We start from the raw sequence: 57,036 nt of genomic DNA on the forward strand, positions 1-57,036 counted from the left end.
CCACCAAGCCGACCTTCGGGTCGAAACTGCGTCGTCTGGACGCCAAACGCGGGCGCGCGCAGATCAAGCGCGGGCGCTCATCACGTGACTGGGAGTGATTGCTTGAACAACCCGACGCCGTTGCTGCCGGCCATTCCGCCGAACATGCCGCAGGTCAGACCCAACCGTTTCCTGCGCTGGCTGGCGCGCTGCACGCTGCGCATGGGCGGCTGGAAGGTGACCGGCACCCTGCCTGACATCCCCCGGCTGGTCTTCATCATCGCCCCGCATTCGTCCAACTGGGACGGCCTGTGGGGCATGGCGGCCAAGATCGCGCTGGGCATGAAGGTGAAGGTGCTGGGCAAGGCCTCGCTGTTCTGGTGGCCGCTGGGCCCGCTGCTGCACAAGCTGGGCGTGATCCCGCTCGATCGCAGCTCGCCGCAGGGCACGGTGGGCCAGGCGGTGGACCTGCTGCGCAACAACGAGAAGATGTGGTTCGCGATCACTCCGGAAGGCACCCGCAAGGCCGTCAAGGAATGGAAGGCCGGCTTCCTGAAAATCGCGCGGATGGCCGACGTGCCGATCCTGGCGGCGTATTTCCACTACCCGGAGAAGATCATCGGCATCGGTCCGGTGTTCACCCCGACCGGCGATGACGCCGCCGACATGGCCGCCATCCGGGAGTTCTACCGGCCCTGGATCGGCAAGACCCGCGGCACGGTCTGAGCCAGTCGCTGCCGGCAGCGTAGACGCCACGTCCGGCACATGCCGGGCGCCTGCGACAGGAGTAGGGTGGACGGCTGCCATCCCGTACCGTCTGCCCAAGGAGCGTTTTACATGTCGCGTACCGTAGTCCTGGCCGCCGCCATCAGCCTGGCGCTGGCGGCCTGTTCCGGCAAGGAGTCCACCCCCGTGTCCGAAGCCCAGAAAGCACCGGCCCAGCAGCCGGCCGAAGCCTCCACCAACCCGCTGCTGACCGCCAGCAGCCTGCCGTTCCAGGCACCGCCGTTCGACAAGATCAAGGACAGCGATTACCTGCCGGCCTTCGAAGAAGGCATGCGCCTGCATCTGGCCGACGTGCGCAAGATCGCCGACAGCGCCGAGCCGGCCACCTTCGACAACACCATCGTGGCGATGGAGCGCAGCGGCGAGACCCTGACCCGGGTGTCGCGCATCTTCTTCGGCCTGGTCCAGGCCGATACCAACGATGCCCGCCAGAAGATCCAGGAAGAAGTAGCGCCGAAGCTGGCCGCGCACCAGGACGAGATCAACCTCGATCCGAAGCTGTTCGCGCGCGTGAAGTCGCTGTACGACCAGCGCGAGACGCTGGGCCTGGATCCGGTGCAGAAGCGCCTGGTCGAGCATTACTACGACGGCCTGGTGCGCTCGGGCGCGCAGCTGTCCGACGCCGACAAGGCGAGCCTGCGCAAGCTCAACGTGGAAGAAACCACGCTGTCCACCCAGTTCCACACCCGTCTGGTGGCTGCGACCGCCGCTGCCGCGGTGGTGGTGGACGACAAGGCCAAGCTGGCCGGCCTGGACGAGGGCGCGGTCAACAATGCCGCTGCCGCCGCCAAGGACCGCAAGCTGGACGGCAAGTTCCTGCTGCCGCTGCAGAACACCACCCAGCAGCCGGTGCTCGGTTCGCTGACCGACCGCGACCAGCGTGCGGCCGTGTTGAAGGCCTCTGAAACCCGTGCCGAGCGCGGCGATGCCAACGACACCCGGCAGACCGTGCAGCGCCTGGCCCAGCTGCGTGCGCAGAAGGCCAAGCTGCTCGGCTTCGACACCTTCGCCGACTACCAGCTGGGCGACCAGATGGCCAAGACCCCTGCCGCCGCGCTGAAGCTGCTGACCGACACCGTGCCGGCGGCCACCGCCAAGGCCCGTGCCGAAGCCGGCGAGATCCAGAAGGTGATCGACGCGCAGAAGGGCGGTTTCCAGGTTGCCGCCTCGGACTGGGACTTCTACGCCGAACAGGTGCGCAAGGCCAAGTACGATCTGGACGAGTCGCAGATCAAGCCGTACTTCGAACTGGACAACGTGCTGCAGAACGGCGTCTTCTACGCCGCCACCCAGCTGTACGGCATCACCTTCAAGCCGCGCACCGACATCCCGACCTACAACCCGGACATGAAGGTGTACGAAGTGTTCGACAAGGACGGCACCTCGCTGGCGCTGTTCTACACCGACTACTTCAAGCGTGACAGCAAGTCCGGTGGCGCCTGGATGGACGTGTTCGTCGAACAGGACGGCCTGACCGGTGCCAAGCCGGTGGTCTACAACGTCTGCAACTTCACCAAGCCGGCCGCCGGCCAGCCCGCGCTGATCAGCTTCGACGACGTCACCACGATGTTCCATGAGTTCGGCCATGCACTGCACGGCATGTTCTCCAACGTGAAGTACCCGTCGATTGCCGGCACCGCCACCTCGCGCGACTTCGTCGAGTTCCCGTCGCAGTTCAACGAGCACTGGGCGCTGGACCCGAAGGTGTTTGCCAACTACGCCAAGCACTACAAGACCGGCGAGGCGATGCCGCAGGAACTGGTCGACAAGATTCTCAAGGCGCGCAGCTTCAACCAGGGCTATGCGACCACCGAGTACCTGTCGGCCGCACTGCTGGACCTGGCCTGGCACACGCAGAAGGCCGACGCGCCGCTGCAGGATGTCGGCGCCTTTGAAGCCAGCGCGCTGAAGAAGTTCAAGGTCGACCTGCCGCAGGTGCCGCCGCGTTACCGCACCACCTACTTCGATCACATCTGGGGTGGCGGTTACTCGGCCGGTTACTACGCCTACTTCTGGGCCGAAGTGCTCGACCATGACGCCTACCAGTGGTTCACCGAACACGGTGGCCTGACCGCGGCCAACGGCCAGGAGTTCCGCGACAAGATCCTCTCGCGCGGCAACAGCGTGGAGCTGTCGACCCTGTACCGCGATTTCCGCGGCAAGGACCCGTCGGTGGAACCGCTGCTGAAGTTCCGCGGCCTGAAATAAGCGCGGCCTGAAGTACGAAAGAAAAAACGGCGGGGGCGACCCCGCCGTTTTTTTTTGCGTCGATGCCATCGACAGATTCCGCAGTTTGCCGCTCATCCACGCATGGCGTGGATCTACTGCAGTTCGCGGAAATCTGTCGAAGGCGGGGTGGGTCCGGTTGCGGGGGTGTCCGCGGCATGGGCCCGAGGCATGCCTCGGGCGGGTTGGGCAGGACGCCCAACCCCGGTCTTGCCGTGTGCGCAGGACAGCGCACACGAGCAAGCCGCGGCCAAGCCCCCAAGGATGGGTTTACGGCGTCCCCCGCAACCGGACCCACCCCGCCATCCCCCAGGAAACCGGCTTTGGCTGTTGAGGTTGCCGGCCAGCGGCCGGCACTACCGGGTGCCGGGCGCAGCCCGGCCATCACGTCCCCACGTGCACGCGATTGGCCTGCTCGGCCAACCCCAGGTGATCCAGCGCGATATCCAGCGCCAGCACATAGCTCTGCGCGCCATACCCCGCGGCGATGCCCAGGCGCTGGCCCACGCCTGCCGGCAGGCACGGCTCGGCCACCGCGCCGTCGTCATGCACTTCTACATAGGCGTTGTGCAGGTACGGCAGCAGACGTTGCAGGCGCAGGCTGTCGGCGCAGGCGCCCGGGTCCAGCAGCGTCACCTCGCCACGGCTGTGGTCGGCCACGCGCAGCGCGTCCAGCAACTCCTGCTCTGAACCGCAGGCACGGATCGCCACGCTGGTGCCCGCATCGATCGCACGGTGCACCAGTGATTTCAGCACCGGCGCCGGCAGCGGCGCGGCGGTACGGATCAACGCGCCAGCCGCTTCCGGGCCACGGATGATGAAGATCGACATGGCTCAGCCCTCCCGTGCCAGGCGGCGGCCGACGATGGCCAACGACAGCGGATAGCCCGCCTGCTGGCTGCGCTGGTCGACCACCACGGCAGCCGGGCCATGCTGCAGGCGCAGGCGCGCTTCCAGACCGGGCTGATGGGGCGACTGCAGTTCGATGTACTCCGCCGACAGGCCATCCAACGCTGCCTGCAGCGCACCGCCCTCGGCACACCATTGCGCCTCGTCGGCCACGCCGACATCAAGCAGCACCCAGTCCGCGGTGCGCGCCTGCGGCTGGCACAGGCACTGGCGCACATCGGCCAGGCTGGCGCAATCGGTGCACAGCACCGGATGGCCGGACAACTCGGCCGGCAGCAGCGGACGCGGCACCGACGGCGACGCATGCCGGATCACCAGGAGGGTCATACAACACCTTGCGCAAAGCGCCCTACGGCGCGGTAGGCACACGATGCGCGTGGTGGCCGTAAAGGTGCGATGCCGCGTGCCGGGCCTGGGCGTAAAACCTGCGTAATCCCTCCTGTAGAGCCGAGCCCATGCTCGGCTGATGGAAACCGACGCTCGAAGAGCAGCCGAGCATGGGCTCGGCTCTACAGGATGCGGGCGCGGGAACCTCTTCGGGCCGGATGTGGTCTGATGCAGCTACCACCTACCCGGAGCCTGTCATGGATGCTGTTGCCCGCCCCCCCTTTTCCGAACGCGCGCTCATCTGGCTGAAGAAGGAGGCGTTGCCGCTGCTGGTGATGCTCGGCCTGCTCGCCGCTGCCCGCGATACCCTCGCCAACCACTACGTCGTGCCCAGCGGCTCGATGCAGCCGACGCTGCAACCGGGCGACCGGGTGGTGGTGGACATGCGCGCCTACGGCCTGCGCCTGCCGTTCACCAGCAAGGAACTGCTGGATACCGGCAGGCCGCAGCGTGGTGAGGTGGCCGTGTTCGATTCACCGTCCGACGGCACCCGCCTGATCAAGCGCGTGGCCGCCGTGGCCGGCGATCACGTGCAACTGCACGATGGTCACTTGAGCATCAACGGTCAGCCGCTGCAGATCGCTGACCTGGCCGACACCGAGGCCTTCGGTGAGCGCCGCGCCAGCCTCGACCTGGACAGGGGCGGTGGCCCGGACATCGCGGATCTGGAAGTGCCCGCCGGCAAGGTGCTGGTGCTGGGCGACCATCGCGGCAACAGCTTTGATGGGCGCTTCTTCGGTTTCGTCGATGCGGACAAGATCTACGGCCGCGCGGTGGCGGTGTACTACCGCCGTGGTGATGGGTTCGAGTGGCAGCGGCTGTAAGCTGAATCGATATGTCAGGAGTATCAATCCTGACTTATCAGGTTATGGATCGACTGGATGGGCGGGCCTAGTCTGAGGCCCGTCCCCTCCATTCCGGCCGCCCCCACGGCCCACCCCCATGACTGGCGAATCCCCGGCGGCCCTCGCCGACCGTCCCCGTACCAACGACGCTCCCGCTGACACCCGCATCCAGCAGGGAACGCCGGCCTTCCGCCGCACCGCGCTGGCGCTGTTCCTGGCCGGCTTCTCCACCTTCGGCCTGCTGTACACGGTGCAGCCCCTGCTGCCCGAGTTCAGCCGCCACTTCGGCGTGTCCGCTGCGGGCAGTGCGATGTCGCTGTCGCTGACCACCGGCACCCTGGCCGTGGCCATGCTGCTGGCGGGCCTGCTGTCCGATGTGGTCGGTCGCCGCCCGCTGATGATCGTTGCGCTGCTGGCCTCGGCCACGTTGTCGCTGTGCACCGCGCTGGTCGATGACTGGGCCACCCTGCTGGTGCTGCGCACCCTGCTGGGGCTGGCGCTGAGCGGGGTACCGGCGGTAGCGATGACCTACCTCGTGGAAGAGATGGACAGCCGCGCGCTGGGCCTGGCGATGGGCCTGTACATCGGCGGCAATGCCATCGGGGGCATGAGCGGGCGCCTGCTGGCCGGCATCATCGCCGACCACTGGGGCTGGCGCTGGGGCATCGGCGTGGTCTCGATCATTGCCGTGGCCAGCACCGTGCTGCTGTGGCTGCAGTTGCCGCCGTCGCGCCACTTCCATCCCCGCCGCGAAGGTCTGCGCCAGTTGCCGTCGCGCTGGCGCATGCTGTTCGCCGACCCGGGCCTGCCGTGGCTGTTCGCCACCTCGTTCGTGCTGATGGGCGTGTTCGTCACCCTCTACAACTACCTCGGTTACCACCTGCTGGCGCCGCCGTACCACCTCAGCCAGACCGTGGTCGGGTTGATCTTCAGCGTGTACCTCGTCGGTACCTTCAGTTCGGCCTGGATGGGCCAGCAGGCCACGCGCTACGGCCGTGGCCGCATCCTGTCGATCTCCTTCGGCCTGATCGCCGCCGGCATCGTGCTGCTGGCGATGCCATGGCTGTCGGCGATGGCCGTGGGGATCGCGCTGGTGACCTTCGGCTTTTTCGGCGGCCATTCGGTGGCCAGCAGCTGGGTCGGCAGTCGTGCTGGTTCGATGCGTGCGGAAGCGTCGGCGCTGTACCTGTTCGCGTACTACCTGGGGTCGAGCGTACTGGGCGGCGTGGGCGGCCTGGCCTATGCCGCATGGGACTGGCTGGGCGTATGCGCGTTCGCCGCGCTGCTGACCCTGATCGGCGGTGGCATCGTCTGGGCGCTGCAGCAGCGCGCGCCGCAACCGGTGACGGCCTGACAAATGCTCGGTAGTACCGGCCGCTGGCCGGCAACAACGGTGCGGTGGGTCTGCCGGCCAGCGGCCGGCACTACCGGGCAGGTGGCACCCTCACCCTTCCGCAAACGCCTCGCGCAGCAGCCCGGCGAAATTGCGGATCAACGGCGTCACACCCTCGCGGCGCCATGCCAGCTGTACTTCCGAATGCGCACCGGCATCGGCCAGCGGCACGAAGCGCGCACCCTCCACCCGGATGTGGTCGCACGACGAAGGCAGGATCGCTGCACCGAGGCCGGCTGCAGCCAGGCTGATCAATGTCGAAGCCTCACCGGCTTCCTGCACGATGCGTGGCGTGAAGCCCGCCGCCGCACACAACGCGATCATGTGGTCATGGATGCCCGCCCCCGCGCTGCGGCGGAATGCCACGAACGGTTCCTGTGCCAGATCACGCAACGCCAGCGTGCCGCCTTTCGACAGGCGGCGCAGGGCAGGGTGGTCGGCATGCACGATCAACGCCAGTGGATCAACGAACAGGCTGTGCGCCACCAGCTCGGCCGGCAGCGTGCGCTTGCGGATGATGCCCACGTCCAGCGAGCCGTCGAGAAGCGCATCGATCTGCTGCAGGGTGTTCATTTCGCTCAGCTGCAGCCGCACCTGCGGATACTGCTGGCGGTACTGCAGGATCGAGCGTGGAATCTGCGGCGACAACGGCGTGGCCCGGGTCAGGCCGATGCGCAGCTCACCCTGCTCGCCACGCTGCGCGCGCTGCACCTCATCCACCGCCGCTTCCACCTGCTGCACGATGCCGCGCGCGCGTTCCTGCAGCAGTTCCCCCGCAGCCGTCAGCTGCACGCGTCGATGGCTGCGCACGAACAACCGCGCACCGATCAGGTCTTCCAGCTGGCGGATCTGCTGGCTGAGCGGCGGCTGTGACATGCCCAACCGCTCGGCCGCCTGGCCGAAGTGCAGCGTATCGGCAACGGCGAGGAAGTAGCGCAGGTGGCGCAGTTCGATGGACATGGTGCCAGTTTATTCATCGTCAGCCGGAGATGAATCAGAGATGGGGTCAGAGCCCGTTGCGCAGCAACGGGATCCGACCCCGTGCCGACCAACGGTCGGCACCCACCAAAGCAGAACGCCGTTCCGACAGCTCGCGGGAAACTGTCGAAGGCGGGGTGGGTCCGGTTGCGGGGGCGTGAGCGCCATGGATGGCGCGACCGAGCCTCCATGGACGGATTTACGGCGTCCCCCGCAACCGGACCCACCCCGCCATTCCACGGATAGCCCGCTGTTGCCGTTGAAGTTGACGTTGATCCAGCAGGTGCAGGGCGGCAGCCCTGCAATCCAGAACACCCTCAGCGCTCGGAATGCCCGCTCTGGTCGTAATCGCGCGGACTGAACAGCTCCGGCTGGATCAGCTCCACAAACGCCCGCGCCTGCGCCGACAGCGCCTTGCCCCGCCGCACGATCACCCCGTAGCTGCGCTCCGGGAACCAGCGCTTCATCGACCGCGCCGCCAGCCGCTCGCGGTCGGCATCATTCAGGCACAGCGCCGGCACGATGGAAATGCCCATGCCCATCGCCACGTACTGCTTGATCACTTCCCAGCCGCCCACTTCCAGCGCCACGGTGTAGGCGATGCGGTGGCGCTGAAACACCTGGTCGACCAGCCGGTAGGTGATCTGCCGCTTCGGTGGCAGCACCAGTGGATAGCGCGCGATGTCGGCCAGCTCCAGCTCGCCACCGCTGGCCAGCGGATGGTCATGCGGGGCGATCAGCACCTGCTCGAAACGGTAGGCCGGGGCGTAGCTGAGGTCGGCCGGCACATCGGTCATCGAGCCGATCGCCAGATCGGCGGCATCCTCGCGCAGCAGGTCGGTGCCGTCGGCACTGATGGCGTTGTGCAGGGTCAGCCGCACATCGGGGTAATGCTGGCGGAAGCGTTCGACGATCTTCGGCAGCAGGTACAGGATGGTCGAACTGTTGGCGGCGATGTTCAGTTCCCCCGCGTCCAGCCCGCGTACCTTGTCGCGGAAGCGTGCTTCCAGCCCGTCCAGGCTTTCCACCAGCGGCTGCGCCATTTCATACAGCAGTTGGCCCTCGCGGCTGGGCACCAGACGCCGCCCGCTGCGCTCGAACAGCGGCACCCCCAGCTCGCGCTCCAGCGCCTGCAACTGCAGGCTGATGGCCGGTTGGCTGACGAAAAGCGCCTCAGCCGCCCGTGAGACCGAGCCCAGACGCACCGTCTGACAGAACGCGCGCAGTGGCTTCAGCCGATCGGATTTGTAGGAAAAACGGGGGCTTGGCGTGGGGCGCGTGGGCATGGCGTCACAAGTATTAGCACAAGTTATGTAAAGCATTGCAAAAACTGTTTTGCCAAATACAGGGCTGCGGCGGCACGGTGGGGTCGTTCCCCCACGCTGGAGTCCGCCCATGTCCGCCGTCGCTTCCGCTGTTCCCTCCACCGCTGCCAAGGCCACGCCGGGTATCGCCCTGGCGACCCAGGTGGCCGGCCAGGCCACCGTGCTGCCGGCGCCGCTGCTGGCCCTGCTGGTGTCCCTGCACCGCGCGGTGGAACCGGGCCGGCAGGCACGGCTGCAGGCCCGCCGTGAACGCCAGGCGTTCTTCGACCAGGGCGGCCTGCCGGACTTCCGCCAGGACACGACTGCGATCCGCAGCGGTGACTGGCGCGTTGCGCCGCTGCCGGCCGCACTGCAGGACCGCCGCGTCGAGATCACCGGCCCGACCGACCCGAAGATGGTCATCAACGCGCTGAACTCCGGCGCCAAGGTGTTCATGGCCGACTTCGAGGATTCGACCTCGCCGACCTGGCGCAACCTGCTGGCCGGTCAGCAGTCGCTGGCGGCCGCAGTGCGCGGCGACCTGCAGTACACCGCACCGGCCGCCAATGGCAAGGCGGGCAAGCACTACACCCTGCGCCCCTACGACGAGCAGGCCGTGCTGATCGTGCGCCCGCGTGGCTGGCACCTGGACGAAAAGCATGTGCGCGTCGATGGCCAGTTCCTGGCCGGCGGTCTGTTCGATGCGGCGGTGTTCGCGTTCCACAACGCGCGCGCGCTTCAGTCCAGGGACCGTGGCCCGTACTTCTACCTGCCCAAGCTGCAGAGCATGGAAGAGGCGGCGCTGTGGGAGACCGCGCTGTCGCACATCGAAGGCATGCTCGGCCTGCCGCACGGCCAGATCAAGGTGACGGTGCTGATCGAAACGCTGCCGGCGGTGTTCGAGATGGACGAGATCCTGCACGCCCTGCGCGATCGCATCGTCGGCCTCAACTGCGGGCGCTGGGACTACATCTTCTCGTACCTGAAGACCTTCCGCCGCCATGCTGACCGCGTGCTGCCCGAGCGTGGCCAGGTGACCATGACCCAGCCGTTCCTGAAGGCGTATTCGGAACTGCTGATCCAGACCTGCCATCGCCGCGGCGCACATGCGATGGGTGGCATGGCCGCGCAGATTCCGATCAACAACGATGCGGCCGCCAACGAGCAGGCGATGGCGCGGGTGCGCGCCGACAAGCTGCGCGAAGTGACCGCTGGCCACGATGGCACGTGGGTCGCGCACCCGGCGCTCATTCCGGTGGCGATGGCGATCTTCGACGAGCACATGCCCACGCCCAACCAGCACCAGGTGCTGCGCCAGGACGTGCGCGTGGGCCGCGATGAACTGATCGCGCGTCCGCCGGGCACGATCACCCGCGCCGGCTTCGAAGGCAATGTCGAAGTCTGCGTGCGTTACCTGGCCGCATGGCTGGACGGCAACGGCTGCGTCCCGATCCACCACCTGATGGAGGACGCGGCCACCGCAGAGATCAGCCGCAGCCAGCTGTGGCAGTGGCTGCACACGCCGGGCCAGCAGCTGGACGATGGCACCGCGATCGACCTGGCCCTGCTGGATTCCACCCTGGCGCAGCTGCCGGCGCGCCTCGGCGATACCTCGGCGCTGCCCGGTGGCGGCCGCATCGAAGAAGCCATCACCCTGCTGGCCGAACTGAGCCGCAGCAACGAACTGACCGACTTCCTGACCCTGCCGGCGTACGCGCGCATCGACTGATCGACTGATCGCTGCACGCCACGTTCCTCGCCGTTTTCCTTCCCCGCTGCATCCGCACGAACCGAACTGGAGAAAGACATGAGCACGCTGCCCACTGCCGAACAGATCCAGCACGACTGGGACACCAATCCGCGCTGGGAAGGCATCCAGCGCAACTACAGCGCCGCCGACGTGGTGCGCCTGCGTGGCACCGTCCATATCGAGCATTCGCTGGCCCGGCTGGGCGCGGAAAAGCTGTGGAAATCGCTGCATGAGCGCGACTTCGTCAACGCGCTCGGCGCGCTGACCGGCAACCAGGCCATGCAGCAGGTGAAGGCGGGCTTGAAGGCGATCTACTTGTCCGGCTGGCAGGTGGCGGCCGATGCCAACCTGGCCGGGCAGATGTATCCGGACCAGTCGCTTTACCCGGCCGATTCGGTGCCGGCAGTGGTCAAGCGCATCAACAACACCCTGCTGCGTGCCGACCAGCTGCACCACGCCGAAGGCAAGGATGACATCGACTTCCTGCAGCCGATCGTGGCCGACGCCGAGGCTGGGTTCGGTGGCGTGCTCAATGCGTTCGAGCTGATGAAGGCGATGATCGAGGCGGGTGCCGCCGGCGTGCACTTCGAAGACCAGCTGGCTTCGGTGAAGAAGTGCGGCCACATGGGCGGCAAGGTGCTGGTGCCGACCCGCGAGGCGATCGAGAAGCTCAACGCCGCGCGCCTGGCCGCCGACGTGCTGGGCGTGCCGACCCTGCTGGTGGCGCGTACCGATGCCGAGGCTGCCGATCTGCTGACCAGCGACATCGATGGCAACGACACGCCGTTCGCCACCGGCGAGCGCACCGTGGAAGGCTTCTACAAGACCCGCAATGGCCTGGACCAGGCGATCAGCCGCGGCCTGGCGTATGCGCCCTATGCAGATCTGGTGTGGTGCGAGACCGGCAAGCCGGACCTGGAATTCGCGCGGAAATTCGCCGAGGCGATCCATGCGAAGTTCCCCGGCAAGCTGCTGGCCTACAACTGCTCGCCCAGCTTCAACTGGAAGAAGAACCTGGACGACGCCACCATCGCCAAGTTCCAGCGCGAACTGGGCAGCTATGGCTACAAGTTCCAGTTCATCACCTTGGCCGGTTTCCACGCGCTGAACTACGGCATGTTCAACCTGGCCCACGGCTATGCGCGCCGCCAGATGAGCGCGTTCGTGGAACTGCAGGAAGCTGAATTCGAAGCAGCCGAGCGCGGCTTCACTGCGGTCAAGCACCAGCGCGAGGTCGGCACCGGCTACTTCGATGCGGTGACCCAGGCGATCCAGCAGGGGCAGTCCTCGACCACCGCGCTGACCGGCTCGACCGAGGAAGAGCAGTTCCACGGCGAGCGCAGCGAACGGGCCGCGTGATCCGGTAGTGCCGGCCGCTGGCCGGCAACCTCCCGGGGCTCGGGCTGATCAGGGTGGCCAGGGAAGGGCCAGACGACGCCGGCAGATCGGGGGATCTGCCGGCGTCGTTGTATCTGTGGTCGCTGCGACAATCTGCGTCGAGCCATCGCCAAGGCATTGATATTCCTTGTTTTCCTTCTGCCGCCAACAGGCGTGAATGGGGCGTTTGCCCGCGCGTCAGGCGGCGCGCTGCGTCTTCACAAAAATGAGAAGCGACGCACAGTTTGATTCACTGATATGCTCCGCGGCTCACCAGGGGACGCTGGCGGCGGGTGCAGGGAATGACCGGCAGGGGTGCGGCCGAGAACATCGACACGACAATCGGTATCGCCAAGCTGGCGATGGCCGAGATTGTGCATGCGCTGCTGTCCGAAGAAGAGGTTGCCCTGTTCGCCCGGTTTGCCCAGCCCCGCAGGTTGCCGGCGGGCCAATGGCTGTTCCAGCGCGGCCATCGTGGCGAGTGCATGTACATCATCCTCGAAGGCCTGATCGAGCTGGATTTCGGCGAGGACCTGGTGCTCAAGACGCTCGGCCGGCATGAGTTCTTCGGTGAGCTCGGCCTGTTGATGGGCGACCATCCGCGCAGCGCCAGCGCGCGGGTGATGGCCGACTGCCACGTGCTGGAACTGGGGCCGGCGGATTTCCATTGCCTGGTCGAGTCCGACCCGGGCCTGGTGGCCTACTTCCTGCGGCGCACGATCCTGCGGGTGCTGACCAACGAGCAGGCCCTGATCAGCCAGCTGCGGCGGCGCAACCATGACCTGGAAGCCGCGCTGGACAACCTGTACATCACCACCCACCAGCTGACCCACACACGTGAGCTGGTGCGCACGGATGAACTGACCGGCCTGCATAACCGCCGCGGCCTGACCCTGTACCTGCAGGAATGCCGGACGCAGGCAGAAGGGCTGCCGCAGGCGCTGCTGCTGATCGACTGCGACCGGTTCAAGCAGATCAACGACCGCCATGGCCACCAGGCCGGTGACCGTGTGCTGCAGAGCATGGGCAACATCCTGCGCTCGATGGCCGGCGAACATGACCTGGCCTGCCGCCTGGGCGGAGATGAGTTCTGCCTGATCCTGCGCCGGGGCAACATCGAGATCGTGCAGCACGCTGCCGAGTTCATCCTCAGTGCGGTGCACGGCCTGCTCGAGCGCAGCCATGGCACCCCGCACGTCAGCCTGGCCAGCATCGGCGCCAGCCTGCTGGCCCCTGACGCGGACTGGAGCGAGTGGTACGCTCGCGCCGATCGTGCGCTGTACCAAGCCAAGCGCGCAGGCGGCAACTGCCTGCGGTGGACCGATGGTCCGGATGGACAATGAGCGGAGACCCTGGCGATGAATGGCGACAACGGAACGTCGACCCCGCACAACGCCCAACTGCGGGCACTGCTGTTCACCGATCTGTGCGATTCACTGCAGCTGGTGGAGCGTATCGGCGATGTCGCCGCCGCCGAATTCTTCCAGCAGCATGACCGTCTGGTCCTGGGGCTGCAGCAGCAGTGGAATGGCCAGCTGATCGATCGGTCCGATGGATTGTTCGTTCTGTTCGAACGTCCCATCGATGGCATTGGTTTTGCCATTTCCTACCAGAACGCGGTCGACGCGATGGGCCACGAGCGCGGCATCGTGCTGCGCGCTCGCGCTGGTCTGCACGTGGGTGATGTGCTGCTGTGGGACAACAGTGCCGAGGCCGTTGCCCACGGCGCAAAGGCGGTGGAGGTCGAGGGTCTGGCCAAGCCGATGGCCGCGCGTTTGATGCAGTTGGCGTGGCCGGGGCAGGTGCTGCTGTCCTCGGCAGCCGAACAGATGGCGCGACGAGGCGGCAGCGAGTTGCCCTGGACGGCGGACGAACTGCGTTGGAAGGACCATGGGCTTTGGCGCTTCAAGGGCATCAGCGAACGCCAGCATGTGTTCGAAGTCGGCATCCGTGGCCGCGCGCCGCTGCGCCGGCCGCGTTCGGGTGACAAAGCCTGGCGGGACCTGCCGCTGTGGCGTCGCCCCGCTGCGTTGTTCACGGAGGCGACGCTGGCGGTGGTGCTGGCCGTGGTGATGTGGACGCTGCTGCGGCCTGCCCCGGCGATCGCATTCGCCGAGCGCGACTGGGTGATCCTGGCGGCGGTCAGCAACAGTACGGCCTACCCACAGCTGGATTCCAGCCTGGAACAGGCGCTCTACATCAGCCTGGGGCAGTCGCGCTTTGTCAACATCCTCAGCGAACTGAAGGTGCGTGACACGCTGCAGTTGATGCAGCGCCCAGCCAATGCACGGCTGGATCGCGCACTGGCGATCGAGGTCGCGCTGCGCGATGGCGCACGCGCGGTGCTGATGCCCACGGTGCTTGAGCTCAACGGCAAGGTACGGGTGGGTGTGGAGGTCGTGGACCCGCGTACTGGGCAGACGGTGTACACGCATTTCGCAGATGGCAATGGCCTGGATTCGATCCTGGCCTCCACCGACACCGTGGTGAAGGCACTGCGCAGTGATCTGGGTGAGGCGCTGCACGATGTCAGTCGCGAGCAGAAACCGCTGCCAACGGTGGCCACCGCCAATCTTGATGCGCTGCATGCCTACGCCAAGGGCAGCGATGCGCTGGCGCAGGAGCGTTTCGACGAAGCGTTGCTGTTCTTCCAGCAGGCCACCCGCCTGGACCCCCAGTTCACCTTTGCCTATATCGGGCAGATGCGGCTGCAGTACGCCATGGGCAACGTGTCGGCGGCCGGCGAACTGTATCGTCAGGCGGTGTCGGGACGCACCCGGTTGAGCGCGCGCGACCAGCTGTACCTGGACGCTTGGGGTGCGGACTTCAGTGGTGCTTCCCCGCAGCGCAGTGCGGAAAAGTGGCGGATGCTGACCCAGCTGTATCCGGACGATCCGGCCGGCTGGATGAATCATGCGATGGCCCTGTTCGCCTATGGCGACTATGATGGTGCGCTGGCCGACATGATGCCGCTGCTGGAGCGCCATCAGACACATCGTGCGCTGGTCCTGTCCTTCATTGGCCGTACTCAGCTTGCGCGTGGCGAGGTCAAGGCGGCCGTTGCTGCGTTCAAGGAAGCAGGCGCGTTGCCGAACTGGCACGGTGACATGCTGGAGGCGGTCGCGCTGCTGCTGGATGGCGAGGTGCAGAAGGCGCACGAGCGTAGTGAAGCCATCACCTCGCGCGGGCTCGGCGCGCGCATGGAGTACAGCGGGCTCCTCGCCCTGCAGGGTCGGACAAACGATGCGGCCGCGGAGATGACGCAGGCCGTGAAGCAGTGTGCGAGTGTGCCGGAGCTGTGCGACATCCTGGCCCTGCAGTCGTTGGCATGGACTGCACAGGCAGGTGGCAACGGATCCCGGCTGCAGTACGCACGATTGCTGGACCGTACCCTGGCGGCAGTCGATGAGGGTGTCGGCGCTGCACCGCGTCATCGCGCCTTCATTGCGCTGTCGGTGGCCTACCACCTGCAGCGCGCGGGCCTGGACGCAGAGCTGCGCTCCCGTCGTCCAGCACTGCAGGCGTTGGTTGAACACAGCACCGACCCGCGGCTGCAGGAACTGTGGCTGCTGCTTCGTGCGCGTGGTGAGCTGGATGCCGGCAATGCAGAGGCCGCTTCGGCACTGCTGAAGCCGTTGGCCAACGGCACGCTGTACCAGTGGCATGTACTGCAGCTGGATATTGATCGCGCCCTCGGCCGCGATCAGGCCGTGCAGCGCCGGGAGCGCTGGTTGCGCCAGCGCACAGGCATGGCCTTCGCCGAAGACGCCGGTGCCCTGGTCCTGTTGCCCTTGAATGTGGCCGATGCGCGCCGGCTGGCCGATTCGGCCAGCCGGCAGCAGGCAGGAGCACCCTGAGGGCAGATCAGTCCTGCAGTCCCTTCAGGCCGCTCTCGAACATGAAGGGCACCTTGAACGGTCCGGTCACGGCAAGGCGCTCGCTCAACAGCTCCGCTGCCCGGGCAAACTCTTCCTTGCCGCCCAGCGAGTCCAGCGGCGTGTTGCAGGCGGCAACGCTGTCAGCGTCTGCGCCCAGCGTGATCAGCGCCTTCGCGGGGTCGGCGGCGAATGCGCTGCGGAACGCATCGTCGCTGGACAGCTGCTTGAGCAGCGTCTGGACCACTTCGGGGGAGAGAGGAGAACGGGACATGGTTGATTACCGGCAGGGAGGGGAAAAAAACAGTATCGGCTGGGCGCAGCGGGAATTGATGGTGCGTATTGGCCACCACGCTATCATCGCTGGCCAACCACGCTCCCGGATGCGCCTCGAATGAACTTCCGTCGTTGCAGGACGATGATCGTCGAACCGCTGGAGCGGGCGCATTTCGACCTGGATGTGCTGCTTGCTGGCGGCAGTGGCGTTGGTTTCGAACAGTCCCTGCAGGTGCGCGCAGCGCATCTGCCGTCGCCGCGCACGGTCGATGCGGTCAGCTGCCTGTGGCTGCTCCAGTGCAGCGCGGAGCAGTGGCAGCCGCTACCGATAGAGCCGCAGGAACGGCGTCGCGCGCTGGCGCTGCTGGAGCAGGGGCTGTTGGTCAGCGACGATCCGGCACATGCCGAGGCAGCAGCGGCCGAACAGCAGGTGCGTGACAGCCAGTGGTGGCCGCTGTCGGCGTTGCATTACCAGCACTCACGCTGGGACGGTGTGGACAGCGTCGGTGACATGCAGCGCAGCCAGCTGATGACGGCGCAGGACCTGGTGCGCAGCTTCGGCCCGCCGCCGGCCGAGACGCCGGCCCGTCTGTCCGATGCGCGGCCCTTGCCACGCTGCGATGACGACCCGATGCAGGCACAGCTGCAGGCGCGTGCGACCTGCCGCAACTTCGACGATACACGCGCGGTGCCGTTGCCGATGCTGGCTCGGCTGCTGCAGCAGGTGCTGATGGCGCAGGCGCAGGTGGAAACCGAACCTGGTGTGCGCTTCCTGAAGAAGAACATTCCGTCGGCAGGCAGCCTGCATCCATTGGAAGCGTATGTGGTGGCGCGCAATGTGGAAGGACTGCCGCCGGGCCTCTATCATTACCATGCCACCGCACACGAACTGGGCCCGATAACGGTGCCGCACGGCGACCTGGACAGCTTCTGCCAACGCCTGCTGGCCGGTCAGTACTGGTTCGCCAACGCACCGGTGCAGCTGATCCTGGTGTGCCGCTTCGAGCGCATGTTCTGGAAGTACCGCGGCCATGCCAAGGCCTATCGCGCGATCACCCTGGATGCCGGCCATGTATCGCAAGCGCTCTACAGCGCGGCAACCGCGCAGGGGCTGGGCGCATTCGTCACCGCAGCGATCAACGAGGTCGAGGCCGAGCGGGCGCTGGGCCTGCAGCCGATGGCCGAGGGCGTACTGGCGGTCTGTGGTGTTGGCTGGCGTGCAGCCGAGCGGGTGACGGCCGAACTGGACCCGCTTGGCCAGGTGTGGCCGGTCACGCGTTGATCGACAACGCGTGACCGGACGGCATCACGCCGCTTCGAAATCCACCAGCACCGCACCATCCCCCACCTGGTCACCGGCCTTGGCGCGATAACCCTTCACCATGCCATCGGCCGGTGCCTGCAGGGTGTGCTCCATCTTCATCGCTTCCAGCACCACCAGCGGCGTGCCGCGCTTCACCTGCGTGCCTGCCGCCACCAGCGTTGCCACGATTTTGCCGGGCATCGGTGCCAGCAGGCTGCCGGCGTCGGCGCTGGCCTGTTCCGATTCGCCCACCGGGTCGTGCAGGGTGAAGCGGTGCTGGCCATCGTCGCCGAACAGGTACAGCTGGTCGCCGTCGCGCTGTAGCTGCAACCGCCAGCGACGCGCGTCCAGCTGCACCGACAGGGTTTGGCCATCGGCACGGCCGACAACCTGCTTCGGCGCGGCGTCATCGCACTGCACGCGCCAGCCATCGGCCGTGGCCCACACCTTCAGCGTGTGCGCCCGCTCTCCCTGCTGCAGCGGCACCACGCGTGCGGCCGGCGCGCCCAGCCGCCAGCCATCCTGTGCCTGCCACGGCGAATGCGGGTCGCGCACATCGGTGGTAGCGGCCGGTGTGCTCACCACGGCGGCGATCGCTGCCAGTTCCCACAGCGCCTGCTCACCGTCACCGGTCACCGCCAGTGCGGCCTGCTCACGCTCGATCAGCGCGGTATCCAGCTTCGCGTGGGTGAACGAATCGGTGTGCAGCAGGCGGCGCAGGAAGCCGGCATTGGTGGTTACGCCCACCACCTGGCAGTCGGCCAGGGCCTGGCTCATGCGGCGTAGCGCGGCGTCGCGGTCCACGTCCCAGACGATCAGCTTGGCGATCATCGGGTCGTAGTACGGGGTGATGCTGTCGCCTTCCTCCACGCCGGTGTCCACCCGCACGTTCGCCGACGGCGTCGGCAGGCGCAGGCGGCGCAGGGTGCCGGTGGAGGGCAGGAAGCCACGGTCGGCATCTTCGGCGTACAAGCGCGCTTCGATGGCATGGCCGCAGATGGTCAGTTCGTCCTGGCGCTTGGGCAGCGGCTGGCCAGCGGCCACGCGCAGCTGCCATTCCACCAGGTCGGTACCGGTGATGAACTCGGTGACCGGGTGTTCGACCTGCAGGCGAGTGTTCATTTCCATGAAGTAGAAATCGCCGTCCGGGCCGGCGATGAACTCCACCGTGCCCGCACCGACGTAGCCCACTGCGCGCGCGGCATCGACGGCGGCCTTGCCCATCGCGGCGCGGCGCTCGGCGCTCATGCCAGGGGCGGGTGCTTCTTCCAGCACCTTCTGGTGGCGGCGCTGCACCGAGCAGTCGCGCTCGAACAGGTAGACCGCCTCACCATGGCCACCGCCGAACACCTGGATCTCGATGTGACGCGGGCGCTCGACATACTTCTCCACCAGCACGTGATCGTTGCCGAACGCCGAGGCCGCCTCGCGCTGGCAGCTGGCCAGCGCATCGACGAAATCTTCGCTGCGTTCGACCTTGCGCATGCCCTTGCCGCCGCCGCCAGCGCTGGCCTTGATCAGCACCGGGTAGCCGATGCTGTCGGCCTGCGTGCGCAGGAACCCCGGTTCCTGCTGGTCGCCGTGGTAGCCCGGCGTCAGCGGTACGCCGGCCTTGGCCATCAAGGCCTTGGCCGCGCTCTTGTCGCCCATTGCGCGGATTGCACTGGCCGGTGGGCCAATGAAGGTGATGCCGGCGGCAGCGCATGCGTCGGCGAAATCGGCGTTCTCGGACAGGAAGCCGTAGCCGGGGTGGATCGCCTGCGCGCCGGTGCGGCGTGCGGCGTCGAGGATGGCATCGCTGCGCAGGTAGCTCTCGCGCGCCGCAGCCGGGCCGATGTGGATGGCTTCGTCGGCCAGGCGCACGTGGCGTGCATTGCGGTCGGCATCGGAATACACCGCCACGGTGGCGATGCCGAGGCGGTGGCAGGTGGCGATGACGCGGCAGGCGATCTCGCCGCGGTTGGCGATCAGGACTTTGCTGAACATGGCAACAGACTCGGTCATGGCACAGGTCACATGCGGAACACGCCGAAGCGCGTCTGCTGCGGGGGAGCGTTGAGGCTGGCCGACAGGGCCAGGGCCAGTACCCGGCGGGTATCGACCGGATCGATCACACCGTCGTCCCACAGGCGCGCACTGGCGTAATACGGGTGGCCCTGCTGTTCGAACTGGTCGCGGATCGGTGCCTTGAACGCATCTTCTTCCTCGCCCGGCCACTGCCCGCCCTTGGCTTCGATGCCATCACGCTTCACCGTGGCCAGCACGCTGGCGGCCTGTTCGCCACCCATCACGCCGATGCGTGCGTTGGGCCACATCCACAGGAAGTTGGGCGAGTACGCGCGGCCGCACATGCCGTAGTTGCCGGCGCCGAACGAACCGCCGATCACCACGGTGAACTTGGGTACCTTGGCGCAGGCCACGGCCATCACCAGCTTGGCCCCGTCCTTGGCGATGCCGCCCTGTTCGTACTTGCGGCCGACCATGAAGCCGGTGATGTTCTGCAGGAACAGCAGCGGGATGTTGCGCTGGGTGCACAGCTCGATGAAGTGCGCGCCCTTCAGGGCGGACTCGGAGAACAGGATGCCGTTGTTGGCGATGATGCCGATCGGATACCCATGCAGATGGGCAAAGCCGGTGACCAGGGTGGCGCCGTAGCGCGGCTTGAACTCGTCGAAGCGCGAACCGTCGACCAGCCGCGCGATCACTTCGCGCACGTCATAGGGCTTGCGCGTATCGGCCGGGATCACGCCGTACAGTTCATGCGCCGGCAGCAGCGGTTCTTCCACCGGTTGCAGCGCCATCGCTGCCTCGGGCTTGCGCCAGTTCAGCTGGGCGATGATCGCGCGTACCCGTGCCAGCGCCTGCAGATCGTTGTCGGCCATGTGGTCGGCCACGCCGGAAATGCGCGTGTGCACATCGGCACCGCCCAGCTCTTCGGCCGTCACCACTTCACCGGTGGCCGCCTTCACCAGCGGCGGGCCGCCGAGGAAGATGGTGCCCTGCTCGCGCACGATCACCGTCTCGTCGCTCATCGCCGGCACATAGGCGCCACCGGCGGTGCAGCTGCCCATCACGCAGGCGATCTGCGGAATGCCCTGCGCCGACAGGTTGGCCTGGTTGTAGAAGATACGGCCGAAATGATCGCGGTCGGGGAACACCTCATCCTGCAGCGGCAGGAAGGCGCCACCGGAATCGACCAGGTAGATGCACGGCAGGTGGTTCTGCTCGGCGATCTCCTGCGCACGCAGATGCTTCTTCACCGTCACCGGGTAATAGGTGCCGCCCTTGACCGTGGCATCGTTGGCCACGATCACGCACTCCACGCCGCTCACGCGGCCGATGCCGGCGACCACGCCAGCGGCAGGCACGGCATCGTCATACATGCCGTGCGCGGCCAGCGGGGCAATTTCCAGGAACGCGCTGCCCGGGTCGAGCAGGGCATCGATGCGGTCGCGCACCAGCAGCTTGCCGCGCGCGGTGTGCTTGGCGCGCGCCGCTTCGCTGCCGCCCAGGGCGGTACGGGCGAGGGTGGCGTGCAGATCATCAACCACGGCCTGCATCGCCGCGCGGTTGCTTTCAAACGATTCGCTGCCCGGTTGCAGCTGGCTGCCTAGGATGCTCATGGGTTGCCTTACAGAGTGCGCTGGAACAGTTCGCGGCCGATCAGCATGCGGCGGATCTCCGAAGTGCCGGCGCCGATTTCATACAGCTTGGCATCGCGCCACAAGCGGCCGGTCGGGTATTCGTTGATGTAGCCGTTGCCGCCGAGGATCTGGATCGCCTGGCCGGTCAGCCACGTTGCCTTCTCGGCGGCGTAGAGGATCGCGCCAGCGGCATCCTGGCGGGTGGTGCGGCCCTGGTCGCAGGCGCGCGCCACGGCATATACATAGGCGCGGCAGGCGCCCAGGCCCACGTACATGTCGGCGATCTTGGCCTGGATCAGCTGGAAGCTGCCGATCGGCTCACCGAACTGGTGGCGTTCGTGCACGTACGGCATCACCACGTCCATCGCTGCAGCCATCAGGCCCAGCGGGCCGCCGGACAGCACCACGCGCTCGTAGTCCAGGCCGGACATCAGCACGCGCACGCCGCCACCGACCGCGCCCAGCACGTTCTCTTCGGGAATCTCACAGTCCTGGAACACCAGTTCGCAGGTGGGCGAGGAGCGCATGCCCAGCTTGTCCAGCTTCTGCGCGGTGGAGAAACCCTTCATGCCCTTCTCGACCAGGAAGGCGGTGATGCCCTTGGCACCGGCCTCGACATCGGTCTTGGCGTACACCACCAGCACGTCGGCGTCGGGGCCGTTGGTGATCCACATCTTGTTGCCGTTGAGCACGTAGCGGTCGCCGCGCTTGTCCGCGCGCAGCTTCATCGACACCACGTCCGAACCCGCACCCGGTTCGCTCATCGCCAGCGCACCGATCCTGGCGCCGCTGCACAGGTCCGGCAGGAAGCGCTGCTTCTGCGATTCGGTACCGTTCTTGCGCAGTTGGTTCACGCACAGGTTCGAGTGCGCGCCGTAGGACAGGCCGATGCCACCGGACGCGCGCGAGACTTCTTCCATCGCCACCACGTGGGCCAGGTAGCCCATGCCGGTGCCGCCGTATTCTTCTTCAACGGTCAGGCCCAGCAGGCCCTGCTCGCCCAGCTTGGGCCATAGTGCCAACGGGAACTGGTTGGTCGCATCGGCCTCGGCCGCCAGCGGCGCGATCTCGGCAGCGGCAAAATGGGCCACGCTCTGGCGCAGCAGGTCGATATCTTCGCCGAGGTCGAAGTTCAGGGATGGCACGTGCATTGCGATGGCTCCACGAGGGAAGGTGGGGAATGGACGCACCCGGAAGGGGAAGCGGGCAGCTGTTCACAGCAGCCGCCCGCGCGGGCGATTGGACCCCAGCGTAGCGGGGTTCGGGCAAGAAGTGAATACAAATTCAAAAATTGAAAATAGAATCAGAACATGGCCTATAAACGCTCAGCTTTGATGGAAGAACGCCTGGCCGAGGCGCGTGAACGGATCCTGCTGGCCACCCGTGCGCTGGTGGCCGCTGGCGGCTGGCGCAACGCCCCGGTGACCGCCGTGGCCACCCAGGCCGGTATGTCCACCGGGCTGATCTACCGCCATTTCCCGTCCAAGGCCGACCTGTTCGTGGAAGTGCTGAACGCGGCCGTGGCCCACGAAGTGGCGATCATGGAGCGCATTGCCGGCGAGCCGGGGCCGGTGGGCGAACGCCTGCGCCTGGCCATTACCGCCTTCGTGCGCCGTGCCCTGGCCGGGCCGGGGCTGGCCCATGCGTTCATCGTTGAACCGGTGGACCCGGACGTGGAAGCCGAGCGCATGCGCGGGCGCCGTGCCTTCGGCGACGTGTTCCTGCGCCTGTTGGAAGAAGGTGTGGCCACCGGCGAACTACCGGCCCAGGACATCCATGCCGCCGCTGCCTGCCTGGTGGGCGCCTTCACCGAAGCGATGGTCGGACCGACCGCGCCCAGCCGCGAAGCGCATCGCGACGAAGGTGCGCTGGTCGAGGCGATCTGCAGCTTCTGCCTGCGGGCTGTTGGCGCCCCCGTAGATCGGTAGCGCCCGGCCATGCCCGGTGGCTACTGCCGCGCTGCGCGCTCGCCGGGCATGGCCCGGCGCTACCGCATGTGGCCACGGCCGCATGCTGCGCCGCACCAGCCCTGACGCCTGTTGTCGGGCGCGAAGTGCGTTCTATACTCGGCCCATCACGCAGTCGCTCAGCCGTGGTCCAACGACTATCAGCCAGGGGTAACGAAGAGTGCGGAATTACGATCTGGAGTTCCTGAAACGCTTCTCCATGGTGATCGCGCTGTTGATGGCCATCACCCTCGGTCTGATCCTCCTGGCCGCGTTCATCCACACCCGGATTCCGCCCGAGGTGTCGCCCACTGCCGCCAAACGCACCGAACAGCGCATTTCGCCCACCGGCGCGGTGTACGCCGGCAGTACCGGCGCGGCCGCGCAGGCTGCAGCGCATGCCGCCGCGCTGGCCAAGGCTGCCTCGCAGGTGGCCTACGGCGGTACCAAGGACGGCAAGGTGATCTTCGACAACCTGTGCACCGCCTGCCATACCACCGGCGTGGGCATGGCGCCGACGCTGGACCACTCGCACTGGGACAAGCGCCTGGCGCAGGGCAAGGACACCCTCTACAAGCACGCCATCGAGGGCTACACCGGCCCCGACGGCGGCATCATGCCGCCCAAGGGCGGCAACCCGGCGCTCACCGAAGAGCAGATCCACGCCACCGTGGACTGGATGCTGGGCAATCTGAAATAACGGGCCGCCGCATCCACGCATGGCGTGGATCTACTACGGATACGCGTGCCCGGTCAGGTAGCCGGCAACCACGCATCGCGCAGAGGTCATGCGGTTGCCGGCCAGCGGCCGGCACTACCTTTGCCCACCAAGGCCGAAACCCCGCCGCGCAGGCGGGGTTTCGCATTTCAGGGTTAGTCTGTGCGCCTCTTCCGTGGAGTCGTCTGTCGATGCGTCGCCGTTCCCTCGCCCTTGCCCTGTCCCTGCTGCTGCCGGCATCCGCTTTCGCCCAGGCCCAGCCGCAGACTGCGCCGACCTCGGCGCCCGCGCCGCGCAGCCCGGCCACCGTCACCCTGGCCGCCGCGCCGGCCGATTGGCGAGCATTGGATGGCCAGCATGTGCGCATCGCCGCGCCGCTCACCCTGGCCGGCACCGATGGCCTGGAACGATTCGGCCAGCTCACCGTCGCCTTCGATGGCCGCCTCTGGCAACCGACCGAAGTGGCGGTGCCCGGCAGCCCCGCTATCGAACAGGTGATGGCTGACAACCAGCGCCGACGCCTGCTGCTGGACGATGGCAGCGATGCGCGTGACCCGGCCAGCGTCGCCTACCTGCCGGGCAACCCGGTGCTGCGTACCGGCATGCAGCTGCGCAATGTGGAAGGCACCGTGCGCGTGGATGCGCAGGGCCGCCCCAGCCTGCAGGTCGACGGCACATTGACGCTGCCGGAACTGCAGCGGCCAGCTGTTCCCAGCGTGCCCGGCAGCCTGCATATCGCCGCCTTCAACCTGGAGAACTTCTTCAACGGTGACGGCCAGGGCGGCGGATTCCCGACCCTGCGCGGCGCACGCACGCTGGACGAGCACAAGGCGCAGGTCGGCAAGCTGGTCGCCACCGTCAACGCGCTGGGCGCCGACATCGCCGCGCTGATGGAACTGGAGAACGACGGCTACGGCCCGCAGTCGGCCATCGCCGAACTGGTGGACGCACTCAACGCCGGCCTCGCGGCGGACAAGCAGTGGGCGTTCGTTGATGCCGGGCAAGGCCCCGGCAGCAATCCGATCCGCGTCGGCATCATCTACCGCAGGAGCGAATTCAAACCGCTCGGCAAGCCGCTGACCAAGCTCGACGGCCCCTTCGTCGAACACAGCCGTGCACCGCTGGCACAGGCGTTCCAGGGCAAGGGCGCACCGTTCATGGTGGTCGCCAACCATTTCAAGTCGAAGGGTTGCCGCGATGCTGGTGGCGCAGATGCGGACCGCAATGACGGGCAGGGCTGCTGGAACGCCACCCGTGTGGAATCGGCCAAGCAGCTCAACAGCTGGGTGCAGGCTGAAGCTACGCGCCTGAAGGTGAAGGACGTAGTGCTGATGGGCGACTTCAACGCCTACGCCATGGAAGATCCGATCCGCACCCTGCATGACCTGGGCTGGCAGGATGCGTTCAAGGTGGCCAATGTCGAACAGCCCTACAGCTACGTCTACAACGGCTATACCGGCCGCCTCGATCACGCGCTGCTCAGCCCGACGATGGCCAAGCGCCTGCGTGGCGCTGCCGAGTGGCACAGCAACGCCGACGAGCAGGACGCCAGCGGCTACCAGGGCCGCAACGTACAGGGCCCGTGGCGCAGCTCCGACCACGACCCGCTGCTGCTGGGCTTCGACAAATAAGGTTCGCCGGGCATGGCCCGGCGCTACCGGTGTTGGTTGGCTTGCTGGAAGGGTAGCGCCGGGCCATGCCCGGCGGCCTTTCCACGGGCCTCACCCCCAAGCGATCAACCCGATCGCCAGCACCGCCAGCGCCAGACCGGCGCGGTTCCACTTCGTGGTCGCCTCGCCGAAGGCGAACACGCCCACCAGCGCACCCAGCACCACCACGCCGATGTTCATGCCGGCGAACACGGTGGCCGGACTGTCCGGCATCGACTGGTGCGCATGTACATAAAAGAGGATGTTGCCGCCGTTGAGCAGGCCCAGCAGTGCGCCCGCGCCGAGGTTGCGCCAGGCCAGTCGGCTGCGGCCACTGAAATGGCGCCACAGCTGCAGCGCCAGCATCAGTACGAAGGCCACGCTGAAACTGGCCAGCACGGCCGCCATCGACGGCGTGCCTGACAGTGCCACCTGCTTCAACAGCACATCCACCACTGCAAAGCCGGCCCATACGCCCAGCAACCAGCCCCAGCCGCTGGCTGAAGTGGCTACTGCGGGACCGCGTGGACGCAGGCTGATCGCAACCATCGCCAGCAGGCCCAGGCCCAGCCCGAGCAGCTTCCACGATGTGGCGGTCTGGCCGAAGAACAGGAAGGCCGCCGCCAGCGACAGCAGCAGCGACAGGCGCTGCGCCACATCACTGCGGACGATGCCGGCTACCGCTACTGCGCGACCGAGCACCAGGAAGATCGAGGGCAGCACCACCGCCAGCGCCAGCAGCGAAACCCACGGTGCGTGCGGAGCGCGCAAGGCATCCAGCGGCGGCTGCAGCACCACCGCCGTCATCGTCGCGGCGACCAGATAGTTCCAGGTCACCATCTGCGCAACATCCAGCTGGCGACGGCCAGCCAGCTTCAACAACACCGAAACCAGCACACTGCAGATCACGGCCAGGGACAGGTAGAGCATGGGGCAGGCACAGGGCAGGGGCGGGGGACGCTATCATGTTGCCATGCACAAGCCCTCGTTCCCCGTCGCCCCCGGCGAAACCGCCTGCCTCGTACTGGACGGCCCGGCCGGCCCGCTGGAAGTGGTCGTCGACCTGCCCAAGGCCGATGCATCGGTGCAGCCCATCGTGGCCATCATCTGCCACCCGCTGTCCACCGAAGGCGGCACCCTGCACAACAAGGTGGTCACCATGACCGCCACCACCCTGCGCGAGCTGGGCATTGCCACGGTGCGCTTCAACTTCCGCAGCGTCGGCGGTTCTGCCGGTGAATTCGACCATGGCGTCGGTGAGCAGGAGGACCTGAAGGCTGTCACCGCCTGGGTCCGCCAGCAGCGCCCCGACGACCGCCTGTGGCTGGCCGGCTTCAGCTTCGGCGCACTCGTTTCGTTGAAGGCCGCCGCCGAGCTGCAGCCCGAAGCGCTGATCTCGATCGCGCCGCCGGCAGGCCGCTGGGACTTCGGCGGCATCACGCCGCCGGCCCGCTGGCTGGTGATCCAGGGTGAGCAGGATGAAATCGTCGACCCGCAGGCTGTGTACCAGTGGCTGGACACCCTTGACGCGCCGCATGAGCTGGTGCGCATGCCCGACACCAGCCACTTCTTCCACCGCAAGCTGATCGACCTGCGCGGCGCGCTCACCCACGGCGTCAAGCACTGGCTGGGCACGGCGGCATGAGCGAGGTGGAACTGACCCCGACGCAGCGCTACGCGGCCGGGGTGGAACGTGGCGATTGGCAGAACGACCCGGCCCAGCACGCGGCGTTGGCCGAGCTGGACCGGATCCACCTGGCGCTGGTGGACAGTGCCGAGGACGGCTGGCTGGACCGCCTGTCCTCGTTCTGGAAGAAGCCCGAGCCGGTCAAGGGCCTGTACTTCTGGGGCGGCGTCGGCCGCGGCAAGACCTTCCTGGTCGATCTGTTCTACGACGGCCTGCCGATCAAGCAGAAGTACCGCACCCACTTCCATCGCTTCATGCGCAGCGTCCACGAGCGCCTGCGCGAGCACCAGGGCCAGAGCGACCCGCTGGCGAAGATCGCCCAGGAATGGCGCAGCAACCTGCGCGTGCTGGTGCTGGACGAATTCTTCGTCACCGACATCGGCGATGCCATGCTGCTGGCGCGCCTGCTGGAGCGGATGTTCGCCGAGGGCGTGACCCTGGTCACCACCTCCAACACGGCGGTGGAAAACCTGTACCTCAACGGCCTGCAGCGCGAGAGCTTCTTGCCGGCCATCGGCCTGCTGCAGCGCTACTGCGTGGAACTGTACGCCGAGGGCACCGAGGACTACCGCATGCGAGCGCTGACCCGCTCGCCGGTGTACCGCGCGCCGCTGGCCGCCGACAGTGACGCCTGGTTGGCCACGCGTTGGGGCGAACTGAGCGGTGGCCAACCGGCCAAGGCGGGCAACATCGAGATCGAGAGCCGCAAGATCCCGGTGCGCGCGCGCGGCAAGAGCATCGCCTGGTTCGACTTCGCCGCCCTGTGTGAGGGTCCGCGTGGGCCCTCGGATTACATCGAGATTGCGCACGAGTTCAACACCGTGCTGCTGGGCGGCATTCCGGCCTTTGATCGCCTTAATGAAGATGCCGCGCGCCGCTTCGTCAACCTGATCGACGAGCTGTACGACCGCCACGTCAACCTGGTCTGCACCGCCAGCACCTCGCCGGTCGAGCTGTACACCGGTACCCGCCTGCAGGGCGCGTTCGAGCGCACCGCCTCGCGCCTGATCGAAATGCAGAGCGCCGAGTACCTGGGGACCCCGCACCGCGCGTGAGGGGTCGTGCCGGCCGCTGGCCGGCATCTGCACGATGCATCTGGCCCATGGGCTGCCGGCCAGCGGCCGGCACGACCCGATGACGCCCGTCCACCGGCTGCCCACTGCCTGCCCACCAGCTATCCACAGACTTGTCCCTCGCTTGCGCGGCCCTGTCATGTGAAGCTGTCATTGTTCCGCTGGTGGGGTGCTGATTACCGCCACCACGACGCTTTTCGGGCTTGACTGCGCAGCCCGATCCAGCAGGTCCAAAGCGCCCAAACCGGGCGCCGATGGCACGATCCTTGCGGCGCAAGGGATTGCCGAATTTCACTACATTTGGCGTTGACGGACCCAACTACCCCCACTATCTTGTGGCTGTCGGTTGTGGGGACCCCAAGCCGCCGGGCCCATGGAATGGATCGCCGGACCCTCCGGTGATACGCCCTCCATGCCCGCAGCGGCATCGGTCAGCACTGCCAGCAGCAGCCACAGGCGCAGGTCTCAATTCCTGCGACACCGGTCTGCCACCCTGGGGTGTCACGTCCCGGGCCGCGTCATCCGATGCACCGAGCCATCATCCATCACGCCAAGAGGACACACGCCGTGACCACCGAGACCAGCGCCACCATCGAGAAGGAAAGCGAGTTCCTGTTGACGTCGCCGCCGACGTCCAACGCGATGAGTGTGACCAAGCGCAATGGCACGACCGAACTGGTGGATCTGAACAAGATCGTCCGCGCGGTGCAGCGTTCCTCTGAGGGCCTGCACGCCGTCGATCCGATGCGTGTGGCCACCCGTACCATTTCCGGCCTGTACAACGGCGCCACCACCCAGGAGCTGGACGAGCTGTCCATCCGCACCGCGGCGCTGCTGATCGGCGAAGAACCCGAGTACGGCCGCCTGGCCGCGCGCCTGCTGGCCAACTTCATCGCCAAGGAAGTGTCCAACCAGGAAATCCACGCGTTCTCGCAGTCGGTGGGCCGTGGCCATGAAGTGGGCCTGATCAACGATCGCCTGCTGAACTTCGTGCAGACCAACGCACGCAAGCTCAACGATGCCATCGACATCTCGCTGGACCTGAACTTCGATTACTTCGGCCTGCGTACCCTGTACGACCGCTACCTGCTGCGCCACCCGCACACCCGCAAGGTGATCGAGACCCCGCAGCAGTTCTTCCTGCGCATCGCCAGCGCGCTGAGCGAGGACGTGCCGGAAACCCTGGCGCTGTACAAGCGCATGGGCAACCTGGACTACCTGCCGTCCAGCCCGACCCTGTTCAACTCCGGCACCACCCACGAGCAGCTGTCCTCGTGCTTCCTGCTGGACTCGCCGCAGGATTCGCTGGAATCGATCTACTCCAAGTACGGCGACATCGCCCAGCTGTCCAAGTTCTCCGGCGGCATCGGCGTCAGCTACACCCGCGTGCGTTCGCGTGGCTCGCTGATCAAGTCGACCAACGGTCACTCCAACGGCATCGTGCCGTGGCTGAAGACCATGGATTCGTCGGTGGCTGCGGTGAACCAGGGCGGCAAGCGCAAGGGCGCGGCCTGCGTGTACCTGGAAACCTGGCACGCCGATATCGAGGACTTCCTCGAGCTGCGTGACAACACCGGCGACGAATCGCGCCGTGCGCACAACCTGAACCTGGCCAACTGGATCCCGGACCTGTTCATGAAGCGTGTCGAGTCGGACCAGGAATGGTCGCTGTTCGATCCGCGCGTGGTGCCCGAATTCACCGACCTGTTCGGCGAAGCCTTCGAGGCCGCCTACCTGCAGGCCGAAGCACAGGGCAAGGCCAACCGCACCATCTCCGCACGCAAGCTGTACTCGCGGATGATGCGCACCCTTGCCGAGACCGGCAACGGCTGGATGACCTTCAAGGACAAGTGCAACCGCGCCAGCAACCAGACCCTGCGCGCCGGCAACGTGATCCACCTGTCCAACCTGTGCACCGAAATCCTGGAAGTCACCTCGGCTGAAGAGACCGCGGTGTGCAACCTGGGTTCGATCAACCTGGGCAACCACTTCGACGGCAACGGCGAGTTCGATTTCGACAAGCTGGCCGACACCGTGCGCCTGGCCGTGCGCCAGCTGGACCGCGTGATCGACCTGAACTTCTACCCGATCGAATCGGCACGCCGCGGCAACCTGCGCTGGCGCCCGGTCGGCCTGGGCTGCATGGGCCTGCAGGACGTCTTCTTCCGCAAGCGCCTGCCGTTCGATAGCGCCGAAGCCCGCGCGCTGTCGAAGAAGATTGCCGAGACCATCTACTTCCACGCGCTGGAAACCTCGGTGGAACTGGCCCAGGAACGCGGCAAGCACCCGTCCTTCGCCGACACCCGTGCGGCAAGCGGTGAGCTGCAGTTCGATGCCTGGAACGTGGTGCCGGAAGATGCCGCGCGCTGGGATGCCCTGCGTGAGCGCATCAAGGAACACGGCCTGCGCAACTCGCTGATGATCGCGATTGCCCCGACCGCCACCATCGCCTCCATCGCCGGCTGCTACGAGTGCGTGGAACCGCAGGTGTCCAACCTGTTCAAGCGCGAGACCCTGTCCGGTGACTTCCTGCAGGTCAACCGCTACCTGGTGAACGAGCTGAAGAAGCTGGGCCACTGGACCCCGGAAATGCGCGATGCGATCAAGCTGGCCGACGGCTCGATCCAGGCCCTCACCCAGATTCCGGAAACGCTGCGCCACGTCTACCGCACCGCATGGGAACTGCCGATGCGTTCGCTGATCGACATGGCCGCCGACCGTGGTGCCTTCATCGACCAGTCCGCCTCGCTCAACCTGTTCATGGAAAGCCCGAGCATCGGCGCGATGTCGTCCATGTATATGTACGCCTGGAAGCAGGGCATCAAGACCACCTACTACCTGCGTTCGCGTCCGGCCACCAAGATCGCCAAGACCACCGTCAGCCACACCGCCACCGCAGCGCCGGAAAAGGTGTTCAGCCCGGAAGAGGCCATCGCCTGCTCGCTGGAGAACCCGGAAGCCTGCGAGGCCTGCCAGTAACACACCGCGCGGTGGGTGCCGACCGTTGGTCGGCACTGCTGCTCGACTGCAGAGAACACCAAGGTAGCGCCGGGCCAAGCCCGGCGTTTTGACCCGAGAAGACAAGGAAACACCCATGGCCGACAAGCCCAAGCAGATGCTGCTCGATCCCGGTTTTGAACTGACCCTGCGCCCGATGCGCTACCCGCAGTTCTATGACATGTACCGGAACGCGATCAAGAACACCTGGACGGTGGAAGAGATCAACTTCCAGATCGACATCAGCGACCTGCACAGCAAGATGTCGCCGGGCGAGCGTCACCTGATCCACCGCCTGGTCGCGTTCTTCGCCACCGGCGATTCGATCGTGTCCAACAACCTGGTGCTGAACCTGTACCAGCACCTGAACGCGCCCGAAGCACGCATGTACCTGTCGCGCCAGCTGTATGAAGAAGCGCTGCACGTGCAGTTCTACCTGACGCTGCTGGACAACTACCTGCCGGATCCGGACGAGCGCGTCAAAGCCTTCGCCGCGGTGGAGAACATCGACTCGATCAAGAAGAAGGCCGATTTCTGCTTCAAGTGGATCGACTCGATCCAGGACCTGAAGCGTATCGAGACCCGCGAAGAGCGCCGCCAGTTCCTGCTCAACCAGATCTGCTTCGCTGCGTGCATCGAAGGCCTGTTCTTCTTCGCCGCCTTCGCCTACGTGTACTACTTCCGTTCGCGCGGTCTGCTGAACGGTCTGGCCTCGGGCACCAACTGGGTGTTCCGCGATGAAAGCGCGCACATGGAATTCGCCTTCGAGTGCGTGGACGTGATCCGCGAGGAAGAGCCGGACCTGTTCGACGACAAGATGAAGCAGGATGTCTACGACATGCTGGCCGAAGCCATCGAGTGTGAAGTGCAGTTCGCCGAAGACGTGCTGTCCGGTGGCGTGGCAGGCATTTCCACCCGTGACATGCGCCAGTACCTGCAGCACTGCGCCGACAACCATTTCCATCGCCTGGGCATGGAGCGCAAGTACAACGTGCGCAACCCGCTGAGCTTCATGGAACTGCAGGACGTGCAGGAGCTGACCAACTTCTTCGAACGCCGCGCCTCGGCCTACCAGGTGGGCGTGAAGGGCGAAGTCGCCTTCGACATGAACTTCTGATCGAAGTCGTCAGCTCTGTCGCAACAAAAAACCCCGGCCAACGCCGGGGTTTTTCGTTCTTGCGGTAGCGCCGGACCATGCTCGGCGAGCGCGCAGCGCGGAAGGTATTCATGGTGCCGCGGGCACTCCGCCGGGCATGGCCCGGCGCTATCGCCGTCCATCCATCGCCATGCGCACGGCCAACCCGGCCAGCACCGTGCCCATGAACCACCGCTGCACCGCCTGCCAGGTGGGACGGGCCGCCAGGAAGCCGGCGATGCTGCCGGCCATCAGCGCGATCATGCCGTTCACGCTCACACTCACCGCGATCTGGGTGAAGCCCAGCACCAGTGACTGCATCAATACGCTGCCTTCGCTGTCCGGGTGCAGGAACTGCGGCAGCAGGGACAGATACATCACCGCGACCTTGGGGTTCAGCACATTGGTCAGGAAACCCATCGCGAACAGCTTGCGCGGGCCGTCCACCGGCAGGTCACGCACCGCGAACGGCGAGCGGCCGCCCGGCTTCACCGCCTGCCAGGCCAGGTACAGCAGGTACAGCGCACCGCCGATGCGCAGCGCGTCGTAGGCGAACGGCACCGTCATCAACAGCGCGGTGATGCCCAGCGCCGCGCACAGCATGTAGAACACAAAGCCCAGCGCCACCCCACCCAGCGAGATCAGCCCGGCCACGCGGCCCTGGCAGATCGAGCGCGAGATCACGTAGATCATGTTCGGCCCGGGTGTCAGCACCATGGCCAGCGAGACGAGGGCGAAGGCCAGCAGGTCGGACGTGGCGGGCATGGTGGGTTCACGCAGTGGGGGTGCCGAAGTGTAGCGCCGCCTGCACACCACCTGCCTTAAAATCCGTCCTACCCCACACCCGAACCGCCCCCATGACCCCCATCCCCGAGACCGTGCCGCCGACCGAAGTGCGCATGGCCGAAATCGTCTTCCCCAACCACACCAACCACATGGGCACCCTGTTCGGTGGCCAGGCGCTGGCATGGATGGACAAGGCCGCCTTCCTCGCCGCCGCCCGCTACTCGCGCCGCACCGTGGTGACCGCACGTAGCGACCAGGTTGATTTCAAGCTGCCGATCCGCATCGGCCAGATGGTCGAGACCATCGGCCGCATCGTCGAAGTCGGCCGCAGCTCGATGAAGGTCGAGGTGGAGCTGATCGCCGAGGATCTGCACAGTGGCGAACGCAAGCTGTGCACCCGCGGCCACTTCGTGATGATCGCCTTGGGCGACGATGGCCACCCGGTGACCGTGCCGCAGCTTCCCGGCGCGCCGGTGGCCTGAGCCCGTGCTTGCGGGGGCGCCCACGCGCCCCCATCTGGCTGCAATGACCCTGCCGCTCACCGACTTCATCGACCGCGCCCAACGCCTGTTCGTGCTGACCGGCGCCGGCTGCAGCACCGCCTCGGGCATTCCCGATTACCGCGATGCCGATGGCCAATGGAAGCGCACGCCGCCGGTGACGTACCAGGCCTTCATGGGCGAGGCGGCCACCCGCCAGCGTTACTGGGCGCGCAGCCTGCTGGGCTGGCCGCGCTTCGGCCAGGCTCGACCCAACGGCACACACCAGGCGCTGGCCGCACTGGAGGACAGCGGCAAGCTGCAGGTGCTGCTGACCCAGAACGTGGATGGCCTGCACCAGCGTGCCGGCAGCCAGAACGTGATCGACCTGCACGGCCGCCTGGATCTGGTGCGCTGCATGGGATGCGAGCGCCGCAGCGAGCGAGAGGCGTTCCAGCAGCGGCTGCTTGATGCGAACCCGGGCTGGGACTCACTCGAGGCCGGTATCGCGCCCGACGGCGACGCCGACCTGGAAACCGACTTCTCTGCGTTCGCGGTGCCTGATTGCCCGCACTGCGGCGGGCTGCTGAAGCCAGACGTAGTGTTCTTCGGCGAAAACGTGCCGCGTGAGCGCGTGGCTGCCGTACACGACCACCTGCAGCAGGCTGATGCGGTGCTGGTGGTGGGCTCTTCGCTGATGGTCTATTCCGGCTTCCGCTTCGTGCAGGCCGCGGCCAAGGCTGGCTTGCCGGTGGCCGCGCTGAACCGTGGCCGCACCCGTGCCGACGACCTGCTGCAGTTCAAGGACGAGCGCGATTGCGCCGAGGCGCTGGCCGGCTGGACCACGCGCTGAGCCGAGCATGGGCTCGGCTCCACAGGGGACGCCGACGTTTTGTAGAACCGAGCCTGCGCTCGGCTGCCCTTGCCCACGAAACAGCGATCCACCCACACGGTTGATCTATCGGCCGTACAGCGGTGCAATACGCACCCCCTTTGGTACACCCCCACTGCCGTGAGCCAGCTGTTTTCGCCGATCTCCTTCGGCCCCCTGACCCTGTCCAACCGCATCGTCGTCGCACCGATGTGCCAGTACTCCGCAGAAGACGGCCGCGCCAGCGACTGGCACGCCATGCATCTGGGCAACCTGGCGCAGTCCGGCGCGGGCCTGTTGATCCTGGAGGCCACCGCAGTCGAAGCGCGTGGCCGCATCAGCTGGGCCGATCTGGGCCTGTGGGACGACGGCACCGAAGCGGCGCTGGCGCAGGTGCTGGCCAGCATCCGCCGCTGGTCGCCGATGCCGCTGGGCGTGCAGCTGGGCCATGCCGGACGCAAGGCCTCGGTCAATCGTCCGTGGGACGGTGGCGGCCAGCTGCCGGCCGACGACGCACGTGGCTGGGCCACGGTCGCGCCATCGCCGGTGCCGTTCCATGCCGCCGATCCGGCGCCGCAGGAACTGGACGAGGCCGGCATCGCCGAAGTCGTTGCTGCCTTCGCCGCCAGCGCGGTGCGCGCCGAGCGCCTGGGCTTCGAGCTGATCGAGATTCACGCCGCGCATGGCTACCTGCTGCACCAGTTCCTGTCGCCGCTGAGCAACCGCCGCACCGATGGTTACGGCGGCTCGCTGCCGAACCGCCTGCGGATGCTGGTGGAAGTGTTCGACGCGGTGCGTGCTGCGGTGTCGGACAAGATCGCCGTGGGCGTGCGCATCTCCGCCAGCGACTGGGTCGAGGGTGGCTGGGACATCGTGCAGAGCGAGGCGTTGGCGCAGGTGCTGGACGCGCGTGGCTGCAATTTCCTGCACGTGTCCAGTGGTGGCCTGCACGAGCGCCAGAAGATCAGCGTCGGCCCGGGCTATCAGGTGCCGTTCGCGGCGGCGATCAAGGCCAAGAAGGTGCGCATGCCGGTGATCGCGGTGGGCATGATCACCGAGCCGGAGCAGGCCGAATCGATCCTGCGCCACAACCAGGCCGATGCCATCGCGCTGGCCCGCGGCATCCTGTACGACCCACGCTGGCCGTGGCATGCCGCTGCGGCGCTGGGTGACAGCGTGGTGCCGGCACCGCAGTACCTGCGCTGCGAGCCGCGCGACGCACGTGGCGTGTTCAGTCCGCGCTGAGCACTACACCTGCCAGGCCGGCGGCAGGCCGGCCTGCAGGTGCTCGAACAGCGCGCGGATCTTGGCGGTGAAATCGCGGCGGTCGCTGACGCAGAAAAACACGTCCATCGGTTCCGGCTGCCAGTCGGTAGCGGGCCCGAACACCGCCTGCAGGCGCCCATCGCGCAGGTACGGCTCGGCCACGAACGCCGCCAGCCGGGTGATTCCGGCACCGGCGGCGGCCAGTTCGGCCAGCGCATCGATGTCATCGCAGACCATGCTCGGCGGCAGTGCCGCGTCCACGCGTTGACCGTCTTTCAACAGGCCCCAGCGCAGTGGCCGGCCGTCGGTGGGGAAGCGGTGCAGCAGGCCGCGGTGGGCAACCAGCTGCGCCGGTTGCAGCGGTGTGCCGTGTGCCTTCAGGTAGGCCGGCGACGCGCAGAACACGAACGGGATGCGTGCCAGTGGCCGCGCCACCAACCCATCTTCCAGCTGCGCACCGATGCGGATGCTGGCATCCACCGCCTCCGCGCCGTGCTGCACGGCGCGGTCGGTCAGGCGCAGTTCCAGCTGCAGCTGCGGGTAGCGCTGCTGCAGTGAGGGCAGCAACGGTGCAAGCACGTGCCGGCCGAAGGCGCTGCTGCTGGCGATGCGCAGCGGCCCGGCCGGTTCGATGTCACCAGAGGTGACCATCGCCTGCGCGCGTGCCAGGTCGGCTTCGAGATGCCGCACCTGCGCCAGGTACACCGTGCCGGCCTCGCTCAGCGCCAGTTGGCGCGTGCTGCGGTTCAGCAGACGCACGCCCAGGTGGGCTTCCAGGCGGTTGATGTTCTGGCCCACGGCGGTGGCGCTGATGCCAAGGGTACGTGCCGCAGCGGCAATGCTGCCGGTCTCTGCGGTGCGGGTGAAACTGCGGATGAGCTGCAACAGGTTCATGACCGACCAGCTTGCCATGCGGAATGCCAAGTATCGCTTGGGTCTGTACCAAGCCGTCGGTTGCATCGGTGACCATCCTCCACCGCGCCACGGTGCTGCCCTACACTCAGGTGATGCGCCCCGATTCCATCCTCACCCTCTCCTGTCCCGACCGCACCGGCATCGTCTACCGCGTCTCGGGCCTGTTGTTCGACCATGGCTGCAACATCCTCGACGCCCAGCAGTTCGGTGACGAGGAGAGCGGTCGCTTCTTCCTGCGCGTGCATTTCGACCGTGATGCGGGCCTGCCGCTGGACACCGTGCACATCGCGATGGCCGCACTGGCAGCGGACTTCGGCATGGACTGGCAGCTGCATGACGGACGTCGCCGGCCGCGCCTGCTGGTACTGGTCAGCAAGCAGGGCCATTGCCTGAACGACCTGCTGTTCCGTGCCCACAGCGGCCAGCTGAAGGTGGACATCGCGGCGGTGGCATCCAACCATTCGGACTTTGCAGCCTTGGCGGCGTCCTACCAGGTGCCGTTCCATCACCTGCCGGTGAATGCAGAGACGCGTTCAGCGCAGGAGCAGCAGATCATCGACCTGGTCGAACGCGAGCGCATCGACCTGGTGGTGCTGGCACGCTACATGCAGATTCTTTCGCCCACGCTGTGCCGTGCGCTGGCGGGCAGGGCGATCAACATCCACCACAGCTTCCTGCCCAGCTTCAAGGGCGCGCAACCGTACCACCAGGCGCACGCGCGCGGGGTCAAGATCATCGGCGCCACCGCGCACTACGTCACCGAAGACCTGGACGAAGGCCCGATCATCGAACAGGACGTGGCCCGCGTGGACCACGCGATGACCCCGCGCGAACTGGTGCGGCTGGGCAGCGACACCGAATCGCAGGTGCTGGCGCGTGCCGTGCGCCGGCACGTGGAGCACCGCATCCTGCTCAACGGGCATCGCACGGTGGTGTTCCGGTAATCGTCCATCCCGCGTCCGACGGGCCATGCCCGGCGGCCACGCGTCAGACGATCGCGATCCCCGACTTGCCCAGCGACTCACGCACCATCGCGTCGTTGGCTTCGGTCACCGGCCGGGTCAGGTCCCACAGAAACTTCACCCGGAAGCCGGATTTCACCGCGTCCTGCGCGCTCCACAGCACGCAGTAATCGCGCGCCAGGCCGCACACATGCACCTCGCGGATACGGCGCTCATGCAGCCAGCCGGCCAGACCGGTCGGCGGGCGTTCGCCTTCGGGGCCATGGTTCTCGCGGAACGCGCTGTATGAGTCCACCTGCTGGCGGGTGCCCTTGCGCAGGATCAGATCGGCCACGGTCCAGTCCACGCCCGGGTGCAGTGCGGCCCCGTCGCTGCCCTGCACGCAGTGGTCCGGCCACAGGGTCTGCGGCTGCGCGTGCAGCAGGATCGCTTCGAACGGCAGATGCCCCGGATGCTGGCTGGCAAACGAGGCATGGTCGGCCGGGTGCCAGTCCTGGGTCGCCACCACGGTGCGGTAACGGCGCTCGGCCAGCAGGTCCATGATCGGCGCCACCAGCGCATCGCCCTGTTCGCAGGCGAGGGCGCCACCGGGCATGAAGTCCGGCTGCAGGTCGATCACCAGCAGGGCGACATCGGCGGGCAGGGCAGTCATGGCAGATCCACTACAACGTCAAGGGGCGACCAGCGTGGCCGCCCCTTGCTTGCACGTCAATCGCCCTGCGGCGTCTCAGCGTCCTGCCCGTAATACAGCAGGCCGATCCTGATCCGCTCGCGGCCGTTTTCGCGGCGGTGGCGGTTGGCATCGCGCAGCGAATACACGCAACCACAGTACTCCTGCTGGTAGAACTGCTCGCGCTTGCTGATCTCGACCATGCGGCTGGCACCGCCACCCTTGCGCCAGTTGTAGTCCCAGTACTGCAGACCTTCGTAGCGGGAGGCGGCGCGCACACCGCAGTCGTTGATCTGCGCCATGTTCTTCCAGCGCGAGATGCCCAGCGAGGAACTGATGGTGTCGTAGCCGTGTTCGTGCGCGTACAGCGCGGTGCGCTCGAAACGCATGTCGAAGCACATCGTGCAGCGGATGCCGCGCTCGGGCTCGTTCTCCATGCCACGTGCACGGCTGAACCAGTTGTCGGTGTCGTAGTCGCAGTCGATGAAGGGAATGTTGTGCTGTTCGGCGAAGCGGATGTTCTCCTGCTTGCGCAGCTCGTATTCCTTCACCGGGTGGATGTTGGGGTTGTAGAAGAAGATCGCATAGTCGATCCCGGAGGCGGTGATCGCCTCCATCACTTCGCCCGAGCACGGCGCGCAGCACGAGTGCAGCAGCAGGCGCTGGCCGTTGTCGGGAAGGGTCAGGGTGGGTCGTTGGAGCTCGGTCATCGTCGGGTGCATCTGGGCGTGGGCAGCGGTCTGGCCGGAAACCGTGAACAGGACGCGCGCGGCCACGCCGCCTGCACGCGCAGGACGACGACGGCCCCGGCAACCTCCCCGCGGAGATTCCAGGTCGAGTCAGGGGACGGTCGAGTCCCCCGGCCGGGGCCGGTATTCGGGCTGATGGACACGGGCCGCAGCCCACCTACTACCTGCCGCTTCCCAGGCGCGAGCCCAGTGCTGTTGGCAGGATTCGTTTCCATTCACCGCTGCGGGGCAGCTCCGGAATGCGCGCGCGAGGCGCCTTCACCGGATTCCCGTTTAAATCCATCCCCTCGCGTGAAAGCCAGGACGGATACCTTCGGCAAGTGCAAGGTGGACCGGTTGGCAGCAATGGTCAAGGGACACCATTACGCGCCAAAGCTGTGGCTGCCTTCTCAGGCTGTGAGAGCGCGTCTTGCCATACTGCACATCGACAGACGGGAGGTGGCTCGTGGCGGCGAAGTACTGCGATCTGGTCATGAAAGGCGGCATCACCAGCGGCATCGTGTATCCCAACGCGGTGCTCGCACTGGCCCGCGAATACCGTTTCAAGAGCATCGGTGGCACCTCGGCCGGTGCGATCGCCGCTGCCGTGGCGGCCGCTGCAGCATACGGCGACCGGCGCCAGCAGGCCGGCCAGACCCTGCCCGGTGACGCCGGGTACGGTGGCCTGTCGGCGGTGTCGGCACAGCTGTCGCGACGCGGGTTCATCTACAGCCTGTTCCAACCGGCCAGTGGCGCGCGCGCGGCGTATCGATTGCTGGTGGTGCTGACCGGCAACGCCGGCTGGCCGCGCAAGCTGCTGTGCCTGGCCATCGCGGTGTTCCAGATCGCACCGTTGGAAGTGCTGGTGTCGCTGGCGCTGTTGCTGGGCCTGGGCTGGTGGGGCGGTGGCTGGAGCGGCGTGGCGGCGACCCTGCTGCCGTCGCTGCTGTGTGCCTACGGCGCAGGTGTTGCCGGCGCTGCGCTGCGGGTGGCGCGGGTGGCGCGGCGCAACCTGCTGGGCCTGTGCAGCGGGCTGGGCCGTAATGCCGACACGCCAGCGCTGACCGAGTGGCTGCATGAAAGCCTGCAGCAGCTGTCGGGCAAGCCGATGGATGCACCGCTGACCTTCGCCGACCTGCACGATGCACCCCGCTATGCGGGCGAACCGGACAGCCCGCATGCGATCACCCTGCAGATGATCACCACCTGCGTGTCGCACAACGAACCGCGCACGCTGCCGTTGGGCGGTGCGCAGTTCTGGTTCCTGCGCGAGGAGTTCGAGCAGTTGTTCCCGGCCAGCGTGGTGCAGTGGATGGTCGACCATGCCGGTCCACCGCGCGAGGTTGAAGGCCGCAACTATTACCACCTGCCGCAGGGCGCGTCGCTGCCGGTACTGGTGGCCACGCGCATGAGCCTCAGCTTCCCGCTGCTGATCAGCGCGGTGCCGCTGCATGAGCCCTCGCGTCGCGAGCGTCGATGCGAACCGACGCCGACGGCTGCAGGCGATGCGGGGCACAACGTGGCCGACAGCATGGAGGGGCTGACCAGTGCAGGGCAGTCCTGCGGTCCGGTCATCACTGCGTTCCGGGTGTGCTGGTTCTCCGATGGCGGCATCAGCAGCAACTTCCCGATCCACCTGTTCGATGCAGCGCTGCCGCGTTGGCCGACGTTCGCCATCAACCTGGTCTATCCACAACGCCCCGAGCCGGTGGTGCGCGGTGGCGACAGCCGCCAGGCGCTGGAGCGCTCGGTGTTCCTGCCCACCGAGAACCGCCACGGATGGCAACGTCACTACCAGTCCATCGCCACACCGTTGGCCGCAGGCGAACTGGGCCGTTTCCTGTTTGCGGTGGTGGCTACCATGCAGAACTGGCGCGACCTGCTGCAGGCACGTGCGCCCGGCTATCGCGACCGCATCGTGCACGTGAGCCTGCAGGGTGACGAGGGCGGCATGAACCTGGACATGCCACAGGAGGTGCTAACCCGCATCGCCGACAAGGGCAGCCTGGCCGGTGCACGCTTCTGCTCGTTCTCGTTCGAGAACCATTACTGGATCCGCTGGCGCAACCTGGCCTCGGCCTACCAGCGCTACACGCTGGAGATTTCGCGCACCGATGATCCGGCGCAGCAGGTGCTGGCCTATCGAGCGGCCTATGCGATGGTAGCCACGGGCACGCCGCCACCGCCGTCGTACAAGCTGGGTTCGGAAGACAAGCGCATCGCCTCGCAGCAGCTGTGGGGGCTGATGGTGGAGCAGGGGCGCAGTTGGGATGATCTTGGCCCCGACCTCACCGAAGGCTCGCCGCGGCCGTTGCCGCAGATGAAGGTGACGCCGATCTATTGAGCGGATGCATCCACGCATGGCGTGGATCTACCGCGGGCTATCGCCACGCTTCGATCACTGCATCGCCCCGCAATGGTGCGTACAACGGCAGCGCCAGCTCCTGCTTCACCCATCCCGGGTTGAGCGCGCGCAGTCCGGCCAGGTACTCGCGGGTCAATGCGGTTTCACCGTGCGACATCGCCAGCCTCGCGGCGCGCGCCCAGGTGCGGTCCCAGCCATGCGCCAGTGCCAGCGATGTGGCCAGCGATGCACGCGCAGCCGCAACATCACCGCGTTGCCACTGCTGCTCGGCGCGGATGATCGCGTCGTTGGACAGCCGCATGTCGTACAGCTCACGCAATCGCACCACCGCGCGCGGGTCGGCATCCACACGCAGGTCGGTGTCCTGCCAGTCGCCGCCAGGCGTGCGTACCAGCAGTGCCGCCGACCATTGCCCGCTGCGTTGCCCACCTGCCGCCTGCCCTGCTTCCAGCGCGGCCAGCAGGCGCGCGGCAAGGTCACCCCGCGTGGCGGTGAAGGTGCGTTGCATGGCGGCCAACACGTCCGGCCCGGCCAGGCCGTTGCCCTGAACGCTGACCGTGCCCTCGCCATGGGCACCCGCCCAATCGGCCTGCTGTGCCGTGGCGCCGGTGTACTGCGCGTTGCCGCCACGCGCACTGACCAGCCCGACCTGGCGCTCGGCGATGGTGGTGCCATCGAAGTCGCCGTCCTCGTCCAGCAGCTGCTTGAGCACCTGTTGTGGCGTACGGCCTTTGGCCAGCAGCGCCAGCCCTTTCGATCCATAGGTCGGGTTGGTTTCGAACTGGCTGGCAACCGCACCGACCTTCGCTTGCGCCCACGGCACACCGACACCGCCGACGGCAAGGTTATGGGTAGCGACAGCGACCCCGCAGTCGCCGGCCTCGTTGCAGGCCACGATCGAAAACGTCGCCCACGCCGGTGCGGCGATGGCAGCAAGCAGCAGGGCCAGGCAAGGGCGCAACAGGAACATGGGTGTCTCCATGGGCGGGCATCCCGATTGGGATGCAGCCTACGCACGAAAGGTTTAGTAGATCCACGCCATGCGTGGATGGAATCCCATCGGAATTGAATATTTCAAGCATTCATCGAAGAGCATCCACGCATGGCGTGGATCTACCGTGTCGACCAAGGTCGACACCCACCAACAGCAGCGTGCCGACCAACGGTCAGCGCCCACCAACAGCAGCGGGAAACTGTCGAAGGCGGGGTGGGTCCGGTTGCGGGGGTGTAAGCGCCATGGATGGCGCGCCCAAGCCTCCATGGATGGATTCACGGCGTCCCCCGCCACCGGACCCACCCCGCCATCCCACGAAATGCTAGCTTTTGCCGTTGCCGTTGCCGTTGCTTCGGCCTCTGCAGGTGCAGGGCGCAGCCCTGCCGAACCCAACCCCTACCGACCCGGCAACTGGGTAAACGCACGCTGCATGCAGTCCTCGCGCGGGCACACCCGGCAACCCGGCCCGATCGATACCGAATTGCCCGGGCTCTGCACGTCCAGCCCCAGCGAATACACCAGCCTGTCCGCATGCTGCAGGTCGCAGCCCAGCGCTACCGCAAACGTCTTGCGCGGCTGGCCGTGGCCGACCGGGCCGCTGCTGACCTGCCGCGCCAGCCAGAAATGGCGGCGGCCATCGGGCATGCGCGCGGTCTGGGTGAGGATGCGCCCGGGCTGGTTGAAGGCCTCGTAGACGATCCACAACGGGCACGAACCCCCCACCTGCGAGAAGTGGAAATCGGTGGCGGAATGACGTTTGGATACGTTGCCGGCGCGGTCCACGCGGATGAAGAAGAACGGCAGGCCCGGCGCGCTGCGGCGGGCCAGTGTGCTCAAGCGATGGCAGACGGCCTCGAAGCCCACACCGAACTGGTGTGCCAGCAGTTCAATGTCGTAGCTGCTGGCCTCGGCCGCGCGCAGGAAGCGCATGTACGGCATCACCAACGCACCGGCGAAGTAATTGGACAGGCCGATGCGCGCCTGTGCGATGCGGGCTTCGTCGCTGAAGCCGGTGCGCGCGATCACCGCATCGATCTGCGGCAGGTAACCGCGCAGTGCCAGCTCGACGGCCATCTGGAACGCCTGCTGGCCCGGCTCCAGATAGTCCGGTAGCCACAACGTACGGCTGCCGGCGTCGTACTGGCGCTTCTCGCGCCCAGCCTGCAGCGCAGCCACTTCCACCAGCACGCCGTGGCGGTCGGCCAGCAACTGGCGCAGCCGGGGTGCGACGTGTCCTGGCGCCAGCCCCCATTCGGCGAACAGCTGCTCGGCCAGTTCGTCCAGTTCGGGGATGTGGTTGTGCATGCGGTTGAAGAACTCGCGCACCTGGTCCCCCGCTGGCAGCGTGCCGCCTGCGCCCGGTTCGCCCAGCTGGAACTCCAACGCGGCGGCGTGCTCGCGTAGCGCCAGGTGGCGGCGGTGCAGGTCCAGCAGGGCGCGGCTGACCTGCGGCAGGTTGCCGGCCAGTGCCCGCAACTCGGTCGCACTCACTTCCGCCAGGCCCAGGTCGCGCAGGGTCTCGCCCAACGACTCCTGCAGTGCTGCAGGCTCATCGTCGTCGAACAGGGTGGAAACATCGCCCAACACCTCGCCCAGCTTCTTCTGCACTGCCGGTGTCAGCGGACGCTTGTTGCGCTCGATCTGGTTCAGGTAGCTGGCCGACAGCCCCAGCGCCCTTGCCAGATCGGCCTGGCTGTAGCCGCGCTGCTCGCGCAGGCGCAGCAGACGCAGGCCAAGTTGGCGCTGGGGGGCTGAATAATTCACAGAATTAACAGAAATCGTGGCGGGTATTGGCCAGATTAAGCGGATTCAGGCCGGAAATCGAGCTGGGCGCTGTGAATAATGCCAAGCATCTTTCGCACCCCGTGGATTGTCGTCATGACTGTTGCAGCGCCCCGTATCCGCATGCTGATCGATGGCCAGTTCGTTGAATCGGCCACTTCCCATTGGCAGGACGTGATCAATCCGGCCACCCAGGACGTGCTGGCCCAGGTGCCGTTCGCCACCACCGCTGAAGTCGACGCCGCCGTGGCTGCCGCCAAGGAAGCCTTCAAGACCTGGCGCAAGACCCCGATCGGCACCCGCGCGCGCATCTTCCTGAAGTACCAGCAGCTGATCCGCGAAAACATGAGCGAGCTGGCCCACATCCTCACCGCCGAACAGGGCAAGACCCTGCCGGACGCCGAAGGCGATGTGTTCCGCGGCCTGGAAGTGGTCGAGCATGCGGCTGCCATCGGCAACCTGCAGCTGGGCGAACTGGCCAACAACGTGGCCAACGGCGTGGACACCTACAGCATCATGCAGCCGCTGGGCGTGTGCGCCGGCATCACCCCGTTCAACTTCCCGGCGATGATCCCGCTGTGGATGTTCCCGATGGCCATCGCCACCGGCAACACCTTCATCCTCAAGCCGTCCGAGCAGGACCCGATGGTGACCATGCGCCTGGTGGAACTGGCGCTGGAAGCGGGCATCCCGAAGGGCGTGCTGAACGTCGTCCACGGTGGCGAGGAAGTGGTCAACGCGATCTGCGACCACCCGGACATCAAGGCCGTGTCGTTCGTCGGTTCCACCCGCGTCGGCACCCACGTCTACAACCGCGCCTCGCTGGCCGGCAAGCGCGTGCAGTGCATGATGGGCGCCAAGAACCACGCCGTGGTGCTGCCGGACGCCAACAAGGAGCAGACCCTCAACGCGATGGTCGGCGCCGCCTTCGGCGCGGCAGGCCAGCGCTGCATGGCCGCCTCCACGCTGGTGCTGGTCGGTGAAGCGCGTGGTTGGGTGCAGGACCTGGTCGACAAGGCCAAGACCCTGAAGGTCAGCGGTGGCACGGTTGCCGGCACCGACGTCGGCCCGGTCATCTCCTGCAGCGCGCGTGATCGTGTCGAAGGTCTGATCGCTTCCGGTGTGGAGCAGGGCGCCAAGCTGGTGCTGGATGGCCGCAAGCCGCAGGTTGATGGTTTCGAGAAGGGCAACTTCGTCGGCCCGACCATCTTTGCCGGTGTCACCACCGACATGCGCATCTACCAGGAAGAAATCTTCGGGCCGGTGCTGGTCATCCTCGAAGCGGAAACGCTGGATGAGGCCATCGCCATGGTCAACAGCAACCCGAACGGCAACGGCACCGCGCTGTTCACCCAGTCGGGTGCCGCCGCACGCCGGTTCCAGGAAGACATCGACGTCGGCCAGGTCGGCATCAACGTGCCGATCCCGGTGCCGGTGCCGCTGTTCTCGTTCACCGGTTCGCGCGCCTCCAAGCTGGGCGACCTGGGCCCGTACGGCAAGCAGGTGGTGCTGTTCTACACGCAGACCAAGACCGTCACCGCGCGCTGGTTCGACGACGAGACGCTGAGCCACGGCGTCAACACCACCATCAGCCTGAAGTAAGGGCAGGAGCAGCCATGAGCCACTCGATGACGACGGAGCAGGAAGAAGCGCAGCAGGCCTATCGTGAGGCTGCGCGCGACTTCGCACAGGCCGAACTGGCGCCGCACGCCGCGCGATGGGATGCGGAGGGCATCTTTCCGCGCGAGGCGATCGCCAAGGCCGGTGAACTGGGCTTCTGCGGTCTGTACATGGACCCGGAAGTGGGCGGCAGCGGCCTGAGCCGACTGGACGCCGCCGTCGTCATCGAGGAGCTCGCCAACGTCGATCCGTCGACCGCGGCCTACATCAGCATCCACAACATGGCCTCGTGGATGGTGTCCAAGTGGGGCCAGGCGGAACTGCGCGATGCCTGGGGCAATGACCTGTCGTCGGGCAGCAAGCTGGCCTCGTACTGCCTGACCGAACCGGGTGCCGGTTCCGATGCTGCCTCGTTGAAGACCACCGCCACCCGCGATGGCGATTTCTACGTATTGAATGGCTCCAAGGCCTTCATTTCCGGCGCCGGTGCCACCGAACTGCTGGTGGTGATGGCGCGTACCGGCGGTGCCGGTGCAGGCGGTGTCAGCGCGATTGCCGTGCCAGCCGATCTGCCGGGCATCAGCTACGGCCGCAAGGAAGAGAAGATGGGCTGGAACAGCCAGCCCACCCGCGGCATCACCTTCGAAAACGTGCGCGTGCCGGTCAGCCACCTTCTGGGAGAGGAAGGCGGCGGCTTCAAGCTGGCGATGAAGGGGCTCGATGGTGGCCGCATCAACATTGCAGCGTGCTCGCTGGGTGCTGCGCAGGGTGCGCTGGATGCAGCACGCCGTTACATGGGCGAGCGCCGCCAGTTCGGCAAGGCATTGTCCGAATTCCAGGCGCTGCAGTTCAAGCTGGCCGACATGGCCATCGAGCTGGTCGCGGCGCGGCAGATGGTGCATACCGCTGCGCGCAAGCTCGATGCCGGTGCCAGCGATGCCAACGTGTGGTGCGCGATGGCCAAGCGTTTCGCCACCGATGCCGGCTTCAACATCTGCAACGAAGCCCTGCAGATCCACGGCGGCTACGGCTACATCCGCGAATATCCGATCGAGCGCCTGCTGCGTGACAGCCGCGTGCACCAGATCCTGGAAGGCACCAACGAGATCATGCGGGTGATCGTTGCCCGTCACCTGCTCAACACCGAAGAGGAACTGCGATGAAGGATTGGCGTACCCAGGAGCACGTGGGCCTGAAGGTCGAGGCCGATGGCCACACCGCCGTGGTCACCCTGAACAACCCGCCAGCTCATACCTGGACCGTGCACAGCCTGTCAGCGCTGCGCGACCTGGTGGGCGCGCTCAACGCAGACCGCGAGATCTACGCGCTGGTGATCACCGGTGACGGCGAGAAATTCTTCTCCGCTGGTGCCGACCTCAACCAGTTTGCCTCCGGCGACAAGGCTGCCGCGCGCGAAGCCGCACGCCGCTTCGGTGAAGCCTTCGAGGCGCTGTCCGCGTTCCGTGGCGTATCGATTGCTGCGATCAACGGCTACGCCATGGGCGGCGGCCTGGAATGTGCGCTGGCCTGCGACCTGCGCATCATCGAAGACCACGCGCAGGTCGCGCTGCCGGAGGCCACCGTTGGCCTGCTGCCGTGCGCCGGTGGTACCCAGAACCTGCCGCGTCTGGTCGGTGAGGGTTGGGCCAAGCGCATGATCCTGCTGGGCGAGCGCATCAACGCTGAAACTGCAGTGCGGATTGGTCTCGCCGAAGAAAAGGTCGGCAAGGGCGAAGCCAAGGCGCTGGCACTGGAATGGGCGAAGAAGGCTGGCAAGCAGAGCCCGACCAGCATCGCTGCATGCAAGACCCTGGTGCAGTCCACCCGCACCGGCACCCATGCCTCGGCGCTGGTGGCCGAGCGCGAGGCCTTCGTCGATCTGTTCGACACCGCCGACCAGGTCGAGGGCGTGAGCGCCTTCCTTGAAAAGCGCGCAGCGCAGTGGAAGAACGCATGACCACGGTTGCCGACGAAGCGCCGGTGTTGTTCGAAGAGCGCGCCGCCGGTAACGGCGTGCGCATCGGCATCGCCACGCTCAACGCCCCGCGTACGCTCAACGGCTTCTCGCTACCGATGGCGCACCTGCTGTTGAAGCAGTTGAATGCCTGGGCCGACGACGACGGCATTGCCTTGGTGGTGCTGGAGGGCGCGGGGGAAAAGGCCTTCTGTGCTGGCGGTGACCTGCACAGCCTGTACCAGAGCATGATCGCCTTCCGCGAAGCCGGCCACGGCGACATCCGCGAAAACGCCTACGCCGCCGAGTTCTTCGACGTCGAATACCGCGTCGATTACCTGATCCACACCTACGCCAAGCCGATCCTGTGCTGGGGCCACGGCATCGTGATGGGCGGTGGCATCGGCCTGATGTCCGGTGCCAGCCACCGCGTGGTCAGCGAGCGCTCCAAGCTGGCTTTCCCGGAAATCACCGTCGGCCTGTTCCCCGATGTGGGTGGCAGCTGGCTGCTGCCGCGCGTGCCGGGCAAGGCCGGCCTGTTCCTGGCCCTGACCGGTGCGCTGCTCAACCCGGGCGATGCCATCTACGCCGGCCTGGCCGATGTACACGTGGCCGAGGAACGCCGCAGCGCGGTGTTCGATGCGCTGCTGCAGGTTGCGTGGTCGGCCGATGCCGCACGCAATCACGAGCGCCTGTCGCAGCTGCTGCTGTCGTTCGCCAGCGATGCCGCCACCGGCCCGTTGCTGGCCCATGCTGCACAAGTTGATGCGCTGTGCGAAGGCGATGACCTCGTCGCCATCGTCGAACGCATCAGCACCCTGCAGACCGATGATGCCTGGCTGCAGGCCGCACAGAAAACGCTCGCCGCCGGTGCGCCGGGTTCGGCACGGCTGGCCTTCGAACTGCAGCGCCGCAGTGCCGGACAGGATCTGGCGAGCGTGTACCGGCTGGAATACATCACGGCCCTGCATTGCGCTGCGCATGGTGATTTCGCCGAAGGCATCCGCGCGCTGCTGATCGACAAGGACCGCAACCCGTCGTGGAACCCGGCCACGCTGGCAGAGGCCAGCCACGCATGGGCCGATACGTTCTTCGCTTCTCCCTGGGCCGATGCCGCGCATCCGCTGGCCGACCTGGGTACCCCTGTCGCTGAAAGGAGCCTGGCATGAGCCGCATTGCATTCATTGGGTTGGGCAACATGGGTGGCCCGATGGCCGCCAATCTGGTCAAGAACGGCCACACCGTACGCGTGTTCGATCTGGTGCCGGCCGCGGTGCAGGCCGCCGTCGATGCCGGTGCCAGCGCGGCTGCGTCGGCGCGTGAAACCCTGGCCGATGCCGAAGTGGTGATCTCGATGCTGCCGGCCAGCCGCCATGTCGAAGGCGTGTACCTGGGCGATGACGGCATCCTCGCCGCGATTCCGGCCGGTGCCTTGGTCATCGACTGCAGCACCATTGCCCCGGCCAGCGCACGCAAGGTTTCCGAAGCCGCGGCCGCGCGCGGCCTGCAGATGATTGACGCGCCGGTGTCCGGCGGTACCGCCGGTGCCCAGGCGGGCACCCTGACCTTCATCGTCGGTGGCGAAGAGGACGCGCTGGAACGCGCGCGCCCGGTGCTGCAGGCGATGGGCAAGAACATCTTCCACGTCGGCGCCAGCGGTGCCGGCCAGGTCGCCAAGCTGTGCAACAACATGGCGCTGGGCGTGATCATGGCCGTCACCGGCGAAGCCATCGCGCTGGGCGTGGCGCACGGGCTGGACCCGAAGGTGCTGTCGCAGATGATGGCGGTCAGCACTGGCCGCAGCTGGGCCACCGAAGTGTGCAACCCGTGGCCGGGCGTGCTGGAGAATGCGCCGGCATCGCGTGGCTACAGCGGCGGCTTCGGCAGCGATCTGATGCTGAAGGACATGGGCCTGGCGGTGGAAGCGGCGATGAGCGTCGGTGCCTCGATCCCGCTGGGCGAAGTGGCCCGCAACCTGTATTCGATGAACCACCAGGCCGGCCGCGGCAAGCTGGATTTTTCCAGCGTCGTGCAGCTCATCACGAGCGAGAAGTGACCGTAACCGGTCTGCGGCGCGCCTTTCCTCCGTATGGATGGCGCCCCCGGATTCTGTAGAGCCGAGCCCATGCTCGGCTGCTTTTCCGTCGGATGTCTCATCGTCGGACGGATCAGCCGAGCATGGGCTCGGCGCTACGCAAGCGAATGCGTCCCCGGTCGCGTGCCGGGGCCCACCCGAGGTGGGATGGGCGGATGCCCGGTTTCGACCGGCATCCGCCCATTTTTTTGCCCAATCGTCTGCTGGTGCTGGCCGCTGGCCGGCATCACCGCATCAGGCAACGATCAGCGTCACGTCGATGTTGCCGCGGGTGGCATTGGAGTACGGGCAGACGATGTGCGCCTTCTGCACCAGCTCTTCCACCTGCTCGCGCGGCACGCCCGGCACGGTGATGGTCAGTTCGGCTTCGATGCCGAAACCGGTCGGGATCTGGCCGATGCCGACCTTGCCGGTCACGGTGGTGTCGGCCGGCAGCGCGACCTTGGCCTGGCCGGCGACGAACTTCAGTGCGCCGAGGAAGCAGGCCGAATAGCCGGCTGCGAACAGCTGTTCCGGATTGGTGCCCGGGCCGCCAGCGCCGCCCAGCTCGCGCGGGGTCGACAGCTGGATGTCCAGCACATTGTCGGAGGACACGGAACGGCCTTCACGGCCGCCGGTGGAGGTGGCCTGGGCGGTGTACAGAACCTTTTCGATGGACATCGGGATGCTCCTGGTCAGTGGGTGGGTCGTGCGTTGGAGGCTACTTTGCCCGGATTCTGCGGACGGTGGGTGACAGTTCGTCTGGAAAATTTGACGAATCGTCCGCAGGGCCTAGATCGTCCATTCCCGGTCAGTGGTGAACATGATGGTCAGCCAGCGGTCCGGCGAGGATTCGCCCAGCGCATCGCCGATTTCGTCGCGCAGGTGATCCCACTCCAGCAGGGGCCGCGGCGGGTCGTCCTCACGCACCACGAAGAACAGTTCGATCTGTTCGCCACGGCCGACCTGGGCCACATAGCTGCGGTGTTCGACGAAGCCATGTTTTGCAACGATCGCCCGCGCCACCGCATCCACATGCGCCTGCAGCTCCGGTGGGGTGACCAGCAGGATGCCGGCCAGTGCGCGACGGACCGTGCCCAGTGGCGCGATCATCACCAGCACGCAGACAAACGCCAGGATGGCCGGATCGATGTACGGCCCCACCCATGCCCATGACGTGCCGTGGACCAGCACGCCGCCGAGGAAGGCCGCCAGGTAGCAGGCCGACATGCTCGCGGCGATCACCCAGTTCTTCGCATCCAGCGCGATGAATTCCGAGCCGATGCGCCGATTCGCACGCAGCACGAACCAGGCCAGCGCGCTCTCGGCCACGATCGACAGTGCCGCGAAAATGATCGCGGGACCAAGCGCGATCTGCCGCCCGCCCGACATCAGCGCATCGACCGCATTGACCAGCGCGTACAACGCTGCGCCGATCATCAGCGTGCCGCTCACTCCCAGCACAATCGGTTCCAGGTGCCAGAAGCCCATGGTGAAGCGCTGGTTGAGCCGCGACTGCACGGCATCGGTCTGGGTGGACAGTGCGATCAGCCGCGCGACCAGCAACGACAACCAGGTCATCACCACGTCGATCAGGCCGTAGATGCCGTCGAAGATGATCAGCGAAGAATTGGCCAGCAGGCCGAACACCACCGCGGCAGCGGCCAGCAGCAGCGAGCCGGCGATGGACAGGCGCAGCACACCCTGTTCGGTGGCGGGGTCGAAGAAGTGCGGGTGGTCAGCGGCCATGGCGTGATTGTAGAGCGGAGCCATGCTCCGCTGCGTCTGCGCTACCCGCACCGGGCTGCATCCCGTAGACTGCGCCCCTCCCACGCACCGACTCCGCCCGCAGTGATCACGCCACCCTGACCCTTGCCGCCCATCGGCAGTCGGCCCGCCCGGCTCAGGTACCCGTGTCTTTCCACTGCAGCGCCACGTGGCCCCGCCCGCGTGAGCGCGGAGCTATTCCATGCAAACGTCCTACCCCCTGCGCCAGCAATGGCTCGGCAACCTCCGTGGTGATCTGCTGTCCGGTGCGGTCGTCGCCCTGGCGCTGATTCCCGAAGCCATCGCCTTTTCGCTTATCGCCGGCGTCGACCCGAAAGTCGGCCTGTATGCCGCGTTCTCCATCGCCGTGATCACCGCCATCGCCGGTGGCCGCCCGGGCATGATTTCCGCTGCCACCGGTGCGATGGCGCTGGTGATGGTCGACCTCGTACGTGATCACGGCCTGCAGTACCTGTTCGCCGCCAGCATCCTGGCCGGCCTGCTGCAGGTAGTGGCCGGCCTGTTCAAGCTCGGTTCGTTGATGCGTTTTGTTTCGCGCTCGGTCATCACCGGCTTCGTCAATGCGCTGGCGATCCTGATCTTCCTGGCGCAGCTTCCCGAGCTGATTGGCCGCGGTCCGACGGTGTACGTGCTGTGCGCGGCCGCACTGGCCATCATCTACCTGCTGCCGCGTATCACCCGCGCCGTGCCATCACCGCTGGTAGCCATCGTCGTGCTTACCGCCGTGGTGATCGGTTTCGGCGTCGAGGTGCGCAGCGTCGGCGACATGGGCCAGCTGCCCGACAGCCTGCCGCATTTCCTGTTGCCCGATGTGCCGCTCACCTGGGAGACGCTGCGTATCCTGCTGCCGGTGTCGACCACGCTGGCGGTGGTCGGCCTGCTCGAATCGATGATGACCCTGCAGATCGTCGAGGACATCACCGAGACGCCCAGCGAGCGCAACCGCGAATGCATCGGCCAGGGCGTGGCCAACACGGTCACGGGTTTCCTCGGTGGCATGGCCGGCTGCGCAATGATCGGCCAGTCGGTCATCAACGTAACCTCCGGTGGCCGCGGGCGCCTGTCCTGTCTGGTGGCCGGCGTGCTGCTGCTGGTGCTTGTGGTGTACGGCAGCGACCTGGTGCGGCAGATTCCGATGGCGGCACTGGTGGCGGTGATGATCATGGTCAGCATCGGCACCTTCAGCTGGCGCTCGCTGCGCGACCTGCGCACGCATCCACGCAGTTCCTCAGCCGTGATGCTGCTCACCGTGGTGGTCACCGTAGCGACCCATGACCTGGCCAAAGGCGTGCTCAGCGGCGTGTTGCTGTCGGCGCTGTTCTTCGCCCGCAAGGTGGGCCGCATGCTCGACGTGCAGCGCGAAGATGTTGCGGATAGGCAGGTTTACCGCGTGCGCGGCCAGGTGTTCTTCGCTTCGGCCGGACAGTTGGGTGCAGCGTTCGACTACCAGCACGTGGCGGCGAAGGTCGAGATCGACCTGCGCGACGCCCACCTGTGGGATCTGACTGCGGTCGCCGCGCTGGAACGCGCGCAGGAAAAGCTGGCTGCGCACGGTGCCGAGGTCAGCGTTGTCGGCCTCAACGCCGCCAGCCAGACCTTGATCGAACAGGTGGGAGGGCGTGGCAGCGGGCATTGAGCCTGCAGGACCGACTATGGATGGCACGTACCAGCTCTCCCTGGCCACCGGTCGGAACCGGGCCCAACCGGCGCTCTCAGTGCGGCTGACCGGGTGCATTCATCCGCCCGGTGTAAACTATTGATCTCACTGGCAATGCCAGTCTCCACGATCAACCGCCCGATGACGTCCGCCACCGCCCGTTACGCTGATTCCCTGCGCCTGTCCGTCGCCCCCATGATGGATTGGACCGACCGCCATTGCCGGGTGTTCCACCGCCTGCTGGCGCCAGGGGTGCGGCTGTATACCGAAATGGTGCACGCCAACGCCGTGATCCACGGTGATCGCCAGCGCCTGCTCGGTTTCGATGCCAGCGAACAGCCGTTGGCGCTGCAGTTGGGCGGCAGCGATCCCGACCTGTTGGCACAGGCGGCGCGCATCGCCGCCGAGTGGGGCTATGACGAGGTCAACCTCAACTGCGGCTGCCCGTCCGACCGCGTGCAGGCCGGGCGTTTCGGTGCCTGCCTGATGCGCGAGCCGGCGCTGGTGGCCGAATGCGTATCGGCCATGGTCGCGGCGGTGGATATCCCGGTGACGGTGAAGTGCCGCCTGGGCGTGGACGAGGATGACAACTACGACGTGTTCGCCAGCTTCGTCGACCGCCAGGTGGATGCCGGTGCCGCGATGGTGGTGGTGCACGCCCGCAATGCCTGGTTGAAAGGCCTGTCGCCGAAGGAGAACCGCGAGGTTCCGCCGTTGAAGTACGACTGGGCCTATCGCCTGAAGCAGGAGCGCCCGGCGCTGCCGGTGGTGCTCAATGGCGGCCTGGCCAGCATCGAGGCGGTGCAGGCACAGGCTGCGCACGTCGATGGCGTGATGCTCGGTCGCGCGGCCTACCACGATCCCTACCTGCTGCATCAGCTGGAGGCCCTGCACACCGGCGCGCCGCTGCGACCGCGCGGTGAACTGCTGCGCGCCCTGCGCCCCTACATCGACGCCCGCCTGGGCGAGGGCCTGGCCCTGAAGCACATCACCCGCCACATCCTCGGCCTGTTCCACGGCCAGCCCGGTGGTCGCGCATTCCGCCAGGTGTTGAGCGAGGGCGCCCATCGCCCCGGTGCCGACTGGGCGCTGATCGAGCAGGCCCTTTCCGTAACCGAACGCGAAGCCGATCGCGCCGCTGCGTGACGTCAGTCACATTCCTGACTTGACAAGGGCGGCGGTTTCGTCCCGAATGTTCACTTAGCTGAACAACGGGCCGGAGCGTCTGGAAAAGTTCAGACCGGATTCACCGCCCGAAACCAAGAATTTGCAAAAGATTTGTAAAACGCCGGATTCCATTCCGGTGCCCGGATTTACGACTTTTGAACGAATCGCCGTGCTCGGCTAGGATCGCATCGATGTCTTCCGCTCCCTTCCACCGCTGTTTTGCCCTGGCCACCTGCGTGGTCCTGGCGGCTGCCCCGCTGTCTTCGGCGCTGGCGCAGGATCCGCAGCGGGAGCAGGGGCGTGCTGAAATGATGGAGCGCGGTGGCCGTGCGGCCAACAACGAGCGCTCGCTGTCCGATGCCGTGCGCCGCGTGCAGCGCACCACCGGCGGCCACATCCTGGGCGCCGAGCGGGTGCCGTTCGATGGTCGTGACATCAACCGGGTCAAATACATGGACGACCGCGGTCGGGTCCGCTACATGGACGACCCCGCCCCGGCACGTTCACAGCCGCGCACACCGCGGTCGGATATGTCATCACTACGCGGCGATAACCCCTGAACAGGGATAGTTGTCGCTATCAACCCGTACCCACAGGCCTCCGGGCCGCACCCAGCACACTAGGGAGAGTTCATGCGTATCCTTCTGGTCGAAGACGAAGCCCCGCTGCGTGAGACCCTGGCAGCCCGGCTCAAGCGCGAAGGTTTTGCCGTCGATGCAGCGCAGGACGGCGAAGAAGGCCTGTACATGGGCCGCGAAGTGCCGTTCGACGTTGGCATCATCGACCTTGGCCTGCCCAAGATGTCGGGCATGGAGCTGATCAAGGCCCTGCGCGACGAAGGCAAGAAGTTCCCGGTGCTGATCCTGACCGCGCGTTCGAGCTGGCAGGACAAGGTCGAGGGCCTGAAGCAGGGCGCCGACGATTACCTGGTCAAGCCGTTCCATGTGGAAGAGCTGCTGGCCCGCGTCAACGCGCTGCTGCGCCGTGCCGCTGGCTGGAGCAAGCCGACCCTGGAATGCGGCCCGGTCGCACTGGATCTGGCAGCGCAGACCGTCAGCGTGGCCGGCAGCAATGTCGACCTCACCAGCTACGAGTACAAGGTGCTGGAGTACCTGATGATGCATGCCGGTGAACTGGTCTCCAAGGCCGACCTCACCGAGCACATCTACCAGCAGGACTTCGACCGCGACTCGAACGTGCTGGAAGTGTTCATCGGCCGCCTGCGCAAGAAGCTGGACCCGGATGGCGAACTGAAGCCGATCGAGACCGTGCGCGGTCGTGGCTACCGTTTCGCGATTCCGCGCAACGAGGGCTGAGGCCTTCAGCAGGCGATAAACGATGTCCGGCCGTCTGTGGTTCTTCCGACGCTGGCGGCCGCGCTCTCTGCAGGCGCGCCAGATGTTCGCCGCGTCCGTGGGTCTGGTCGCGTTCCTGGCCCTGGCCGGTTACGCGCTTGATGCCGCCTTCGCCGATACGGCGAAGGCGAACCTGCGCGAGCGCCTGAAGAACTATGCCACCGCCTACGCGGCCGGCATCGACTTCACCCGTGACCGTTCGCTGTACATCCGCGAGCAGCCACCGGATCCGCGTTTCGACGTGCCCGGCAGCGGCCTGTACCTGCAGGTGGTGATGCCTGACGGCAAGGGCAATTCGATGTCCGCCGAAGGCCCGATGCTGCCCACCGTCGGCGGTGGCCTGCTGGCCCCGCGCCAGGAAGTGTTCGAAGGCCCGCTGCCGATGATCCAGATCGATGGCAGCCAGGGCTCGGTGTACCGCTATGGCCTTGGCCTGGTGTGGGATGCCGACGCCGACCCGGCCACCGAATTCCCCTACACCATCTACGTGATGGAAGACTCGCGCGCGCTGGGTGCGCAGCTGCGCGTGTTCCGCAGCCGGGTCTGGTTCTACCTGGGCGGCATCGGCCTGATCCTGCTGCTGCTGCAGACGGTCATCCTGCAGTGGAGCCTGCGTCCGTTGCGGCGGGTGATCACCGAGCTGACCAAGGTCCAGCGCGGCGAGACCGAGCGCATGAGCGAGCGCCACCCGCGCGAGCTGGAGCCGTTGACCGACAGCATCAACGCCTTCATCGAGGGCGAGCGTGAGAACCTCGAGCGCCAGCGCAATACCCTGGCCGACCTGGCGCACAGCCTGAAGACACCGATCGCGGTGCTGCGCACGCAGATGGACAGCGGTGCCGGCGATGGCGCCCTGCGCGAAGAGCTGGACGTGCAGCTGCAGCGCATGAACAACCTGGTGTCCTACCAGCTGGCACGCGCGGCTTCGTCGGGCCACAAGCTGTTCTCTGCACCGCTGCCGATCGAATCCAACGCCGAGGAAATCGTGCGCGGCCTGGAGAAGGTCTATGCATCGAAGGGCGTGCTGTGCGAATTCGACATCGACCCGGCCGCGCGCTTCCACGGCGAACCGGGCGATCTGCAGGAACTGCTGGGCAACCTGCTGGAGAACGCGTTCAAGTGGGCCAAGCGCCGCGTGCTGCTGACCGCGCAGCCGCTGCCGGCGCCGAACGCGCGCCGCGCCGGCCTGCTGCTGGCGGTGGATGACGATGGCCCGGGCATTGCCCCGGACGACATCGGCAAGGTGCTGCAGCGTGGTGTGCGCGGCGATGAGCGCGTGCAGGGCCACGGCATCGGCCTGTCGATCGTGCAGGACCTGATCAAGGACTACCGCGGCGAGCTGATGGTGTCCCGTTCCAGTGAACTG

49 protein-coding genes and 1 riboswitch (2 of these 50 only partly in view) are annotated in these 57,036 nt (G+C 66.7%); of the genes, 32 read left to right on the forward strand and 17 right to left on the reverse strand.

All coding sequences use genetic code 11. The annotated features are described in order from the left end of the window. From arfB to dcp, 3 genes are all read left to right on the forward strand, one after another. Positions 1-98, forward strand: partial view of an alternative ribosome rescue aminoacyl-tRNA hydrolase ArfB gene (gene arfB, locus HUT07_RS00985; protein ID WP_176019334.1) — the 3' portion only. It extends 334 nt beyond the left edge of the window; 98 of the gene's 432 nt are visible here — the last part of the coding sequence; its start codon lies off the left edge, out of view; its stop codon occupies positions 96-98. A gap of 4 nt (positions 99-102) precedes the next feature. Beyond that, positions 103-705 carry a lysophospholipid acyltransferase family protein gene (locus tag HUT07_RS00990; RefSeq protein WP_176019335.1) on the forward strand — a complete coding sequence of 201 codons (603 nt, stop codon included), beginning with the start codon at positions 103-105 and terminating at the stop codon, positions 703-705. 111 nt (positions 706-816) lie between these two features. Continuing rightward, positions 817-2,973 carry a peptidyl-dipeptidase Dcp gene (gene dcp / locus HUT07_RS00995; protein WP_176019336.1) on the forward strand — a complete coding sequence of 719 codons (2,157 nt, stop codon included), beginning with the start codon at positions 817-819 and terminating at the stop codon, positions 2,971-2,973. Positions 2,974-3,375: 402 nt separating this feature from the next. Here the strand turns inward: dcp and HUT07_RS01000 are convergent, their stop codons facing one another. Both HUT07_RS01000 and HUT07_RS01005 read right to left on the reverse strand, forming a co-directional pair. Next, positions 3,376-3,822, reverse strand: coding sequence for a hypothetical protein (locus HUT07_RS01000; protein WP_025875822.1), 447 nt, complete (start codon positions 3,820-3,822; stop codon positions 3,376-3,378). A gap of 3 nt (positions 3,823-3,825) precedes the next feature. Beyond that, complete coding sequence (locus HUT07_RS01005) at positions 3,826-4,227, reverse strand: hypothetical protein (RefSeq protein WP_176019337.1); 402 nt, start codon at positions 4,225-4,227, stop codon at positions 3,826-3,828. Positions 4,228-4,484: 257 nt separating this feature from the next. Between HUT07_RS01005 and lepB the strand changes: the two genes are divergently transcribed. Both lepB and HUT07_RS01015 read left to right on the forward strand, forming a co-directional pair. Next, complete coding sequence (lepB, locus tag HUT07_RS01010; RefSeq protein WP_176019338.1) at positions 4,485-5,111, forward strand: signal peptidase I; 627 nt, start codon at positions 4,485-4,487, stop codon at positions 5,109-5,111. Between the two features lie 118 nt (positions 5,112-5,229). Then, entirely contained in the window at positions 5,230-6,486 is a 1,257-nt protein-coding gene (locus HUT07_RS01015; protein ID WP_176019339.1) for an MFS transporter, read from the forward strand. Positions 6,487-6,576: 90 nt separating this feature from the next. On the opposite strand, the gene HUT07_RS01020 is transcribed toward HUT07_RS01015, so the two are convergent. Beyond that, the gene (locus HUT07_RS01020) at positions 6,577-7,485 is read right to left on the reverse strand and encodes a LysR family transcriptional regulator (RefSeq protein ID WP_176019340.1); all 909 of its coding nucleotides are present in this window, start codon (positions 7,483-7,485) and stop codon (positions 6,577-6,579) included. Between the two features lie 335 nt (positions 7,486-7,820). Continuing rightward, positions 7,821-8,789 (reverse strand): LysR substrate-binding domain-containing protein, encoded by a 969-nt coding sequence (locus tag HUT07_RS01025; RefSeq protein WP_176019341.1) that lies wholly within the window; start codon positions 8,787-8,789, stop codon positions 7,821-7,823. Positions 8,790-8,898: 109 nt separating this feature from the next. Here HUT07_RS01025 and aceB point away from each other — a divergent pair, with 109 nt between their 5' ends. The 4 genes from aceB to HUT07_RS01045 all read left to right on the forward strand — a co-directional run bounded on the left by aceB (position 8,899) and on the right by HUT07_RS01045 (position 15,791). Continuing rightward, positions 8,899-10,536, forward strand: coding sequence for a malate synthase A (gene aceB / locus HUT07_RS01030; protein ID WP_176019342.1), 1,638 nt, complete (start codon positions 8,899-8,901; stop codon positions 10,534-10,536). 78 nt (positions 10,537-10,614) lie between these two features. Beyond that, the gene (gene aceA, locus HUT07_RS01035; RefSeq protein ID WP_100461870.1) at positions 10,615-11,916 is read left to right on the forward strand and encodes an isocitrate lyase; all 1,302 of its coding nucleotides are present in this window, start codon (positions 10,615-10,617) and stop codon (positions 11,914-11,916) included. A 320-nt stretch (positions 11,917-12,236) separates the two neighbouring features. Then, positions 12,237-13,277, forward strand: a complete 1,041-nt coding sequence (locus tag HUT07_RS01040; RefSeq protein WP_176019343.1) for a GGDEF domain-containing protein — start codon at positions 12,237-12,239, stop codon at positions 13,275-13,277. Positions 13,278-13,292: 15 nt separating this feature from the next. Next, positions 13,293-15,791: a putative peptide modification system cyclase gene (locus tag HUT07_RS01045; RefSeq protein ID WP_176019344.1), complete on the forward strand. Its 2,499-nt coding sequence runs from the start codon at positions 13,293-13,295 to the stop codon at positions 15,789-15,791. 7 nt (positions 15,792-15,798) lie between these two features. On the opposite strand, the gene HUT07_RS01050 is transcribed toward HUT07_RS01045, so the two are convergent. Beyond that, positions 15,799-16,083, reverse strand: coding sequence for an NHLP-related RiPP peptide (locus HUT07_RS01050; protein WP_176019345.1), 285 nt, complete (start codon positions 16,081-16,083; stop codon positions 15,799-15,801). Positions 16,084-16,203: 120 nt separating this feature from the next. On the opposite strand from HUT07_RS01050, the gene HUT07_RS01055 reads away from it, so the two are divergent. Further along, positions 16,204-17,367: a putative peptide maturation dehydrogenase gene (locus tag HUT07_RS01055; RefSeq protein ID WP_176019346.1), complete on the forward strand. Its 1,164-nt coding sequence runs from the start codon at positions 16,204-16,206 to the stop codon at positions 17,365-17,367. A gap of 24 nt (positions 17,368-17,391) precedes the next feature. Here the strand turns inward: HUT07_RS01055 and HUT07_RS01060 are convergent, their stop codons facing one another. Genes HUT07_RS01060 through HUT07_RS01070 form a run of 3 tightly spaced genes read right to left on the reverse strand, consistent with a single transcriptional unit; the run spans position 17,392 to position 22,183 of the window. After that, on the reverse strand, positions 17,392-19,374 hold the full coding sequence (locus HUT07_RS01060) for an acetyl/propionyl/methylcrotonyl-CoA carboxylase subunit alpha (RefSeq protein WP_176019347.1): 1,983 nt from the start codon (positions 19,372-19,374) through the stop codon (positions 17,392-17,394). 26 nt (positions 19,375-19,400) lie between these two features. Next, complete coding sequence (locus HUT07_RS01065) at positions 19,401-21,011, reverse strand: carboxyl transferase domain-containing protein (RefSeq protein WP_176019348.1); 1,611 nt, start codon at positions 21,009-21,011, stop codon at positions 19,401-19,403. A gap of 8 nt (positions 21,012-21,019) precedes the next feature. After that, a complete protein-coding gene (locus HUT07_RS01070) occupies positions 21,020-22,183 on the reverse strand; it encodes an isovaleryl-CoA dehydrogenase (RefSeq protein ID WP_176019349.1) in 1,164 nt (387 codons plus the stop codon). Positions 22,184-22,342: 159 nt separating this feature from the next. Between HUT07_RS01070 and HUT07_RS01075 the strand changes: the two genes are divergently transcribed. The 3 genes from HUT07_RS01075 to HUT07_RS01085 all read left to right on the forward strand — a co-directional run bounded on the left by HUT07_RS01075 (position 22,343) and on the right by HUT07_RS01085 (position 25,327). Next, the gene (locus HUT07_RS01075; protein WP_176019350.1) at positions 22,343-22,960 is read left to right on the forward strand and encodes a TetR/AcrR family transcriptional regulator; all 618 of its coding nucleotides are present in this window, start codon (positions 22,343-22,345) and stop codon (positions 22,958-22,960) included. A 199-nt stretch (positions 22,961-23,159) separates the two neighbouring features. Then, positions 23,160-23,678 (forward strand): c-type cytochrome, encoded by a 519-nt coding sequence (locus HUT07_RS01080; protein WP_088100772.1) that lies wholly within the window; start codon positions 23,160-23,162, stop codon positions 23,676-23,678. 209 nt (positions 23,679-23,887) lie between these two features. Then, on the forward strand, positions 23,888-25,327 hold the full coding sequence (locus HUT07_RS01085; protein ID WP_176019351.1) for an ExeM/NucH family extracellular endonuclease: 1,440 nt from the start codon (positions 23,888-23,890) through the stop codon (positions 25,325-25,327). Positions 25,328-25,417: 90 nt separating this feature from the next. Here HUT07_RS01085 and HUT07_RS01090 read toward each other — a convergent pair whose 3' ends face one another. After that, positions 25,418-26,275 carry an EamA/RhaT family transporter gene (locus tag HUT07_RS01090; RefSeq protein ID WP_176019352.1) on the reverse strand — a complete coding sequence of 286 codons (858 nt, stop codon included), beginning with the start codon at positions 26,273-26,275 and terminating at the stop codon, positions 25,418-25,420. Positions 26,276-26,318: 43 nt separating this feature from the next. Here HUT07_RS01090 and HUT07_RS01095 point away from each other — a divergent pair, with 43 nt between their 5' ends. From HUT07_RS01095 to HUT07_RS01110, 4 genes are all read left to right on the forward strand, one after another. After that, positions 26,319-26,990 carry a CocE/NonD family hydrolase gene (locus HUT07_RS01095; RefSeq protein WP_176019353.1) on the forward strand — a complete coding sequence of 224 codons (672 nt, stop codon included), beginning with the start codon at positions 26,319-26,321 and terminating at the stop codon, positions 26,988-26,990. Next, on the forward strand, positions 26,987-28,087 hold the full coding sequence (gene zapE / locus HUT07_RS01100; protein ID WP_176019354.1) for a cell division protein ZapE: 1,101 nt from the start codon (positions 26,987-26,989) through the stop codon (positions 28,085-28,087). Before HUT07_RS01095 ends, zapE begins: the two co-directional genes overlap by 4 nt. Before the next feature lie 585 nt (positions 28,088-28,672). After that, positions 28,673-31,084, forward strand: coding sequence for a ribonucleoside-diphosphate reductase subunit alpha (locus tag HUT07_RS01105; protein ID WP_176019355.1), 2,412 nt, complete (start codon positions 28,673-28,675; stop codon positions 31,082-31,084). Between the two features lie 115 nt (positions 31,085-31,199). Then, positions 31,200-32,219: a ribonucleotide-diphosphate reductase subunit beta gene (locus HUT07_RS01110; protein WP_025875781.1), complete on the forward strand. Its 1,020-nt coding sequence runs from the start codon at positions 31,200-31,202 to the stop codon at positions 32,217-32,219. A gap of 147 nt (positions 32,220-32,366) precedes the next feature. On the opposite strand, the gene HUT07_RS01115 is transcribed toward HUT07_RS01110, so the two are convergent. Further along, on the reverse strand, positions 32,367-33,002 hold the full coding sequence (locus tag HUT07_RS01115) for a LysE family translocator (RefSeq protein WP_176019356.1): 636 nt from the start codon (positions 33,000-33,002) through the stop codon (positions 32,367-32,369). 92 nt (positions 33,003-33,094) lie between these two features. Between HUT07_RS01115 and HUT07_RS01120 the strand changes: the two genes are divergently transcribed. From HUT07_RS01120 to HUT07_RS01130, 3 genes are all read left to right on the forward strand, one after another. Beyond that, positions 33,095-33,505 (forward strand): acyl-CoA thioesterase, encoded by a 411-nt coding sequence (locus HUT07_RS01120; RefSeq protein ID WP_176019357.1) that lies wholly within the window; start codon positions 33,095-33,097, stop codon positions 33,503-33,505. Between the two features lie 43 nt (positions 33,506-33,548). Continuing rightward, on the forward strand, positions 33,549-34,355 hold the full coding sequence (locus HUT07_RS01125) for an NAD-dependent protein deacetylase (protein ID WP_176019358.1): 807 nt from the start codon (positions 33,549-33,551) through the stop codon (positions 34,353-34,355). Positions 34,356-34,514: 159 nt separating this feature from the next. Continuing rightward, positions 34,515-35,618 carry an NADH:flavin oxidoreductase/NADH oxidase gene (locus HUT07_RS01130; protein WP_176019359.1) on the forward strand — a complete coding sequence of 368 codons (1,104 nt, stop codon included), beginning with the start codon at positions 34,515-34,517 and terminating at the stop codon, positions 35,616-35,618. 3 nt (positions 35,619-35,621) lie between these two features. On the opposite strand, the gene HUT07_RS01135 is transcribed toward HUT07_RS01130, so the two are convergent. After that, complete coding sequence (locus HUT07_RS01135) at positions 35,622-36,533, reverse strand: LysR family transcriptional regulator (RefSeq protein WP_176019360.1); 912 nt, start codon at positions 36,531-36,533, stop codon at positions 35,622-35,624. 113 nt (positions 36,534-36,646) lie between these two features. Between HUT07_RS01135 and purU the strand changes: the two genes are divergently transcribed. After that, positions 36,647-37,498 carry a formyltetrahydrofolate deformylase gene (gene purU / locus HUT07_RS01140; protein WP_176022453.1) on the forward strand — a complete coding sequence of 284 codons (852 nt, stop codon included), beginning with the start codon at positions 36,647-36,649 and terminating at the stop codon, positions 37,496-37,498. 43 nt (positions 37,499-37,541) lie between these two features. Here the strand turns inward: purU and pncA are convergent, their stop codons facing one another. Both pncA and HUT07_RS01150 read right to left on the reverse strand, forming a co-directional pair. Further along, positions 37,542-38,168 (reverse strand): bifunctional nicotinamidase/pyrazinamidase, encoded by a 627-nt coding sequence (gene pncA / locus HUT07_RS01145; protein ID WP_176019361.1) that lies wholly within the window; start codon positions 38,166-38,168, stop codon positions 37,542-37,544. A gap of 56 nt (positions 38,169-38,224) precedes the next feature. Continuing rightward, positions 38,225-38,896, reverse strand: a complete 672-nt coding sequence (locus tag HUT07_RS01150) for an epoxyqueuosine reductase QueH (RefSeq protein WP_176019362.1) — start codon at positions 38,894-38,896, stop codon at positions 38,225-38,227. Between the two features lie 139 nt (positions 38,897-39,035). After that, positions 39,036-39,253, reverse strand: a riboswitch (cobalamin riboswitch). A 127-nt stretch (positions 39,254-39,380) separates the two neighbouring features. On the opposite strand from HUT07_RS01150, the gene HUT07_RS01155 reads away from it, so the two are divergent. After that, entirely contained in the window at positions 39,381-41,258 is a 1,878-nt protein-coding gene (locus HUT07_RS01155) for a patatin-like phospholipase family protein (RefSeq protein WP_303245997.1), read from the forward strand. Positions 41,259-41,295: 37 nt separating this feature from the next. Here the strand turns inward: HUT07_RS01155 and HUT07_RS01160 are convergent, their stop codons facing one another. After that, entirely contained in the window at positions 41,296-42,249 is a 954-nt protein-coding gene (locus tag HUT07_RS01160; RefSeq protein WP_176019363.1) for a DUF1028 domain-containing protein, read from the reverse strand. A 420-nt stretch (positions 42,250-42,669) separates the two neighbouring features. Then, positions 42,670-44,037, reverse strand: coding sequence for a short-chain fatty acyl-CoA regulator family protein (locus HUT07_RS01165; protein ID WP_176019364.1), 1,368 nt, complete (start codon positions 44,035-44,037; stop codon positions 42,670-42,672). Between the two features lie 114 nt (positions 44,038-44,151). Between HUT07_RS01165 and HUT07_RS01170 the strand changes: the two genes are divergently transcribed. The 5 genes from HUT07_RS01170 to mmsB are packed head-to-tail and all read left to right on the forward strand — an operon-like array spanning position 44,152 to position 49,685. After that, a complete protein-coding gene (locus HUT07_RS01170) occupies positions 44,152-45,657 on the forward strand; it encodes a CoA-acylating methylmalonate-semialdehyde dehydrogenase (RefSeq protein WP_176019365.1) in 1,506 nt (501 codons plus the stop codon). Between the two features lie 14 nt (positions 45,658-45,671). Continuing rightward, positions 45,672-46,838, forward strand: coding sequence for an acyl-CoA dehydrogenase family protein (locus tag HUT07_RS01175; RefSeq protein WP_176019366.1), 1,167 nt, complete (start codon positions 45,672-45,674; stop codon positions 46,836-46,838). Continuing rightward, the gene (locus HUT07_RS01180) at positions 46,835-47,632 is read left to right on the forward strand and encodes an enoyl-CoA hydratase (protein ID WP_176019367.1); all 798 of its coding nucleotides are present in this window, start codon (positions 46,835-46,837) and stop codon (positions 47,630-47,632) included. Before HUT07_RS01175 ends, HUT07_RS01180 begins: the two co-directional genes overlap by 4 nt. Then, positions 47,629-48,798 carry an enoyl-CoA hydratase/isomerase family protein gene (locus HUT07_RS01185; protein WP_176019368.1) on the forward strand — a complete coding sequence of 390 codons (1,170 nt, stop codon included), beginning with the start codon at positions 47,629-47,631 and terminating at the stop codon, positions 48,796-48,798. Before HUT07_RS01180 ends, HUT07_RS01185 begins: the two co-directional genes overlap by 4 nt. After that, on the forward strand, positions 48,795-49,685 hold the full coding sequence (gene mmsB, locus HUT07_RS01190; protein ID WP_004136647.1) for a 3-hydroxyisobutyrate dehydrogenase: 891 nt from the start codon (positions 48,795-48,797) through the stop codon (positions 49,683-49,685). The genes HUT07_RS01185 and mmsB overlap by 4 nt, the downstream gene beginning before the upstream one ends. Before the next feature lie 273 nt (positions 49,686-49,958). On the opposite strand, the gene HUT07_RS01195 is transcribed toward mmsB, so the two are convergent. Together HUT07_RS01195 and HUT07_RS01200 are read right to left on the reverse strand one after the other, a co-directional pair. Beyond that, a complete protein-coding gene (locus HUT07_RS01195) occupies positions 49,959-50,384 on the reverse strand; it encodes an organic hydroperoxide resistance protein (RefSeq protein WP_100461901.1) in 426 nt (141 codons plus the stop codon). A 111-nt stretch (positions 50,385-50,495) separates the two neighbouring features. Beyond that, positions 50,496-51,476: a cation transporter gene (locus HUT07_RS01200; protein ID WP_176019369.1), complete on the reverse strand. Its 981-nt coding sequence runs from the start codon at positions 51,474-51,476 to the stop codon at positions 50,496-50,498. Positions 51,477-51,672: 196 nt separating this feature from the next. Between HUT07_RS01200 and HUT07_RS01205 the strand changes: the two genes are divergently transcribed. The 5 genes from HUT07_RS01205 to HUT07_RS01225 form a co-directional block, all read left to right on the forward strand. Beyond that, on the forward strand, positions 51,673-53,127 hold the full coding sequence (locus HUT07_RS01205) for a SulP family inorganic anion transporter (RefSeq protein WP_176019370.1): 1,455 nt from the start codon (positions 51,673-51,675) through the stop codon (positions 53,125-53,127). Positions 53,128-53,262: 135 nt separating this feature from the next. Further along, entirely contained in the window at positions 53,263-54,294 is a 1,032-nt protein-coding gene (gene dusA / locus HUT07_RS01210) for a tRNA dihydrouridine(20/20a) synthase DusA (RefSeq protein ID WP_176019371.1), read from the forward strand. Between the two features lie 212 nt (positions 54,295-54,506). Then, positions 54,507-54,875 carry a hypothetical protein gene (locus HUT07_RS01215; protein WP_089241452.1) on the forward strand — a complete coding sequence of 123 codons (369 nt, stop codon included), beginning with the start codon at positions 54,507-54,509 and terminating at the stop codon, positions 54,873-54,875. Between the two features lie 72 nt (positions 54,876-54,947). After that, complete coding sequence (locus tag HUT07_RS01220; RefSeq protein WP_004136763.1) at positions 54,948-55,631, forward strand: response regulator transcription factor; 684 nt, start codon at positions 54,948-54,950, stop codon at positions 55,629-55,631. A 22-nt stretch (positions 55,632-55,653) separates the two neighbouring features. Then, positions 55,654-57,036, forward strand: partial view of a sensor histidine kinase gene (locus HUT07_RS01225; RefSeq protein WP_176019372.1) — the 5' portion only. The gene runs 42 nt beyond the window's last position; 1,383 of the gene's 1,425 nt are visible here — the first part of the coding sequence; its start codon is at positions 55,654-55,656; its stop codon lies beyond the right edge, outside the window.

It is taken from the genome of Stenotrophomonas sp. NA06056 (assembly GCF_013364355.1).
In the GTDB taxonomy this organism is placed as follows: domain Bacteria; phylum Pseudomonadota; class Gammaproteobacteria; order Xanthomonadales; family Xanthomonadaceae; genus Stenotrophomonas.

Coding starts and splice junctions, on each gene's coding strand:
- dcp (WP_176019336.1), top strand. CDS start 817: ATGTCGCGTACCGTAGTCCTGGCCGCCGCCATCAGCCTGGCGCTGGCG.
- HUT07_RS01000 (WP_025875822.1), bottom strand. CDS start 3,822: ATGTCGATCTTCATCATCCGTGGCCCGGAAGCGGCTGGCGCGTTGATC.
- HUT07_RS01005 (WP_176019337.1), bottom strand. CDS start 4,227: ATGACCCTCCTGGTGATCCGGCATGCGTCGCCGTCGGTGCCGCGTCCG.
- lepB (WP_176019338.1), top strand. CDS start 4,485: ATGGATGCTGTTGCCCGCCCCCCCTTTTCCGAACGCGCGCTCATCTGG.
- HUT07_RS01015 (WP_176019339.1), top strand. CDS start 5,230: ATGACTGGCGAATCCCCGGCGGCCCTCGCCGACCGTCCCCGTACCAAC.
- HUT07_RS01020 (WP_176019340.1), bottom strand. CDS start 7,485: ATGTCCATCGAACTGCGCCACCTGCGCTACTTCCTCGCCGTTGCCGAT.
- HUT07_RS01025 (WP_176019341.1), bottom strand. CDS start 8,789: ATGCCCACGCGCCCCACGCCAAGCCCCCGTTTTTCCTACAAATCCGAT.
- aceB (WP_176019342.1), top strand. CDS start 8,899: ATGTCCGCCGTCGCTTCCGCTGTTCCCTCCACCGCTGCCAAGGCCACG.
- aceA (WP_100461870.1), top strand. CDS start 10,615: ATGAGCACGCTGCCCACTGCCGAACAGATCCAGCACGACTGGGACACC.
- HUT07_RS01040 (WP_176019343.1), top strand. CDS start 12,237: ATGACCGGCAGGGGTGCGGCCGAGAACATCGACACGACAATCGGTATC.
- HUT07_RS01045 (WP_176019344.1), top strand. CDS start 13,293: ATGAATGGCGACAACGGAACGTCGACCCCGCACAACGCCCAACTGCGG.
- HUT07_RS01050 (WP_176019345.1), bottom strand. CDS start 16,083: ATGTCCCGTTCTCCTCTCTCCCCCGAAGTGGTCCAGACGCTGCTCAAG.
- HUT07_RS01055 (WP_176019346.1), top strand. CDS start 16,204: ATGAACTTCCGTCGTTGCAGGACGATGATCGTCGAACCGCTGGAGCGG.
- HUT07_RS01060 (WP_176019347.1), bottom strand. CDS start 19,374: ATGTTCAGCAAAGTCCTGATCGCCAACCGCGGCGAGATCGCCTGCCGC.
- HUT07_RS01065 (WP_176019348.1), bottom strand. CDS start 21,011: ATGAGCATCCTAGGCAGCCAGCTGCAACCGGGCAGCGAATCGTTTGAA.
- HUT07_RS01070 (WP_176019349.1), bottom strand. CDS start 22,183: ATGCACGTGCCATCCCTGAACTTCGACCTCGGCGAAGATATCGACCTG.
- HUT07_RS01075 (WP_176019350.1), top strand. CDS start 22,343: ATGGCCTATAAACGCTCAGCTTTGATGGAAGAACGCCTGGCCGAGGCG.
- HUT07_RS01085 (WP_176019351.1), top strand. CDS start 23,888: ATGCGTCGCCGTTCCCTCGCCCTTGCCCTGTCCCTGCTGCTGCCGGCA.
- HUT07_RS01090 (WP_176019352.1), bottom strand. CDS start 26,275: ATGCTCTACCTGTCCCTGGCCGTGATCTGCAGTGTGCTGGTTTCGGTG.
- HUT07_RS01095 (WP_176019353.1), top strand. CDS start 26,319: ATGCACAAGCCCTCGTTCCCCGTCGCCCCCGGCGAAACCGCCTGCCTC.
- zapE (WP_176019354.1), top strand. CDS start 26,987: ATGAGCGAGGTGGAACTGACCCCGACGCAGCGCTACGCGGCCGGGGTG.
- HUT07_RS01110 (WP_025875781.1), top strand. CDS start 31,200: ATGGCCGACAAGCCCAAGCAGATGCTGCTCGATCCCGGTTTTGAACTG.
- HUT07_RS01115 (WP_176019356.1), bottom strand. CDS start 33,002: ATGCCCGCCACGTCCGACCTGCTGGCCTTCGCCCTCGTCTCGCTGGCC.
- HUT07_RS01120 (WP_176019357.1), top strand. CDS start 33,095: ATGACCCCCATCCCCGAGACCGTGCCGCCGACCGAAGTGCGCATGGCC.
- HUT07_RS01125 (WP_176019358.1), top strand. CDS start 33,549: ATGACCCTGCCGCTCACCGACTTCATCGACCGCGCCCAACGCCTGTTC.
- HUT07_RS01135 (WP_176019360.1), bottom strand. CDS start 36,533: ATGAACCTGTTGCAGCTCATCCGCAGTTTCACCCGCACCGCAGAGACC.
- purU (WP_176022453.1), top strand. CDS start 36,647: ATGCGCCCCGATTCCATCCTCACCCTCTCCTGTCCCGACCGCACCGGC.
- pncA (WP_176019361.1), bottom strand. CDS start 38,168: ATGACTGCCCTGCCCGCCGATGTCGCCCTGCTGGTGATCGACCTGCAG.
- HUT07_RS01150 (WP_176019362.1), bottom strand. CDS start 38,896: ATGACCGAGCTCCAACGACCCACCCTGACCCTTCCCGACAACGGCCAG.
- HUT07_RS01160 (WP_176019363.1), bottom strand. CDS start 42,249: ATGTTCCTGTTGCGCCCTTGCCTGGCCCTGCTGCTTGCTGCCATCGCC.
- HUT07_RS01170 (WP_176019365.1), top strand. CDS start 44,152: ATGACTGTTGCAGCGCCCCGTATCCGCATGCTGATCGATGGCCAGTTC.
- HUT07_RS01175 (WP_176019366.1), top strand. CDS start 45,672: ATGAGCCACTCGATGACGACGGAGCAGGAAGAAGCGCAGCAGGCCTAT.
- HUT07_RS01180 (WP_176019367.1), top strand. CDS start 46,835: ATGAAGGATTGGCGTACCCAGGAGCACGTGGGCCTGAAGGTCGAGGCC.
- HUT07_RS01185 (WP_176019368.1), top strand. CDS start 47,629: ATGACCACGGTTGCCGACGAAGCGCCGGTGTTGTTCGAAGAGCGCGCC.
- mmsB (WP_004136647.1), top strand. CDS start 48,795: ATGAGCCGCATTGCATTCATTGGGTTGGGCAACATGGGTGGCCCGATG.
- HUT07_RS01195 (WP_100461901.1), bottom strand. CDS start 50,384: ATGTCCATCGAAAAGGTTCTGTACACCGCCCAGGCCACCTCCACCGGC.
- HUT07_RS01200 (WP_176019369.1), bottom strand. CDS start 51,476: ATGGCTCCGCTCTACAATCACGCCATGGCCGCTGACCACCCGCACTTC.
- HUT07_RS01205 (WP_176019370.1), top strand. CDS start 51,673: ATGCAAACGTCCTACCCCCTGCGCCAGCAATGGCTCGGCAACCTCCGT.
- dusA (WP_176019371.1), top strand. CDS start 53,263: ATGCCAGTCTCCACGATCAACCGCCCGATGACGTCCGCCACCGCCCGT.
- HUT07_RS01215 (WP_089241452.1), top strand. CDS start 54,507: ATGTCTTCCGCTCCCTTCCACCGCTGTTTTGCCCTGGCCACCTGCGTG.
- HUT07_RS01220 (WP_004136763.1), top strand. CDS start 54,948: ATGCGTATCCTTCTGGTCGAAGACGAAGCCCCGCTGCGTGAGACCCTG.